45 protein-coding genes (1 of these 45 cut by a window edge) are annotated in these 57,671 nt (G+C 67.7%); 25 read left to right on the forward strand and 20 right to left on the reverse strand.

Annotation, left to right across the window (positions count from 1 at the left end; all coding sequences use genetic code 11):
* Nucleotides 1-160: 160 nt before the first annotated feature.
* Nucleotides 161-1,192 (reverse strand): DegT/DnrJ/EryC1/StrS family aminotransferase, encoded by a 1,032-nt coding sequence (locus P5F91_RS00760; protein ID WP_277906152.1) that lies wholly within the window; start codon nt 1,190-1,192, stop codon nt 161-163.
* A complete protein-coding gene (locus P5F91_RS00765; RefSeq protein WP_246134541.1) occupies nt 1,189-2,367 on the reverse strand; it encodes an acyl-CoA dehydrogenase family protein in 1,179 nt (392 codons plus the stop codon). Before P5F91_RS00765 ends, P5F91_RS00760 begins: the two co-directional genes overlap by 4 nt.
* 181 nt (nt 2,368-2,548) lie before the next feature.
* Between P5F91_RS00765 and P5F91_RS00770 the strand changes: the two genes are divergently transcribed.
* A complete protein-coding gene (locus P5F91_RS00770) occupies nt 2,549-3,598 on the forward strand; it encodes a hypothetical protein (protein WP_186454911.1) in 1,050 nt (349 codons plus the stop codon).
* 11 nt (nt 3,599-3,609) lie between these two features.
* Here P5F91_RS00770 and P5F91_RS00775 read toward each other — a convergent pair whose 3' ends face one another.
* Nucleotides 3,610-5,109 carry a HesA/MoeB/ThiF family protein gene (locus tag P5F91_RS00775; RefSeq protein WP_277906153.1) on the reverse strand — a complete coding sequence of 500 codons (1,500 nt, stop codon included), beginning with the start codon at nt 5,107-5,109 and terminating at the stop codon, nt 3,610-3,612.
* On the reverse strand, nt 5,102-5,380 hold the full coding sequence (locus tag P5F91_RS00780) for a multiubiquitin domain-containing protein (RefSeq protein ID WP_186454910.1): 279 nt from the start codon (nt 5,378-5,380) through the stop codon (nt 5,102-5,104). The genes P5F91_RS00775 and P5F91_RS00780 overlap by 8 nt, the downstream gene beginning before the upstream one ends.
* Nucleotides 5,381-5,551: 171 nt before the next feature.
* On the opposite strand from P5F91_RS00780, the gene murA reads away from it, so the two are divergent.
* Complete coding sequence (gene murA / locus P5F91_RS00785; RefSeq protein ID WP_277906154.1) at nt 5,552-6,814, forward strand: UDP-N-acetylglucosamine 1-carboxyvinyltransferase; 1,263 nt, start codon at nt 5,552-5,554, stop codon at nt 6,812-6,814.
* Nucleotides 6,814-7,683 (forward strand): glucosamine kinase nucleotide-binding domain-containing protein, encoded by an 870-nt coding sequence (locus P5F91_RS00790; protein WP_145612784.1) that lies wholly within the window; start codon nt 6,814-6,816, stop codon nt 7,681-7,683. Before murA ends, P5F91_RS00790 begins: the two co-directional genes overlap by 1 nt.
* Before the next feature lie 3 nt (nt 7,684-7,686).
* Here P5F91_RS00790 and P5F91_RS00795 read toward each other — a convergent pair whose 3' ends face one another.
* Entirely contained in the window at nt 7,687-8,535 is an 849-nt protein-coding gene (locus P5F91_RS00795; RefSeq protein WP_186454909.1) for a protein phosphatase 2C domain-containing protein, read from the reverse strand.
* 225 nt (nt 8,536-8,760) lie between these two features.
* On the opposite strand from P5F91_RS00795, the gene P5F91_RS00800 reads away from it, so the two are divergent.
* The 4 genes from P5F91_RS00800 (at nt 8,761) to P5F91_RS00815 (ending at nt 12,285) form a co-directional block, all read left to right on the forward strand.
* Nucleotides 8,761-9,759, forward strand: coding sequence for a radical SAM protein (locus P5F91_RS00800; RefSeq protein WP_277906155.1), 999 nt, complete (start codon nt 8,761-8,763; stop codon nt 9,757-9,759).
* A 72-nt stretch (nt 9,760-9,831) separates the two neighbouring features.
* A complete protein-coding gene (locus tag P5F91_RS00805; protein ID WP_211107116.1) occupies nt 9,832-10,947 on the forward strand; it encodes an anhydro-N-acetylmuramic acid kinase in 1,116 nt (371 codons plus the stop codon).
* A 17-nt stretch (nt 10,948-10,964) separates the two neighbouring features.
* Nucleotides 10,965-11,408 (forward strand): SufE family protein, encoded by a 444-nt coding sequence (locus tag P5F91_RS00810; RefSeq protein ID WP_277906156.1) that lies wholly within the window; start codon nt 10,965-10,967, stop codon nt 11,406-11,408.
* A gap of 34 nt (nt 11,409-11,442) precedes the next feature.
* Nucleotides 11,443-12,285, forward strand: a complete 843-nt coding sequence (locus P5F91_RS00815) for a HesA/MoeB/ThiF family protein (protein ID WP_277906157.1) — start codon at nt 11,443-11,445, stop codon at nt 12,283-12,285.
* Here P5F91_RS00815 and moaD read toward each other — a convergent pair.
* Nucleotides 12,213-12,464: a molybdopterin converting factor subunit 1 gene (gene moaD, locus P5F91_RS00820; RefSeq protein ID WP_088874980.1), complete on the reverse strand. Its 252-nt coding sequence runs from the start codon at nt 12,462-12,464 to the stop codon at nt 12,213-12,215. The genes P5F91_RS00815 and moaD overlap by 73 nt on opposite strands.
* 130 nt (nt 12,465-12,594) lie before the next feature.
* On the opposite strand from moaD, the gene P5F91_RS00825 reads away from it, so the two are divergent.
* The 11 genes from P5F91_RS00825 (at nt 12,595) to P5F91_RS00875 (ending at nt 25,831) form a co-directional block, all read left to right on the forward strand.
* Entirely contained in the window at nt 12,595-13,749 is a 1,155-nt protein-coding gene (locus P5F91_RS00825) for a CaiB/BaiF CoA transferase family protein (RefSeq protein WP_186454906.1), read from the forward strand.
* Nucleotides 13,750-13,780: 31 nt separating this feature from the next.
* Nucleotides 13,781-15,019, forward strand: a complete 1,239-nt coding sequence (locus P5F91_RS00830; protein ID WP_277906158.1) for a cysteine desulfurase — start codon at nt 13,781-13,783, stop codon at nt 15,017-15,019.
* A gap of 226 nt (nt 15,020-15,245) precedes the next feature.
* Complete coding sequence (locus P5F91_RS00835; RefSeq protein WP_145612776.1) at nt 15,246-17,978, forward strand: TonB-dependent receptor plug domain-containing protein; 2,733 nt, start codon at nt 15,246-15,248, stop codon at nt 17,976-17,978.
* A gap of 95 nt (nt 17,979-18,073) precedes the next feature.
* Nucleotides 18,074-19,660 carry a sodium:solute symporter family transporter gene (locus P5F91_RS00840; protein WP_145612775.1) on the forward strand — a complete coding sequence of 529 codons (1,587 nt, stop codon included), beginning with the start codon at nt 18,074-18,076 and terminating at the stop codon, nt 19,658-19,660.
* Nucleotides 19,661-20,545: an N-acetylmuramic acid 6-phosphate etherase gene (locus P5F91_RS00845; protein ID WP_145612774.1), complete on the forward strand. Its 885-nt coding sequence runs from the start codon at nt 19,661-19,663 to the stop codon at nt 20,543-20,545.
* 36 nt (nt 20,546-20,581) lie between these two features.
* On the forward strand, nt 20,582-21,307 hold the full coding sequence (locus P5F91_RS00850) for a GntR family transcriptional regulator (protein WP_145612773.1): 726 nt from the start codon (nt 20,582-20,584) through the stop codon (nt 21,305-21,307).
* A gap of 144 nt (nt 21,308-21,451) precedes the next feature.
* Nucleotides 21,452-22,720: an epoxide hydrolase family protein gene (locus tag P5F91_RS00855; protein WP_145612772.1), complete on the forward strand. Its 1,269-nt coding sequence runs from the start codon at nt 21,452-21,454 to the stop codon at nt 22,718-22,720.
* Nucleotides 22,721-22,749: 29 nt separating this feature from the next.
* On the forward strand, nt 22,750-23,541 hold the full coding sequence (locus P5F91_RS00860; protein WP_277906160.1) for an alpha/beta fold hydrolase: 792 nt from the start codon (nt 22,750-22,752) through the stop codon (nt 23,539-23,541).
* Nucleotides 23,542-23,731: 190 nt separating this feature from the next.
* Complete coding sequence (locus tag P5F91_RS00865; protein ID WP_145612770.1) at nt 23,732-24,787, forward strand: alpha/beta fold hydrolase; 1,056 nt, start codon at nt 23,732-23,734, stop codon at nt 24,785-24,787.
* A gap of 10 nt (nt 24,788-24,797) precedes the next feature.
* Nucleotides 24,798-25,328, forward strand: a complete 531-nt coding sequence (locus tag P5F91_RS00870; protein WP_145612769.1) for a cytochrome P460 family protein — start codon at nt 24,798-24,800, stop codon at nt 25,326-25,328.
* Between the two features lie 38 nt (nt 25,329-25,366).
* Nucleotides 25,367-25,831: a DUF1348 family protein gene (locus tag P5F91_RS00875; protein ID WP_277906162.1), complete on the forward strand. Its 465-nt coding sequence runs from the start codon at nt 25,367-25,369 to the stop codon at nt 25,829-25,831.
* A gap of 22 nt (nt 25,832-25,853) precedes the next feature.
* Here P5F91_RS00875 and P5F91_RS00880 read toward each other — a convergent pair whose 3' ends face one another.
* The gene (locus P5F91_RS00880; RefSeq protein ID WP_338424062.1) at nt 25,854-27,146 is read right to left on the reverse strand and encodes an MFS transporter; all 1,293 of its coding nucleotides are present in this window, start codon (nt 27,144-27,146) and stop codon (nt 25,854-25,856) included.
* 165 nt (nt 27,147-27,311) lie between these two features.
* On the opposite strand from P5F91_RS00880, the gene P5F91_RS00885 reads away from it, so the two are divergent.
* Nucleotides 27,312-30,269, forward strand: a complete 2,958-nt coding sequence (locus P5F91_RS00885; protein ID WP_277906164.1) for an ATP-binding protein — start codon at nt 27,312-27,314, stop codon at nt 30,267-30,269.
* 10 nt (nt 30,270-30,279) lie between these two features.
* Here the strand turns inward: P5F91_RS00885 and P5F91_RS00890 are convergent, their stop codons facing one another.
* Complete coding sequence (locus P5F91_RS00890) at nt 30,280-30,915, reverse strand: Vgb family protein (protein WP_145612766.1); 636 nt, start codon at nt 30,913-30,915, stop codon at nt 30,280-30,282.
* Nucleotides 30,916-30,946: 31 nt separating this feature from the next.
* Complete coding sequence (locus P5F91_RS00895; protein ID WP_277906165.1) at nt 30,947-32,167, reverse strand: helix-turn-helix domain-containing protein; 1,221 nt, start codon at nt 32,165-32,167, stop codon at nt 30,947-30,949.
* 116 nt (nt 32,168-32,283) lie between these two features.
* Between P5F91_RS00895 and P5F91_RS00900 the strand changes: the two genes are divergently transcribed.
* Together P5F91_RS00900 and P5F91_RS00905 are read left to right on the forward strand one after the other, a co-directional pair.
* On the forward strand, nt 32,284-33,060 hold the full coding sequence (locus P5F91_RS00900; protein WP_145612764.1) for a DUF899 domain-containing protein: 777 nt from the start codon (nt 32,284-32,286) through the stop codon (nt 33,058-33,060).
* Between the two features lie 477 nt (nt 33,061-33,537).
* A complete protein-coding gene (locus P5F91_RS00905; protein WP_277906167.1) occupies nt 33,538-34,890 on the forward strand; it encodes an amino acid permease in 1,353 nt (450 codons plus the stop codon).
* Nucleotides 34,891-34,914: 24 nt separating this feature from the next.
* Here P5F91_RS00905 and P5F91_RS00910 read toward each other — a convergent pair whose 3' ends face one another.
* The 9 genes from P5F91_RS00910 to P5F91_RS00950 all read right to left on the reverse strand — a co-directional run bounded on the left by P5F91_RS00910 (nt 34,915) and on the right by P5F91_RS00950 (nt 51,596).
* Complete coding sequence (locus P5F91_RS00910; protein WP_277906168.1) at nt 34,915-35,205, reverse strand: DUF5985 family protein; 291 nt, start codon at nt 35,203-35,205, stop codon at nt 34,915-34,917.
* An 11-nt stretch (nt 35,206-35,216) separates the two neighbouring features.
* The gene (locus P5F91_RS00915) at nt 35,217-35,483 is read right to left on the reverse strand and encodes a DUF5985 family protein (protein ID WP_277906169.1); all 267 of its coding nucleotides are present in this window, start codon (nt 35,481-35,483) and stop codon (nt 35,217-35,219) included.
* Nucleotides 35,484-35,487: 4 nt separating this feature from the next.
* Nucleotides 35,488-35,853 carry a hypothetical protein gene (locus tag P5F91_RS00920; protein WP_277906170.1) on the reverse strand — a complete coding sequence of 122 codons (366 nt, stop codon included), beginning with the start codon at nt 35,851-35,853 and terminating at the stop codon, nt 35,488-35,490.
* 90 nt (nt 35,854-35,943) lie between these two features.
* Complete coding sequence (locus P5F91_RS00925) at nt 35,944-37,854, reverse strand: response regulator (protein WP_277906171.1); 1,911 nt, start codon at nt 37,852-37,854, stop codon at nt 35,944-35,946.
* Between the two features lie 14 nt (nt 37,855-37,868).
* The gene (locus P5F91_RS00930) at nt 37,869-44,183 is read right to left on the reverse strand and encodes a HAMP domain-containing protein (protein ID WP_211107063.1); all 6,315 of its coding nucleotides are present in this window, start codon (nt 44,181-44,183) and stop codon (nt 37,869-37,871) included.
* A gap of 484 nt (nt 44,184-44,667) precedes the next feature.
* Nucleotides 44,668-45,618: a helix-turn-helix transcriptional regulator gene (locus tag P5F91_RS00935; protein ID WP_211107062.1), complete on the reverse strand. Its 951-nt coding sequence runs from the start codon at nt 45,616-45,618 to the stop codon at nt 44,668-44,670.
* A 262-nt stretch (nt 45,619-45,880) separates the two neighbouring features.
* Nucleotides 45,881-47,518, reverse strand: coding sequence for a carboxylesterase/lipase family protein (locus tag P5F91_RS00940; protein ID WP_277906172.1), 1,638 nt, complete (start codon nt 47,516-47,518; stop codon nt 45,881-45,883).
* A complete protein-coding gene (locus P5F91_RS00945) occupies nt 47,518-48,846 on the reverse strand; it encodes a spinster family MFS transporter (protein WP_277906173.1) in 1,329 nt (442 codons plus the stop codon). The genes P5F91_RS00940 and P5F91_RS00945 overlap by 1 nt, the downstream gene beginning before the upstream one ends.
* A gap of 110 nt (nt 48,847-48,956) precedes the next feature.
* A complete protein-coding gene (locus P5F91_RS00950) occupies nt 48,957-51,596 on the reverse strand; it encodes a TonB-dependent receptor plug domain-containing protein (protein ID WP_277906174.1) in 2,640 nt (879 codons plus the stop codon).
* A 209-nt stretch (nt 51,597-51,805) separates the two neighbouring features.
* On the opposite strand from P5F91_RS00950, the gene P5F91_RS00955 reads away from it, so the two are divergent.
* Nucleotides 51,806-52,486, forward strand: coding sequence for a TetR/AcrR family transcriptional regulator (locus P5F91_RS00955; protein ID WP_145612756.1), 681 nt, complete (start codon nt 51,806-51,808; stop codon nt 52,484-52,486).
* 1 nt (nt 52,487) lies between these two features.
* Here P5F91_RS00955 and P5F91_RS00960 read toward each other — a convergent pair whose 3' ends face one another.
* Nucleotides 52,488-53,963 carry an AMP-binding protein gene (locus P5F91_RS00960; protein ID WP_277906175.1) on the reverse strand — a complete coding sequence of 492 codons (1,476 nt, stop codon included), beginning with the start codon at nt 53,961-53,963 and terminating at the stop codon, nt 52,488-52,490.
* A gap of 246 nt (nt 53,964-54,209) precedes the next feature.
* Entirely contained in the window at nt 54,210-54,779 is a 570-nt protein-coding gene (locus P5F91_RS00965; protein WP_277906176.1) for a TetR/AcrR family transcriptional regulator, read from the reverse strand.
* 95 nt (nt 54,780-54,874) lie between these two features.
* Here P5F91_RS00965 and P5F91_RS00970 point away from each other — a divergent pair, with 95 nt between their 5' ends.
* The 3 genes from P5F91_RS00970 to P5F91_RS00980 form a co-directional block, all read left to right on the forward strand.
* Nucleotides 54,875-55,255 (forward strand): DUF4267 domain-containing protein, encoded by a 381-nt coding sequence (locus tag P5F91_RS00970; RefSeq protein WP_277906177.1) that lies wholly within the window; start codon nt 54,875-54,877, stop codon nt 55,253-55,255.
* 27 nt (nt 55,256-55,282) lie between these two features.
* Entirely contained in the window at nt 55,283-55,591 is a 309-nt protein-coding gene (locus tag P5F91_RS00975) for a DoxX family protein (RefSeq protein WP_145612752.1), read from the forward strand.
* 469 nt (nt 55,592-56,060) lie between these two features.
* Nucleotides 56,061-57,671, forward strand: partial view of a ShlB/FhaC/HecB family hemolysin secretion/activation protein gene (locus tag P5F91_RS00980; RefSeq protein WP_277906178.1) — the 5' portion only. Its footprint extends 72 nt past the window's final position; only the first 1,611 of its 1,683 coding nucleotides appear in the window; its start codon is at nt 56,061-56,063; its stop codon lies off the right edge, out of view.

A 57,671-nucleotide genomic window follows, 5' to 3' on the forward strand; every position in this document is an offset into this window, starting at 1 on the left:
CGGTGAGGGCGGGTCGACCACGGCAGACCTGCGTGAGCGCCTGGTCGGCATGCAGCGCGGCAGCCAGGCCCCGTTGGTGGATGGCTGGGTGCGCAAGGTCATTTGAGAAAGCGAACCGGGAAGGCGGGGGAGGGAACGCGCCTTCCCGGTTCAGGGGCCCTCACCCCGGGGACCCTTGATCGAGGGATGGGCGAGGGTAGTACAGCGGCACGCACCAGTGGTTCTTGGCCACCCACTCCGTGTTCGGCAGGTCGGCCTCCACCCCCATGATGCGGTGGCAGGGCAGCTCATAGACCTTGCCGGTGGAGGTGGGGATGTTCTGGAAGACGATGTATTTGTAGAAGCCGCTGCTCATGCCTTCCGGCAGGCGCACCCGGTCTGGGTACAGTGGGTCCAGCACGTCGCGGGCGTAGGCCTGCTTCCAGGCCACGATTTCCGGCATGCGTCGGATTTGCACGGTGCCGAAGGCGGCGCGGAACTCGTCCATGCGGTGGTTCAGGCTTTGCACCTTGTAGCCCGAGCCCCGGCCATAGTCGCGGTAGGACCGGGCGTGGCGCAGCACGTCCTCGTGGCGGCTGACCACCACGCCGCCCTCGCCGGTGGTGATGGTCTTGGTGGCGTAGAGGGAGAAGATGCCGGCATCGCCGAAGCTGCCCGGCTTCTGCCCGTTCCAGTCGGCACCCACGGCGTGGGCGCAATCCTCCACCAGGATGATGCCCTTGTCCCGGCAATAGGACGCGATCTTGTGGATGTCGAAGGCGATGTGGCCGCCGATATGGACGATAAAGGCCAGGGCCGGCCGGTGCCGTTCCGCCTTGGCCACGAAATCGTCGAAGGACCCGCACAAATCGTGCCGGTTACAGTCATAGAACACCACCTCGGCCCCAGACAACTGGGCGGCGCGGGGCGTGGCCAGGAAGGTGTTGGACGGGCACAGTACGGTGGCGCCACGTACCTTGAAATGGTCCAGCACGGCCATGGCGCCGCCGGCCCAATTGTCGAAGGCCACAGCCGGCAGCTCGTTCCACGCCCGCCAGGCAGCCTCGAACTCCTCCAGCTGGGCGGCGTGGCTCCATTTGTTGGAGCGCAGGATGGCCCGCCAGCGGCGCATGATCTCTTCCTCATCCCGGTCGTCGTAACCCAGGCTGAAGGGCAGGGGCGGGGAGGGGTTTTGGTCCGGCTGTCCGCTCAAAGCAAAGTATCCTTCACGTCCAGTTGGAACAGGTGAGCGCCCAGCGTCCGGCCATAGATCTCGTATTGGTTGGCGGCGTGCTGGCGGGCGGCCTGGATATCGGCACAGATGCGCCCCAGCGGGTTGGCGATCGACAGGGCGGAGGCGCCGGAGGCCTTGAACAGGCGCCGGGCCAGCCGGTCGCACCGCTCCACCACCGTGGTGGCCTGGACGCGATACAGCATGCGGTCGCCGATAGGCGCCTCCCGGCCCTGGCGGGCGTGGTCCAGCATACGGTCGAAATTGCCTTCGAGGGTGCGGGTCATCTCGTCCAGCTCGGCCGCCGCCTCGCCGCAGGCCAGCTGGGCCACCGGGTCGGCCAGAGGCCCGGGCCCGCGCCGCCGGTTGTGATCGATGAAGCCCTCCAGCAGCCCGCGCAAGCCGCCCAGCGCGGGGGTGGAGATGGCGCGGAACAGCATCTGCGGCAGGGGAATGCGGTACAGCGGCGCCGGGTTGACGGCCAAGCCTGGGCCGCCTGTCAGGAAGCGTTCCCGCACGCCGTGGCAGCGGTGGGCGGGGACGAAACCATCATCCACCGACACGTCATGGCTGCCCGTGCCGCGCAGGCCGATGGTGTCCCAGGTGTCGTGAATGCGCACGTCGGCCCGCGGTACCAGGAAGATGACATGCTCCTGCTCGTCCCCCTCCAGCGCCGCCATGGCGCCCAGCATGAACCAGTCGGCGTGGTCGGCGCCGCTGGAGAAACCCCAGCGGCCACTGAGGCGGAAGCCGCCCGGCACGCGCGCGGCCTTGCCCGCCGGCATGTAGCTGGAGGCCAGCAGCGCCGTCGGATCATCCCGCCAGACATCGTCCTGCGCCTCGACCGGCAGCAGCGCCAGGTGGAAGGCCACCATGCCCATGACGCCCTGCAGCCAGCCGATGGACATGTCCTCGGCGGACAGGGTGGCCTGCACGGCGAAGAAGGTGGCGGGATGACATTCGGCCCCGCCATAACGCCGGGGCTGCAACAGGCGAAACAGGCCGGCCCGCTTCAGGGCGTCGATCAGGGCGACCGGTGCGCGGCGCTCACGCTCCCCCTCCGCCTTCAGGGTGTCGATCAGGGGCAGCAACGCGTGGGCACGGTGCAGGATGCCGACGGGCAACAGGCCGTCAGCCACCGACGGCGCATCCAACACTGGTTCCAACCCTGTTTCCGGCATGGGGCCCGCCCCCCCTGTTTTTGTCCTGAACGGAAGGGCCGGCAACCCCGCCCGAGGCAGGCCGCCGGACCACTGGTTGCATACCATATGAATACCAGCTTGTCCAGGTTGGCCGGCCATGCCACCCTGGCGTCAGCGATCCGGCGGGGAGGTGAGCGTGCCCAACCTTGTCCTGAAGGCCGCCGTGGCCGATTACGGCCAACTGGCGGCGCGCGCCGCCTATCTCGTCTCCCAGGGGCGGCCGGTACGGCTGGAGCTGCACACCTTTGGGGAGCGGGACGTGACCTCCGCCGCCGGTCTCGCCCTCGCTCGGCGCAATATCGCCCGGTTGCGACAGGAATTTCCGGTGGATGCGCTGATCGTTCACATCCCGCCTCAGTCGGTGCCCCTGGTCACGCGCGTCGGCTTCGATGCCGACCAATGCCGCCACACCCTGGCCTTCGCGGCCGAGATCGGGGCCGGGGCCGTCGTCCTGCACCGCTATTTCGACATGGTTTTCGGCCAGGCCCCGCCCCGCGCCCGCGACCGGGATGAGGCCGCGCAGGGATTTGGAGAGGCGGTGCGCGACCTGGCGCGCCTGGCGGGCGGTATGCGGCTGCTGGTGGAGAATGTCGGCCACTATTCCCTGCTGCCCCGTGACGGCCGCAATTACATGACCGGGCCGCTGGACCACTTCTTCCCGTGGGAGATCGAGCGTTTCCGTGAGGCGTTGGTCCGTGACGGGCTGACGGGGGTGGAACCGTTCATCGACGTGGCGCACGCCACCCTATCGGCCAACCTGTTCAACCGCCGCCGCGCCCAGCCGCGCCTGACCGACGGCGACGCCCGTTTCGGCTGGATCACAGCCGATGACTTGGATCGGACGGCGTGGCTGGAACCCTTTGATTTCGTGGACGAGCGGATGAGCTATCTGCACGTCTCCGACGCCATCCGCCTGGACCCCCAGGCCTGCGCGGACCCAGGGCTGGATGCCGATACGCTGGTCAGCGCCATCTCTTCCGAGGGGTTGGAACTGGGCACCGGCAACCTGCCCTTCGTCGGCTTGCCGGCCCGCTTTGGCACCGACGGCGATCTGGTGCTGGAGGTGGAACCGGCGCCGGGCGAGGACTACGTGCATAATGGCGCGCAGCTGCGCTCGCTAGAGGCGCTGTCGGGCCACTTCGTCGGCTGCTCCTGCCACCGCCCGGCGGCTGGTCTGGGATTCTAGGGGGCGGCCCCTTACAGCCGGACCGGGGCCGGCCAATGGGCGGGCGGCTGGAATGGCGCCGCGTCGGCCGCCTGGTCGGCATAGCCGCGCGTGGTGGTGCAGCTGCATCCTGGCTGGGGCCGTTGCGGCCGATCCACGGCGCCCAGGCAATCCGACACCAGATCCAGTTGCAGCCGTTCGAAGGTGGGGGAGAAGCGGCCGGTCAGCCAGCCGATGACGAAGCCCGCCGCCAGCGTTCCGGCCGTGGTGGTGATGTAGCCCACGGTATCGATCTGCGGTACAGCGGTCAGGATGGGGTCCGGCCGCTCGCCACGTGCCGCCGCCAGGGCCGCCTGGTCGGCCGGGGCCAGTCGCTCCACCACCGGCAGCATCTCCTGCATCACCCGGGTGGCGGAGATCATGCCGCGGCAACGGGGGCAGGGGTCGGCCGCCAGGAAGCGGACGATTTGCACCAGCTGACCGGTGACGATGCCGTCGCGCCCCTCGATCAGGCCGCCGCAATCCACCGCGGGGATCAGGTAGCGGGTGGCGATGTCGGCCACGGCCATGCGGCTGGAATGCGCGTCGGTGCAGCCCATCAGCACGTCGGCCTGCAGCACGGCGTCCAACACCTCGGGCTGCGGCAGGCGGCCGTTGATGGCCTCCACCACCGTGCCGGGGGCGTATTCCGCCACCGACCGCTTGGCGATGGTGACCTTGGGCACGCGGTTGGCCACGTCGGCCGGGGTGCTGCCGTGCAGCCGTTCCAGATTGGACTCCGAGGCGTGGTCGCTGTCGATGATGATCAGGCGGCCCACACCGGCCCGCGCCAGGATGGGAATGGCGGCAGAGCCGGTGCCCCCGGCGCCGATGAGGGCGACGGTGGAGCGTTGCAGGCGCTGGTACGCCTCCTGCCCGAAGGCGCTGGTCAGGCGGGCCACCCGCTCCGGCGGGATGGGCGGCTCCGGCGGTGGTTCGCCTTGCGGCCAGGCGATCACGGTGGGATCCCGCTCCGCCGCCACGCGGCCGATCTCATGCCAGGCGCCGTCGTGGAAGATCCGGCCGTGGACGGCGGTGTCGCCCCCGATCTTGGAAACAATCAGGCTGACGAAGGGGCGGCCTGGGACCAGGTCGGCGAAATAGCCGGCCATGTACCGGTCCATCTCGTCATCCAGGGCGCTGGGCTTGGGCGCCACGCCGGCGGGATGGGCGTGGATGAAGCCGACGGCCAGCGGATGGCCCTCCGCCGCCAGGGCGGCGCGGCGTAGGGCGTTGGCCGTGATCTTGATCCCCGTCCCGCCACCCTCGATATCGCCCGGCTGCGGCGTGTCGATGGCGGCCAGCGTGACCGCCAGGTGGCCGCCCGTCAGCCGCCAGCCGAAGCGGGCGAAACAGCCGCCCTCCCGATCCGGCTGGCCGGTGAACACGGTGGCGAACAGCGCCTCCTTCTCCGGCGAGGCCAGGCGCAGCAGGCCTGCAGGGGCGACACGATACGGCTCCCCGCTGGGAGCGGTGCGGGCGCGCTCAACCATGCCCACCCATCACGAACTGGCGGGTGACCAGGAAGGTGTCGCCCGGGTGGATATCCACGGTGTCGGACAGGGGCAGGGCCACCCAGTCGCCGGATGGGTCGCTACGTTCAACCACTGCGTTGTCCGCCGGTACGCCCATCAGGGCGGCGATGTCGGCGGCGGTCACCATCTGGTTGCCGATGGCGAAGCGGCGGCGGTTGACGAAGATTTCGCAGGTGGCGCCGGCAGTATCGGCCAGGCCGGCTTGATCGGGGGCCTGATCTGGGGTCAAGCTTGGATGGATCGGTGTAGCAGGCATCGCGGGGGGACTTCTGCTCGGTCGATTGGGATCGCGGGAAGGCTAGCAGCATGAAACCAGTTTGTCACCACTTGGCGAACTGGCATGATGAATGGAACAGGCGCGCTGCCAGATTTGGTACGGGACTATGATGCGGAAAACCTCATGGATCGCTTGATCATCCGCGGCGGGCGGCGGCTGGCCGGCACCGTGGACATCGCCGGCGCCAAGAACGCGGCGCTGCCCCTGATCGCCGCCAGCCTGCTGAGCGACCAGCCGGTGACGCTGGCCAACCTGCCGGCCATCACCGATGTGGAAACCATGCTGGCGCTGGCGCGCGGCTATGGCGTGCGGGTGGCACGCGCCGACGCGCACCGGGTGACGCTGGACGCCGCCGCCGCCGTGAACGCCGAGGCGCATTACGACACCGTGCGCCGCGCCCGGGCGACGGCCCTGGTGCTGGGGCCCCTGCTGGGCCGTTTCGGCAGCGCCCGCGTCTCCCTGCCCGGGGGGTGCGCCATCGGTGCCCGGCCCATCGACCTGCACCTGAAGGCGCTGACGGCCCTGGGCGCGGCGGTGGAGGTCGATGGCGGCTACGTCACCGCCCGGGCGCCGCAGGGCGGCCTGGCTGGTGGCCGCATCGTCCTGGCCTTGCCTTCGGTGGGCGCCACCGAAACGGCCATGATGGCCGCCGTGACGGCGCGGGGCGAAACGGAAATCCTGAACGCGGCGCGCGAGCCGGAGGTGGCGGACCTCGCCGCCTGCCTGGCGGCCATGGGCGCGCATGTCGAGGGGGCGGGAACCCAGCGCATCCTGGTGCAGGGGCCGGCCATCTTGCGCCCGGCGACGCACACGCTGATTCCCGATCGCATCGAGGCCGGGACCTACGCCATGGCCGCGGCCATCACCGGCGGCCGGCTGGAACTGATCGGCGCGCGGCTGGACCATCTGGCGGTGCAATGCCAGATCCTGGAGCGGGCGGGGGTCAGCGTCTATCCCACCGACCGGGGCCTGATGGTGGAACGGGTGGGCCACCTGCGCGCCACCGATGTCGCGACCGAGCCCTATCCCGGTTTCCCCACCGACCTGCAGGCCCAGTTCATGGCCCTGATGTCGGTTGCGGAGGGGGCATCCATGATCCGCGAGACCATCTTCGAGAACCGCTTCATGCACGTGCCGGAGCTGGCGCGCCTGGGCGCCGACCTCACCCTGCGGGGCACATCCGTGCTGGTGCGCGGGGTCGAACGGCTGCGCGGTGCACCTGTCATGGCGACGGACCTGCGCGCCTCCGTCTGCCTTATCCTGGCGGGGCTGGTGGCGGAGGGGGAGACGGTGGTGAACCGCGTCTACCACCTGGACCGGGGCTATGAGGATTTGGCGCGTAAGCTGGTTCGCTGTGGCGCCGATATCGAGCGGGTGCCCGGCTGATGGACGACGCGCTGTACTTGGGCGTGGACGGCGGCGGTACCGGCTGCCGCGCGCGGCTGGAGGATGCGGCCGGCACCGTCCTGGGGCAGGGCATCGCCGGCCCCGCCGCCACCCGTTTCGGTATCGAGGCGTCGTGGCAGGCCATCGAGACGGCGGCCCGCCACGCCATTGAGGAGGCGGGGCTGGACGGGGCGCAGGTGGGTCGCATTCGCGCCGGAGTGGGCGTGGCCGGTATTGGCCGCAAAGGCGCCCGCGCGGCGCTGGAAGCCATCCACCACCCCTATGCCTCCATCGCCTTCACCAGCGACGCCATGATCGCCTGCCTGGGCGCGCACGGCGGCCGGGATGGCGGCATCGTCATTGTCGGTACCGGCACGTGCGCCATCGGCCGTGTCGACGGACGGGAGATGAAGTTCGGCGGCTACGGCTTCCCCATCTCCGACGAGGGCAGCGGCGCCTATCTGGGCTTGAGGGCCCTGCAGCACAGTCTGCGCGCCCACGACGGGCGCGAGGGCGGCAGCGTCCTGACGCGGGAACTGATGGCCCGTTTCCAGGATGACCCGGCAGAGGTGGTGCTGTGGATGGACCGATCGACCGCCACCGACTACGCTACCTTCGCCCCCCTGGTGCTGCGCCAGGCCGACCAGGGCGACGCCGTGGCCCGCCAGGTGGTGCAGGAGGCGGCGGAGCATGTGAACGGCCTGGTGCGGGCGCTGCTGTCGGAAGGGGTGCCGCGGGTCAGCCTGATCGGCGGCCTGGCAAGCGCCCTGGAGGCCTGGCTGGCCCCCGATGTGCGCCGCCGCTTGTCGCCCACCCTGGGTGACGCGATCAAGGGCGCTCTGGCGCTGGCGGGCCGCGCGCCAGACTGAGCGCTATTCCGGGTGGACCAGGATGAAGCTGGCGTCGTCCGCGCGCTTCAGCCGCAAATGGCCATGGTGGGGATCATCCATGGCCTCGATGCGGCGCAGGTCCCGCAGAGCGGCGTCCGCCTTGGCCTGATCGTCCCAGCCCAGGAAATCCTCCGCCGTCGCCTGGCCAAACATGTCGATGAGGCGCAGGAAGCCGTCACTGGCGAGTGCCACCGGGCCATTGCCCACCGGAATGGTCGCGCGGTCGACATGGGCCAGCGCCGCCGTGTCGGTGCTCAGCACCCAATAGCCGCCATCGACATTCATGAACTGACGGTTGGTCCGCAACTGCCCGACCACCCGCTCCCACAGGCCGGTGGGTGACAGGTCCGGCGCTTCCGCCAAGGCCAGGCGGGCGGCGGCCAGGGTGCGTTCCTCGAAAACCGGGATGGCGGAGGTGCCGAACAGGCGGGCTTGGCCGCCCGCGTCGCGGTGGATGATCTGGCAGTCGCCCAGGGTGGTCATCTCCAGCCGTTCCCCCAGGCGCCGCAGCAGGGCGAAGGCGGCCGACGGCCGCTCGTGCCGCGCCCGGGGCGTTCTTGCCGTGGCCTGGGCGTAGCCTTGGGCGCAATCCTCCACCACTTGGCGCAACACGGTGTCGGTGGGAAGTCCATCGCCATCCGGAATGCGCCGGCGCAGGGCACCGTCCACTTGGCGGGCAAACCAGGCGGCGTCGCTGAGGCCCTCGATGGTGGCGCCGCTGACGCCTGTGGCCCCGTCGATGACCCATGCCCAGCCGCCGCAATGGCCGGCCACATCCTCATTGGCCGACGTGCTGCCGGCATCCGAAATCAGCGCGCGAACCTGGAACAACTGTGCATCTCCCTCTCTGTCGGTCGCGAAGGCCTGGGCCGGCCCGCCGCTGCTTTCCGCGATCCGGGGCAGTTTCTTCGTCCGCTGAAATTTTTTCCACCCGTACCGTGTGAATTTAATGATGTCATCATGGTATTAATCTGGTACACATCTGGTCACGACATCCTTCCCGCCTGGGGCTAACGGGCCGCCCCTGTATGACAATAAAACGGTCGGAGGTGTACGTTGTTTAAACCACTGCATGACCAGTCTGATCAAATACATCCAATTTGGCTGTGGCTGGATCCGACCAGCCGGTGCAATTTGTCATGCCGCCTTTGCTATACGAAGCAAAGCCATGGGAAATTGGATCTGGAGCCAGATGATCTTGAACAAGTGTTGATAAAACTCGCCACGTCACCGACGATGGAGGTCAAGGGAATACACCTGAATTGGCGTGGAGAGCCCCTAATGAATCCCCGTTTCGCTGAATTGTTGGCGATGACGCGGCGGCTTTTGCCACACTCCCCACTCCAATGGCATACCAATGGCACCCTGCTGACGCCCAAACGGGTTAGGGAAATTCTGGCGGTGCCTTACTCCCACACCATTTACGTGTCCATCGATGGCGGCAACCAGGCCAGCCATGACCTGAACCGGGGTGAGGGCTCGTTCCAGAAAACGATAAAGGGACTGCGCGCGCTGCTGGACGCGCGCGGCCGGGACCACGGCCATGTCCGGGTCGGCGTCTACCAGATCGACCTCAACGAACCGCTGGAGGAGTATGATCCGGAGTTCCTGGAGCTGGTGGCGCGGGTGGACAACCACGTGAAGGTCACGCCCCTGTTGCCGGGCGGCGCCCACCACAAGCTCCGGGAGCTGGACGACCTGGAAAGTGACGAGGCGCTGCACCGGCGCATGTCGCAGGACATCAACCCGTCCCTGCCCGTGCCCACCGGCGCCTGCTTCTGGGCCGGCCACACCCTGTGCATGGCCCCGGATGGCGAGACGTCGATCTGCGTGATCAGCCACGGCGCCCAGGGCGTCGTCGGCAACCTGATGACGGAGACGGCGGAAACCGTGGTGGGCCGCGCCGTCGATTTTCGCCGCCGCATGGCGGAGGACGGGCGACAATCCATTCTGCTCTGCGCCGGCTGCCGCAAGCCGGAGGGCGAGATCCACGCCAAGCATACCGCCGCGTTGCGGCGTGCGGATGGGCGCGAGCCCGCCCGCCAATACGCCTGACGCCGGGATGGTGCGCGGGCGTGATACAGTGAAGAACCTTTGGGAACTCAGGGAGATTGATGAATGCAACCGATGTGGGCCATCGGCCTGATGACGGGCACAGTGCTGGACGGGATGATCGATATCGCGTGCATCCGCACGGATGGCGTCCATGTGTTCGACTTTGGTCCTTGGAAATTGGCCCCCTACCCGACGGACCTGCGCGGCCTTCTGGGGGAGGCGGTGGCCCAGGCGCTCACCTGGCGGTTTGAGGGCGCGGAGCCCCCGATTTTCGCCGAGGCGGAACGGGCCCTTTCCCGCGCTCAGGCCGAGGCGGTGGCCCAGTTCCTGGCTGAGAACGGCATGCGGCCGGACGAGGTGGCGGCCGTCGGCTTCCACGGCCAGACGGTGCTGCATCGCGCGCCGGTTCCCGGCCGCTTCGGCGACACCCGCCAGCTGGGCGACGGTCAGCTGATGGCCGACATCCTGGGCATCGACGTCGTCTATGACTTCCGCACCGCCGACATGCGCGCGGGCGGCCATGGTGCGCCGCTGTCCGCCAGCTATCATGCCGCCCTGCTGAAGCGTGTCCACGCCGGGCCCGAGGTCGCGGCCCTGAACCTGGGTGGCGTGGGCAATGTCACCTGGTGGGACGGCAAGGACCATTTCGAGGCCTTCGACACCGGCCCGGCCAATGGTCCCATCAATGACTGGATCATGCGCCACGGGGCTGGGGAGATGGATGTGGACGGCGCCATCGCCCGGCGCGGCCGGGTGGATGAGGCGCGGCTGGCCCGCCTGCTGGACCACCCCTACCTGTCGGCGGCATATCCGAAGTCGCTCGACCGCTACGACTTCACCGCCGACATGGCCGACGGCCTGTCGCTGGAGGATGGCGCCGCCACCCTGACCGCCTTCACGGCGGGTACGGTCGGCCGCTCGCTGGACCTGCTGCCCACCCGCCCGACCAAGCTGATCGTCTGCGGCGGCGGCCGCAAGAACCCGGCCATCATGTCCGCCCTGGGCGAGCGCGCCAAGGTGGAGGCCGTGCCGGCCGAGGCGGTGGACTGGCGCGGCGATGCGGTGGAGGCAGAGTGTTTCGCCTATCTCGCGGCCCGGGTGCTGGCCGGCCTGCCCATCAGCTTCCCCAAGACCACGGGCGTGAAGGCGCCCATGACCGGGGGCATCGTGGCGCGCCACGCGCGCTGATGAGGGAAGGCGGACCCATGACCGACCTGGCCGAACCCACCACCTCCAGCGCCACGGAGATCGACGCCGTCGCCGCGGCGCTGGAGGCGGAGTTCGCATGTCTGGATGACTGGTCCGCCCGCCTGAAGCATCTGATGGACCTGGGCCGCGCCCTGGAGGGCATCCCGCCAGCGGACCGGCGGGAGCAGGACCAGGTGACTGGGTGCCAGTCGCAGCTATGGCTGGTCATCCAGCGTACGCCGGCGGCCCTGCATATCCGGGCGGATTCCGATGCCCTGATCATGCGGGGCCTGCTGGCCCTGGTGCTGCGGCTGTACGACGGGCGGCCGCCCACCGCGATTTTGGCCCACAGCCCGGCGGTGCTGGACCGGCTGGCCGTTGGGCGCAACCTGGCGCCCAGCCGGGCCAACGGCGTGCATCTGATCGTGAAGCGCATCCGTGAGGCCGCCGCCGCGGCCTGAGTAATTAAGAAAACCGGAACCGGAGGCTTGGGTGATGTCGACCGTTCCCGATGAGGCCAGTTTCTACCGGCGCCAGGTTGTGTTGCCTGAGATCGGTGCCGCTGGCCAGGCCCGGCTGAAGGCTGCGCGCGTGCTGGTCATCGGCGCCGGCGGCCTGGGTTCCCCCCTGCTCATGTACCTGGTAGGGGCGGGGGTGGGCACGCTGGGCTTCGCCGATTTCGACTGTGTCGAGCCGTCCAACCTGCACCGTCAGATCCTGCACGGCATCGACCGGTTGGACATGCCCAAGGTACAGAGTGCCGCCCTCACGCTGGCCCGCATCAACCCGCATGTGCGGCTGGTGGAACACGCGGTGCCGGTGAACGCGGAGAACGCGGACGCACTGGTGGCCCAGTACGACGTCGTGGCCGACGGCTGCGACAACTTCGCCACCCGCGACGCGGTGCATGCCGCTTGCCGCCGGGCCCGGATCGTTCTGGTCAGCGCCGCCGTGCAGCTGGCAGACGGCATCCTGACCACCTTCAAATCCCATTTGGGGGGCCCGCACCCCTGCTTCCGCTGCCTCTATCCCGAGGTGCCGGCGCTGGCGCCCAGCTGTTCGGAAATCGGCGTGCTGGGCCCGGCGGTGGGCGTCATGGGTGCCCTGCAGGCCATCGAGGTGATCAAGGAGATTCTGGGCGTTGAGCCCAGCCTGTCCGGCACCCTGGCGATGTACGACGCCTGGAGCTGCGACGTCACCAAGGTGGAGCTGCCCCGCCGGGAGAACTGTCCCTGCTGCGGGGCGGCCCAGGAAGGAAATGCCGGTCAGCCGCCGGTGACGGGTGGGAACAGGACCACCTCATCCGTCGCCGTCAGCGGATGCGATTTCTCGACATAGCGGCGGTTGACGGTGTAGCGCAGGCTGCCCTGCGCGGTGGCGATTTCCGCCAAGGCCGGATGCCGGCCAGATAGGTAATCGATCAGGTCGTTCACCGTGTTACAGTTCTGCGGCAAGTCTATTTGTTCCGATGCAGTGCCGGTCTTGGCGCGAAGCCAGGAAAAATAAGCGATGCGCATGGCTGCCTCCTGTTTCGGATACTATTGCTCATCAGCATGATGATTTCAATAACTCATCGTGTTTGGTCGTTCTATAGAAAAAGGCGAGGTGACTATGCTGGGATCACTTGACGGTATTCGCGTTCTTGACATGACGCGATACATCGCCGGTCCGTTCTGCGGCCAGCTAATGGGTGATTTGGGCGCCGACGTGGTGAAGGTGGAACGCATCGACGGGGGCGAGGATGGCCGCCGCGTGGGGGAGGCCGTGGCCGGCGACACCCTGTTCTTCCTGTCCGCCAACCGCAACAAGCGCGGCTTCGCCGTCGATTTTCGCGACCCCGATGGCCAGGCCCTGATCCGCCGCCTGGCGGCCAAGGCCGACATCCTCATCGAGAATTTCCGACCGGGCACGCTGGAGGGCATGGGCCTGGGCTGGGATGTGCTCAGCGAGGCCAACCCCGGCCTGATCCTGGTGCGCGTCACGGGCTTCGGGCAGAAGGGACCGCTGGCCCAGCATCCCTGCTTCGACGGCGCCGCCCAGGCCATCAGCGGCATCATGAGCATGACCGGCGCCCATGACGGCCCGCCCACCATGTCCGGTGTCTTCGTCTGCGACTACACCACCGCCCTCTACGCCACCATCGGCGCCCTGGCCGCCCTGCAGGCGCGGGGGAAGACGGGGCGGGGCCAGGTGGTGGAGGCGACGCTGATGGACAGCGGCATGGCGCTGATGACCACGGCCATCCCGGAATATCTGCTGAACGGGGCGGAGCCGCCGCGCCTGGGCAACCGCGACCGCTACCTCTCGCCCTCGCACTGCTTCCGCGCCCGTGATGGTGTCTGGATCTACGTCGTGGCCGGCAACGACGCCCACTTCCCCCGCTTCGCCACGGCCATGGGCATGCCGGGCCTGGTGCAGGACCCGCGCTTTTCCACTTTCGTGGCGCGCAACGCCAATGTCGGCCTGCTGGAGAGCATCATCAACGAATGGGCGCTGACCCTGGACGGCGAAGCCATCCTGGCCCGCCTGCATGAGGCCGAAGTGCCGTGCGAGCGGGTGGCGACCATCGCCGATGTGGTTACCAATCCCCAGGTGGTGGCGCGCGAGCAGATCATCGACGTGCCCCATCCCGTCCTGGGCTCCGTCCCCTTCCAGGCGCCGGCCGTGCGCCTGTGGGACACGCCCACCAGTGTGCGCCACGGCGCCCCGGCGATCGGCGAGCACAGCGGCGACATCCTGAAGGAATGGCTGGGCGCCGATGATGATGAGGTCGAGCGGCTGCGCGACCGGGGCACCATCTGAACGGCCGGCGGGCCAGGGAAGGGAGGTGGTGATGGACGGAACCGTGACGACCCCATACGACGTCGATCGCCTGCGCGCCGACTTCCCCATCCTGTCGCTGGAGGTCGAGGGCGGGCCGCTGGTCTATCTGGACAATGCCGCCTCGGCGCAGAAGCCGCGCGCGGTGGTGGAGCGCATGACCCAGGCCATCTACGCCGAATACGCCAATGTCCATCGCGGGTCCCACACCCTGGCCAACCGGGCGACGGACGGGTTCGAGCGGGCGCGGGACAGCGTGCGCGCCTTCCTGAACGCGGGAAGCGCGGAGGAGATCGTCTTCACCAAATCGGCGACGGAGGCCATCAACCTGGTGGCTCACGCCTTTGGCGAGGCGGTTATCCAGCCGGGGGACGAGATCGTGCTCTCGGTCATGGAGCATCACGCCAACATCATCCCCTGGCATTTCCTGCGTGAACGTCATGGCGCCGTCCTGAAATGGGTGGATGTGGATGACGAGGGCGGCCTGGCGCTGGAGGCGGTGGAACGGGCGATGACGCCCCGGACGCGGCTGGTGGCCATCACCCACATGTCCAACGTCCTGGGCACGGTGACGCCGCTGCGCGACATCGTGCGCCTGGCCCACGGCCGGGGCATCCCCGTGCTGGCCGATGGCACCCAAGGGGCCGTCCACCTGGGTGTGGACGTGCGCGACCTGGATGTCGATTTCTATGTCCTGACGGGTCACAAGCTCTACGGCCCCACCGGCGTCGGCGCCCTCTACGGCAAGGCGGCGTGGCTGCGGCGGTTGCCGCCCGTGCTGGGCGGGGGCGAGATGGTGCGCCAGGTGACACGCGACACCGTCACCTATGCCGACCCGCCCCACCGGTTCGAGGCCGGGACCCCGCCCATCGTCGAGGCCATTGGCTTGGGCGCCGCACTGGACTATCTGCGCGGCGTGGGGCCTGCCGCCATCGCCGCGCATGAGGCGGGGTTGCTGGCCTACGCGCAAGGGCGTCTGGCCGCCATCCCCTCGCTGCGCCTGATCGGCACGGCGGCGGGGAAGGGGCCCATCGTGGCCTTCACCCTGGGCGGCGCCCATCCTTTGGACGTCGCCACCATCCTGGACGGCTTCGGCGTCGCCGTGCGCGCCGGCACCCATTGCGCCCAGCCGCTGCTGGCCCGCTTCGGTGTCACCGCCACCTGCCGCGCCTCCTTCGCGCTGTACAACACGCCCGCCGAGATCGACCGCTTGGCCGACGCCCTGCTGGCCGCGCGGGACATGCTGGCCTGACTGGTCTTAGGTGCCTGGCGTCAATGTAGACCAATAGAGTCCACCCCTTGGTGGGCATCTCTCTCTGCCGACGCAGATCTATCCGGAATCCCTTCGCTTTATTGCTCGCATGGTAGGGAATCTGCAACGAAGCGCTTGACGTAAGATGGCTTTGATTGGTATTAATTCACCAGAGATATGCCGCAAAGTGGTATGTCCACGATCAAAAAACAGGGGGGCTTGGAGCATGCGGAACAAACATTGGCGTGCCGCGCTGGCGGCACCGTTGCTTTTCCTGCCGGTGCTGGCCGGCAACGCCTACGCGCAAACCGCCGCCTCGGCCGGCGCCGAGCCGGCGGATTCCGGCCTGGAAGAGATCGTGGTGACGGGCACGCGCATTCCCCGGCCCAGCCTGACGGCGGCCAGCCCGGTGGCCTCGACCTCGTCCGAGGATATTCGCCTGCAGCAGGCGCTGACGGTGCAGGATTTCTCCACCAAGCTGCCGCAGCTGGCGGGTGGCGTGCGCGCCTCATCCCAGGGCAGCGACGCCTTCGGCGCCCAGGTCTTCGACCTGCGCAACTTCGGGCAGAGCCGGTCGCTGGTGCTGATCGACGGCACCCGCGCGACCCCGTTCAGCTTCCGCAATTCCGTCGATGTCGGTAGCATCCCGGTGGCGCTGATCAAACGGGTGGATGTGCTGACCGGCGGTGCGGCGGCGGTCTACGGCGCCGACGCCGTGGCCGGCGTGGTCAACTTCATCCTGGACCGCGATTTCGAGGGCATCGAGGGCACGGTCACGGACCGCAGCGCCCAGCATGGCGGCTCCGAATACGGTGCCGACCTGACCTTCGGCGGCAACATCAACAACGGGCGCGGCCATGTCGTCGTGGCCCTGAACTACACCAAGCGGGATGAGGTGGATTCCGGGTCGCGCAAATGGGCGCTGACGCCGGCCAGCACCATCCCCAATGTGGGCGGCGTCTTCACCGACGTGGCCAGCGGGCGCAAATTCGGCTTTGATTCCAGTGGCCAATTCACCACCAGCCCGTCCGCCACCTCGAACATCAGCAGCGAATACCCGCTGATCGAGCCGCTGAACCGTTACAACGCCACTGCCCTTTACCACTATGACCTGTTCGACAATGTCGAACTCTACGGCCGCGCCATGTACACCCGCGCGAAGACGGAGGAGTCGGGCACGCCCGGCCCCAATCCGCCCTCCATCGACCAGGTCGTTTCCATCAGCCAGAACAACCCCTTCCTGACGCCGCAGATCGCCAACCAGCTGACCTTCGTCAACGGCACGGCGCAGATGCGCATCACCCGGTCGCTGGCCGAGCTGGGCCTGATCACCTATCACACCGATCGCGAGACGGAGCAGATCCAGACCGGCCTGCGCGGCGACATCACCAAGAACATCAAATGGGACGCCTATGTGCAGTACGGCCGTTCCACCGAGGACTCGCCCATCACCGGTGATGGCCTGGTCACCAGCGCCGCCGGCGTGAACAATGTCGCCTCGCTGGCCAACACCATCGACTTCTTCGGTCCCAACCAGTCCAGCGTGAAGCAGCTGGGCCTGACCTTCGATGCCTTCCATCGTACCCGCGAGCAACTGATCGGTTCGGGCGTGCTGAGTGGCACCTCGGCCGACCTGTTCTCCCTGCCGGCGGGCCCGGTGGGCTTCTCGCTGGGCTATGAGTACCGCAACGAGACCGGCAACTACACGCAGGATTCCGCCCTGCTGACAGGCAACACCTTCCGCCAGGGTGTGCAGGCCGCCTACAGCGGCAGCTTCGACGTCAAGGAAATCTACGGCGAATTGCTGGTGCCGGTCCTGAAGGACCTGCCGCTGATCAAGGGCTTCGACGTCGGCGGCGCCTATCGCTACTCCGAGTACTCGCTGTGGGGGGCCGACGGCACGCCCAAGGGCGAATTCACCTGGACGGTGGATGACAACATCCGCTTCCGCGGTACCATGCAGCGCGTCATCCGCACGCCGAACTTCAGCGAATACGCGGCCGCCACCTCGTCCCTGCCGTTCAACAACCTGGTGACGGTGGCCCGCCTGGCGCCGCGCTACGCCGGCGATCCTTGCGTGCTGGGCACCGGCAACGCCGCCCAGTGCGCCCGCTTCGGCGCGCCGGCGGTGGGCTCCACCAACTCCTTCGCGCCGTCATACCTTGAGGGCCAATATTTCTACGGCGGCAATGCCAACATCCAGCCGGAAACCGGCCAGACCAAGACCATCGGGGCGGTCATCACCCCCACCTTCATCCCCCACCTGAACATCACGGTGGACTATTACCAGCTGAACCTGACCGGGGCGATCGGCGTCATTCAGCCGGTCAACGCCCTGACCAGCTGCTACATCACCAACCCGACGGCCAACAACCCGCTGTGCAAGCTGGTGTCGCGCAACCCGACCAACGGCCACCTGGCGAACGCCTACGTCAACAACCAGAACCTGGGCCTGCTGGACCAGAAGGGTTTCGACATCGGCATGACCTACTTCGTGGAGCCGGACTGGCTGCCTGGTGCTGGCCTGCAGTTCGCCTACCAGGCCAATATCGTTTCCACATACCTGTTCCAGCCCAACGCCGCCGTGGCCACCCTGGAATGCGCCGGCACCTACGGTGCCACCTGCTCCAGCGACGGCACCACGCTGGTGCAGCCGGACTACCGCCACAACGCCAGCGTCAGCTGGTTGTTCGATGACGCCATGGTCCGCCTGGCCTGGACGCGCATCGGCTCCGTGCGCAACAGCGCCCCGGGGCAGAACGGCACCATCGCGGCGCAGAACTACTTCGACCTGACGGGCTCGTACAAGCTGACCAAGGACATCTCGGTGTCCGGCGGCATCCAGAACATCCTGGACAAGGACCCGCCCTTCGTCGCCGGCGGCGTGTTCAACACCTTCCCCGACACCTACAATGTCGAGGGCCGCGTGTTCTCCATCGCGCTGACGTTCCGCCAGTAAGGGGAAGTTGGCGGGCATCGCCATCTGGTGGTGCCCGCCGACGGCCGCAAATCGAAGGGTCTCCCGCATCGGGGGGAAAAGGTTTTGGGGGTGGTATGAGTGGCGCTTTCTCCGGCTTGGACTGGGCGGTCGTGGGCCTGTATTTCCTGGCCATCGCCGGCGTGGGCTACGCCGTCAACCGGCAGGACAGCGGTGACGCCCGGGATTATTTCCTGGCGTCGGGACAGGTTCCGGCCTGGCTGGCCGCCATCTCGGTCCTGGCCACGACCCAGTCCGCCGCCACCTTCCTGGGCGGCCCCGACTTCGGCTATCGCGGCGATTTCACCTATCTCAGCACCTTCCTCGGCGCCTTCCTGGCGGTGGTGATCGTCGCCCATGTCTTCATCCCGCGTTTCTACGCCCAGAACGTCACCACGGTGTATGAACTGCTGGGCCGCCGTTTCGGCGCGGCGGCCATGAAGGCGGCGGGCGGCATGTTCCTGGTGGGCCGCATCATCGCCGGCGGCGCCCGCCTGTATCTGGCGGCCATCGCCGTGGCCATGATCATCTTTGGCACCGTCACGGCGGCCAATGTGTCCGTCGCGTCTGCCTTCCTCATCCTGGCGTCCTTCCTTTTCGCCTTTCACAAGGGGCTGAAGGCCATCGTCTGGATCGACCTGCTGCAGTTCATCGTCTATGTCGGCGCCGCCATCGGCATCACGCTGCTGCTGCTGCACCGCCTGGACATGCCGCTGGGAGACATGATCCAGGCCCTGTCGGCAGCCCCGGATGGGGCCCAGGGCGGGCATGACAAGCTGCGCCTGTTCGACCTGACGGCCAGCCTCTCCGCCCCCTTCAGCCTGTGGGCGTCGCTGACCGGCATCGTGCTGCTGTTCATCGGCAACTATGCGCTAGACCAGGACACGACGCAGCGCCTGCTGGCCTGCCGTGACGCGCGCACCAGCGCCAAGGGCCTGTACCTGTCCATCGCCGCCGCCATCCCCATCGTCTGGCTGTTCATCGCCATCGGCAGCCTGCTCTACCTGTTCTATCGCGGGCCCGCGGCGGCCGGCGCCGGCCCCGCCCGCGCCTTCCAGGGCGAGGACATCACCGTCCTCATGCACTTCATCCTGACGGAGGCGCCGGCCGGCATCCGCGGCATGATGGCCATCGGCGTCATCGCCACGGCCGTGGGTACCACCATGTCGGCGTTGAACGCCATGTCGTCGGTGCTGATCCAGGATTTCTACCGCCCCTGGCACGCCGCCCGGCACCAGGCCGGTGAACACCATTACGTCATGGCCGGACGCTTCGGCATGGCGGCGGTCAGCGCCGCGACGCTGGTCATGGCCATCGGCTCCTACTACTGGCAGCACTACACGCGGGCGCCGCTGCTGGACTTCGTGCTGTCGGTCATGAACTTCGCCTACGCCGGCCTGCTGGGCGTCTATTTCACCGCCCTGTTCACCAACCGGGGCTCCAGCGTCTCGGTCATGGTGGCGCTGGCCGGCGGCTTCCTCGTCGTGCTGGCCTTGCAGCCGGCCGTGGCCCGGGCCCTGTCCCTGCCGGCGGGCCTCCAGAACCTCGCCTTTCCGTGGCAGCTGTGCGTGGGAACGCTGGCCGCCTTCGCCCTATGCGCGTGCGGGCGCGCCGTCCGCCAGACGGATGGCGCCACGCGGCGCGCGCGCCTTCAGGAGATTTGAATGTCCACCGAAACCTACGGCCGACGCTTCGTCGAGATCGCCGAATGGCCGACCAAGGTCGCGCTGGAGGCGATGCTGGAGGGCCAGCTCGCCGCCGTGTCCTCCGTTTACGGCCAGCTGGACCGCATCGCCGCCGCCAGCGAGGCAGCTGCCGAGCGGCTGCGTGACGGGGGGCGCATCGTCTACATGGGTGCCGGTACCTCCGGCCGCATCGCGGTACAGGACGGTGTGGAACTGACCCCCACCTATAATTGGCCGGCCGACCGCCTGGTGTTCGTGCTGGCCGGCGGCACCCTGGCCGTGACGGAAAGCGTGGAGGGGGCGGAGGATGATGAGGCCGACGCCCGCGCCCAGATTGCGGCGGCGGCCCTCGGTCCCCACGACGTCGCCATCGGTGTCGCCGCCAGCGGCCGCACGCCGTTCACCGTGGCGGGCATCGAGGCGGCGCGGGCCGCCGGCGCCCTCACCATCGGCATCGCCAACAACCCCGGCAGCATCCTGTTGAACGCCAGCGACCACCCCATCCTGGCGGAGACGGGGGGCGAGCCCATCGCCGGCTCCACCCGCATGAAGGCGGGCACGGCGCAGAAGGTGGTCCTTAACCTTTTATCCACGACAATGATGCTAAGACTAGGGCTGGTCTATCGCGGCCTGATGGTGGACATGCGTGTTTCCAACGAAAAGCTGGCGCGCCGTGCCTGCGGTATCGTACAGGAATTGACGGGTGTCTCCGAAGTAGAGGCGGAGGACGCGCTGAAGGTTTCGGACTATAACATCCGCAAGGCCGTCCTTGTCGCTTCGGGCCGCCCCCCGGCGGAGGCCGACGCACTCTTGACCCTGTATCCCAAAGACCTGAAGTCGGCCTTGGCCCACGGCCCCCTTTGACGTGTAATCTCCCCATTTTTGCGATATGTGATCCCGATGCGCGATAAACTGGCCCCCCAGCCCGACGACAGCACCCCGATCTATTTGCAGCTCGCGCGGAAACTGCGGGAACAGATCGCCTCGGGCGGTATCGACCCCGGCAACGCCCTGCCGTCGGAACGCAATCTCAGCGACCTGACCGGCATGTCGCGGGTGACGATCCGCAAGGCCATCGACAAGCTGATCGAGGAAGGGCTGCTGTTCCGCAAGCACGGATCGGGCACCTTCGTGGCGCCGCGGATAGAGGCCCCGGCCTTCCTCAGCGGCTTCAGCGACGATGCCCGCCGGCGCGGCGACAAGCCCGGTGTCATCTGGATGATGAAGGCCTACGCCAGCCCCACGGAGGATGAGGCAGCCATGCTGGAGATCCCGGTGGTGACCAAGGTGGCGCGGCTGAGCCGCATCCGCCTGTCGGATGGGGAACCGCTGGCCATAGAGCATGCGGTGGTGCCGGCGCGCTTTCTGCCAGCGCTGGAGGAACTGGGCGATTCCCTGTACGAGGCCCTGGGCGCCCACGGCTATCGTCCGGTGAAGGGCCAGCAGCGCATCCGCGCCTCGCTCGCCACGCCGACGGAGGCCGGTATCTTCTCCGTCAGGGAGAACGCCGAGGTGCTGCGCATCGAACGCGTGACCCGCCTGGGTGATGGCACGCCGGTGGAATTCACGCGCTCGGCCTATCGTGGCGACCGCTATGAGTTCGTGAGCGACCTGCGCTGCGAATGACGCCTGTTCGCCGATCTGTGGGCTAACCGGGGGCGCGGCTGACAGCCGCCAATACCGCATCACAAGCCATAACAGGCGGGGCGCCCGTCTCTCGCTTACTGATTTCGCCGTGGGACTATCCTCTGCGGAAAAGGGAAGCGATCGATGAATTTCCCCCCGGCGACACGCCGTCATTTCCTGGCCGCCACGGCGGCGGCCGGCGCCTTTGGCGCCCTGCCCGGCGCGGTGAGGGCCGCCACGGGCGACGCGGCCATCCGCCCGTTCAAGGTCCAGATCCCGGATGAGGCGCTGGCCGAGATGAAGCGGCGGGTCAACGCCACCATCTGGCCCGAGGCCGAGACCGTGCCCGACGACAGCCAGGGGGTCCGGCTGGCCACCATGCAGTCGCTGCTGCGCACCTGGGGCACGGATTACGACTGGCGCAAACTTGAGGCCAAGCTGAACGCCCTGCCCATGTTCATCACCGAGATCGACGGGCTGGACATCCACTTCATTCATGTGAAGTCCCGGCATCCCAAGGCCCTGCCCATGATCATGACCCATGGCTGGCCGGGGTCCATCCTGGAATTCCTGAAGGTCATCGACCCGCTGACCAACCCCATGGCTCACGGCGGCAGCGCCGACGACGCCTTCCACCTGGTCATCCCCTCCATTCCCGGTTTCGGCTTTTCGGGCAAGCCCTCGGGCAAAGGCTGGGGGTCCGACCGTGTCGGCCGTGCCTGGGGCACGCTGATGCGCCGCCTGGGCTATGAGCGTTACGTTTCCCAGGGCGGCGACTGCGGCTCCGTCATTTCGCAGCGCATGGCGCGGCAAGACGTGCCCGGCCTGATGGCCATCCATCTCAACATGCCCGCCACGGTGCCGGCGGAGATCGCGGCCATCCTGAAGGCTGGCGGACCGGCCCCAGCCACGCTCACGCCCCAGGAGCGGGCGGCGTTCGACGCGCTGGAGACCTTCTACCGCGACAGCTCCGGCTACGCCGACATGATGGTCACGCGGCCGCAGACCATCGGCTATTCCCTGCTGGACAGTCCGGCCGGCCTGGCCGCTTGGATGTACGACAAGTTCGCGACCTGGACCTACAGCGGCGGCCAGCCGGAACGCGTGCTGACGCGGGAGGAGATGCTGGACGACATCTCCCTCTACTGGCTGACCCGCACCGGGGCTTCGGCCGCGCGCATCTATTGGGAAGACCACTCCAACAACTTCAACGCCTTCGACATCAAGACGCTGCCGGTCGCCGTCACCGTCTTCCCCGGTGAGATTTACCGCGCGCCCAAGACCTGGGCAGAACGCTGCTACCACAACCTGGTCTACTTCAGCGAGGCCAGCAACGGCGGCCATTTCGCCTCGTGGGAACAGCCCGAGCTGTTCACGGCCGAGGTGCGCGCCGCCTTCCGCTCACTGCGCTGAGCGGTCCTCTCCCTCCCAAGGAAATGATCATGAAGAAACTCTTCGCCGCCGCCGTCACGGTGGCGCTGCTGACGGCCGGCGTTGCCGCCGCCGAGACGGTCGCCAAGCCCCCGAAGCCCACCATCGTCCTGGTGCACGGCGCCTTCGCCGACGCGTCCAGCTGGAACGGTGTCATCCGCACCCTGGAAAAGGACGGCTATCCGGTGGTGGCCGCCGCCAACCCGCTGCGCGGTGTTAAAAGCGATGCCGCCGCCGTGGCCGACGTCGTGGCCAGCATCCCGGGGCCGGTGGTGCTGGTCGGCCATTCCTATGGCGGTTCCGTCATCAGCGAAGCGGCCAATGGCAAGGCCAACGTGCAGTCTCTGGTGTTCGTCGCCGCCTTCGCGCCCGAGGCGGGGGAGACGGCGGCGGGCCTCAGCGGTAAGTTCCCCGGCAGCACTCTGGCCCCCACGCTGGCCCCGGCCGTGACCCTGTCGGATGGGGGCAAGGACCTCTACATCCAACAGGAACGCTTCCCCGACCAGTTCGCCGCCGATGTGCCGGCGGCCGAGGCCAAGCTGATGGCGGCGACGCAACGCCCCATCGCCCAGGCCGCCTTGGGCGAGGCGTCGGGCGAGGGCGCCTGGCACCGTGTTCCTTCCTGGTTCGTCTACGGCGACCAGGACAGGAACATTCCGCCCCAGGCCCTGGCCTTCATGGCCGAGCGGGCGCATTCCCACGGCACGGTGGTGGTCAAGGGCGGATCCCACGTCGTGATGGTGTCGCATCCCGGCACCGTCGCCGCCCTGATCGAAAAGGCCGCCGCCAGCCCGGCGCCCTGATCGCAGAAAAGGGGAAGGCCCGTGTACCGCATCGGCACCACGGCATCGACACCGTCATCGGCGCGGCCCGCTCATAAGGCCTCACGACACATAACGGGCCTGTCCGGCACCGATCGTTATTCTGAGCTCTGACGAAAACGCAACGCGGGCGGGACGGGACTCCCCCCGCCGGATCAAAGGTGATTGGGTCATGAACCTCACGAACCCCTTCGACAAGATCGACCAGCGGCGGCGCCAGCTGCTGGGGGCCGGCGCCGCGGCGGCCGTGGCTGCCACCTTAGGGGGCATGGCGTCCGCCCGGGCGGCGGCCGCCACGCCCACCGCCAAGCCGGCGGGCGGCGGCGCCGACCCCTTCGCGTCGCTGAAGCGGATCGACGCTGGCCCCCTGACCGTGGGCTACGCCGACATCGGGCCCGCCGATGGCAAGCCGGTGCTGCTGTTCCACGGCTGGCCCTATGACATCCACGCCTTCGCGGAGGTGGCACCCAAGCTGGCCGCCGCCGGCTATCGCGTGATCGTGCCCCACCTGCGCGGCTATGGCACGACGCGCCTGCGCGACACCAACGCGATGCGCAATGGCGAGCAGGCGGCCCTGGCCGTGGACGCCATCGCCTTCATGGACGCGCTGAACATCCGCCAGGCGGTGGTCGCCGGCTTCGACTGGGGCGCGCGTACCGTCAACATCCTGGCCGCGCTGTGGCCGGAGCGCTGCAAGGCCATGGTGTCGGTCAGCGGCTATCTCATCGGCAGCCAGGCGGCCGGCAAGGCCCCGCTGCCGCCGGCGGCGGAGCTGCAGTGGTGGTACCAATTCTATTTCGCCACCGAACGCGGCCGGGCAGGCTATGCCGCCAACACTCATGAGTTTTCCAAGCTGATCTGGCGCCTAGCCTCGCCGAAGTGGGGCTTCGACGACGCCACCTTCGATCGCTCCGCGGCGTCCTTCGACAATCCGGACCATGTCGATATCGTCATCCACAACTACCGTTGGCGGCTAGGCCTGGCGGAAGGCGAGGCGCAATTCGATGAGCTGGAGAAGCGGCTGGCCCAGGCGCCCGCCATCGGTGTCCCCACCATCACCATGGAAGGCGATGCCAACGGCGCCCCGCATCCGCAGCCGGCGGCCTACGCCAAGAAGTTCACCGGCAAGTACGCCCATCGCCTGGTGACCGGCGGCATCGGGCACAACCTGCCGCAGGAGGCGCCCGAGGACTTTGTCCGCGCCGTCATCGATGCCGACAAGATGTGAGGGACGTGCCATGCGACTGTTCACAAGCACGCTGCTGGTGGCTGGCACGCTAGCCGCCACGGCCCTGTCCTTGGCGCCGACGGGGGCGTCGGCCGAAGGGGCGCGGGATGGCGCGAATGCCGGCGCCGCCTCCCCCCTCTATGGCGTGACCATTCCCGAGGGATATCGCGCCTGGCAGCTGGTGGCGCCGGCGCAGGAGGCGGCGCCCTTGGATGAGCTGCGCGCCATCGTGGGCAACACCACGGCCATCAAGGCCTATCAGGCGGGCACGCTGCCGTTCCCGGACGGTACCGTCCTGGTGAAGCTGGCATGGAAGCATACCCAGTCGCCAGAGTTCGCCACCGCCTCCGTCCCCGGGGCGGCGACCACGGTGCAGATCATGGTCAAGGACAGCAAGCGCTACGCCGCCACCGGGGGCTGGGGCTTCGGCCGTTTCGTCAACGGCCAGCCAGCGGACCAGGCCCAGCATGAAACCTGCTGGGGCTGCCACCAGGCGCTGGTGGCGGACCGGGATTATGTCTTCACCCGGTATGCGCCCTGATGCGGCCGCGCCGCTGTCTTTGAATTTAAGGACATCTCATGACCACGCATAACGCGGCGCCGACTCTGGACCCCAACCTGATCGAACGGGTGCGGACGGCGGAGGATGGCTGGAACCTGCGCGATCTCGATGCCGTGGTCCTCAGCCACCGCATAGACTGCCACTGGCGCAGCCGTGCCGACTTCCTGTGGGGGCGGGAGCAGATCCGCACCTTCGTCACCCGCAAGTGGCGCCGCGAGATCGAGATGCGGACCATCAAGGAACTTTGGGCGTCGCATGGCGCCCGTGTCGCCGTCCGCTTCGCCAGCGAGTTCCGCAACGACAGCGGCACCTGGTTCCGCGCCTACGGCAACGAGGCGTGGCAGTATGACGAAACCGGTCTGATCTGCCGTCGCCTGACCAGCGTGAACGAGCATCCCATACAGGAACATGAGCGCATGCTGCGCTGGCGGCTGGGTGTCCGCCCCGCCGACCACCCCTCGCTTTCAGAGCTGGGACTGTAAGGCTTGGGGTTGTGCCGCCGTCCTAGCTTTCCACCGGCGCGCTCCTTAGCTCTTGCCCGCGTGTCTCGGGCAGCAGGAAGGCGGCCAGCAGGACCAGGGCATAGGCGGCAATGGCGTACAGGCCGATGGCATGGCGGAGCCCCAGGCCCAGGATGCTGCCACCGATCAGCAAGGGCGTGATGCCCGCCATGCCCCGCCCGAAATTATAGCAGAAGCCCAGGCCGGACCCGCGCAGAGCGGTCGGATATAGCTCCGCCAGGACGGCGCCGATGACGCTGAACATGCCCAGCGCGAAGAAGCCCAATGGGAAGCTCAACAGCAACAGCGCCTGGTCGGACACGGGATAGAGCGTGCAGGCCAGCAGCAGCGCGGTGGCGCCCAGGGCGAAACTGGCCAGGGTTTTCCGCCGGCCTTTGCGGTCGCCCAGCCAGGCGCCGAAGGCGTAGCCCAGGAAGGACCCGGCCACCAGCGCGCCGAAATACAGGCTGGCGGTGCCGGTGGAAAACCCCCGTTCCGCCTTCAGCATGGCCGGCCACCAGGTGGCGATGGCCCAATAGCCGCCGTGCATGCCGGTGGTCAGCAGGCAGCCCTTGAGGGTGGAGGGCAGCACGGGGGCGGCGAAAATGCCGTTCCATGCGGGCCGGGCGCGCGTCAATTGCAGGAAGGCCTCGGTCTCGCTCATGCGCGTGCGGTAGATAAACACCAGAAGGGCCGGCGGCAGCCCGATCATGAAGGGCGCCCGCCACCCCCAGTCCGGCTGCAGCAGCGCGGGGATCAGGGTGGCGCTGGCGGCGGCCAGGCCCCAGCCCACCGGCCAGGCGCTCTGCGCGGCACCTACCATGCGGCCCCGGAATTCCGGGGCTGCGGCCTCCGCCACCAGGACGGCGCCCACCGTCCATTCGCTGCCGAAGCACAGCCCCTGGAACGCCCGTGCCGCCAGGAACGACACGTAGCCGTCGACCAGGCCGCACAGGCAAGTTGAAACGGCCAAGCCCATGATGGTGACCTTCAGCAGCCGGACGCGGCCCAGCCGGTCGGCCAGCATCCCCGCGATCCAACCGCCGGCGGCGGAAGATACCAGGGTGACCGTGGCCAGCAGGCCGGCCTGCGCATGGGTCAAATTCCATAAGGCCACCAGGACGGGCAGCATGAAGGCGTACAGCTGCACATCCATGGCATCCAGACTGAAGCCCGCGAACGAGGTCCAGAATGCCAGGCGGGAATTGGTTCCCAACTTACAATACCAGTGTGCGCGCATCGCCGAGACTGACCATGTTCCGGGTCCGCTGTATAGGGGCGGCTGGTCTGGATTCATATGTCTCACAAGGCCTAACGCGCTCTAACTTGCGGGGAAGGGATGAAAGCACCACACACTTGTCCTCGATGTCAGCGCGCCTTCGGCCGGGACCTGCCCACCCGTGGCCCTGGCGATGGCTTGTGACTCGACCGCGCTGCGAAAAGGCGGCAGTTTGTGAACGACATGTCTTCCTCTTCCCAAATCCCCCCGGTCCAGGTTTCGCTGCTGGACGGCCCGGTCGCCTTTGGTCCCTTCCGCCTGACCGTGGGCGAACGCCTGCTGACCCGGGACGGCGCTCCGGTCGAGATCGGTGGCCGCACCTTCGATCTGCTGGTCGCCCTGGTGGAACAGCCCGGCCGCGTGCTTGCCAAGCGCGACTTGCTGAAGCGCGTGTGGCCTGACGTGGTGGTGGAGGATGGCAGCCTGCGTTTCCATATGGCGGGCCTGCGCAAGATACTGGGCGATGGCGAGAACGGCGCCCGCTATATCGCGACCCAGGTGGGCGTGGGCTACGCTTTCGTCGCCACCCTGCAGCGGGCGGCCCCGGCGGCGGAAACGCCGGCGGTCGCCCCTTTGGCCCCCCGTGACGGCGGCCTCTATTCCATGGACGCCGCCGGCCGTCTGCCGGCCCGCCTGCCGCGGGTCTTCGGTCGGGAAGCGGACGTGCAATTGCTGACGGGCCGCGTGCCGGAAACGCCGCTCTTCACCATCGTCGGCGCCGCCGGCGTGGGCAAGACCACCCTGGCGGTGGAGATGGGGCACATGCTGATGCCCCACTTCGACGGCAAGGTGCGCTTCGTCGATCTGGGCACCCTGGAGGATCCGGCCCTGCTGGCCTCCGCCATCGCGGCGGCGTTGGGCACGCTGGTTCAGTCCGAAGACCCCATGGCGGTCATCCTGGGTCATGTCCGCCAGGAACACCTGTTGCTGATCCTGGACAACTGCGAGCATCTGGTGGACGCCGTGTCGCGGGTGGTGGAGCGCCTCATCGACGCCGCCCCCCAGGTCCGTATCCTTGCCACCAGCCGCGAGCCGCTGCGCGTGCGGGCGGAGCATGTGCACTGGCTGGGCTCGCTGGCCTATCCCGATGCCGGTGCCGAGGGCCTGTCGCTGGACACGCTGCTGGCCTATCCGGCGGTGGCGCTGTTCGTGGAACGGGCGTCGGCCGGCAACAGCGCGTTGCGCTTCGATGTCGACGCCGTCCGCCTGGTATCCGACATGTGCGGCCGGCTGGACGGCATGGCCCTGCCCATCGAACTGACGGCCGTGCGGGTGGCGGCCCACGGGCTGGAGGCAACGGCCCAGCTGCTGGGGGAGCGGTTCAGCCTGGCCTGGGCCGGACGCCGCACCGCCCTGCCGCGCCAGCAGACCCTGCAGGCCACCCTGGATTGGAGCTACAACCTGCTGCCGGAGGCGGAGCGCCTGACCCTGGAACGCCTGTCGGTCTTCCTGGGCCCGTTTTCCATCGATGCGGCGCTGCAGGTGGTGACGGACGAGGAGGTGCCCACCGATGCAGCGGTCTTGGCCCTGGATGAGCTGACGACCAAGTCGCTGATCTCCCCCGACCGGCTGGGCAACGCCAGCACCTACCGCCTGATGGTAATGACACGCGCCTACGCCCGGGAAAAGCTGCTGGGCCGGGGACCGCAGGCCTTCCAAGCCGTTGCCCGGCGGCACGCGGCCTTTTTCGTGGCCAAGCTGGAGGAGCCGGCCTTTTCCGATCGGCGTTGTCTCGATCGCTTCCATTACTTCTCGCGCCAGCTGGGCAACATACGCAGCGCCCTGGATTGGAGCTTCGGCCCCGATGGCGACGTGGCGCTGGCCGTCCGCCTGGCGGCGGCGAGCGTGCCTGTTTTCACCAACATGTCGCTGCTGGTGGAATGCCGCGACTGGTGCGCGCGGGCCGTGGCCCACCTGGACGGCCACCGCGATACGGCGGTGGAGATTGAGATCCAGGCGGCGCTGGGCCTGGCGCTGATGTTCACCCGCGGCAATAGCGAGGCGGCGGAAACGGCGCTGCGCCGCGCGCTGGCCGTCGCCACCACCCTGGGCGACCATTGGAACCAGCTGCGCCTTCTGGGCCGCCTGCAGATTTTCCATGAGAGGATCGGCGACTACGCGACGGCCCATGGCTGGGCCGACATGGCGGTGAAGGTGGCCGAGGTGATCGATACGCCGGAGGCGGCGGCCGTCGCGGCTTCCCTGGCCGGCATCTCACACCACCTGGCGGGGGACCAGGCCAGCGCGCGCCAGGAACTGGAGTTTTCCATCCGGCAGAGCATGCCGTCCGACCGGCGGCGGACGATCTATTACGGCTTCGACCACCGCAACCGTTCGGGTATCGCGCTGGCCCGCGCGCTGTGGCTGATGGGCCACGCCGACCAGGCCCGGGCCGTGGCCGCCCGCACCGTGCGCGAGGCGGCGGGGCTGGAGCACGCGGTCACTCACTGCATCGCTCTGCTGTGGACGCTGTCGGTCGACCTGTGGGCGGGCGATCTGGAGAAGGCGGAAGTCAGCCTGGCCAACTTCGCCCGCGCCGCCGAGGTCAACGCCCTGGGGCCGTACATCGCCGCCAGCGGGGGCCTGCGGGGGGAACTGGCCGTCCAGCAGGGCCGCGCCGGCGACGCGCTGGACTGGCTGGAGGAAAGCCTGGCCCGCCTGCGCGCCGCCCGGTATGAGCTGCTGACCACCACCTTCAGCCTGGCGCTGACGCAGGGCCTCAAGCTCAGCGGCCGCCAGGGGGAGGCGTTGGACCTGGTGGACGCCGCCATCGACCGCTGCACAGCCAGCGGCGAACTGTTCACCATGCCCGAGCTGCTGCGCGTCAAGGCCGATGTCCTGCGGACCCTGCCGGGCCGCGACGCGGCGGAGGTGGAGGCGCTGCTGCACGACGCGTTGGCGTGGAGCCGCCGGCAGGCCGCCAAGGCATGGGAACTGCGCGCTGCGATCGACCTCGCCCGCCTTTGGATGGACCAGGGGCAGCCGGGCCGGGCGCTGGCCCTGCTGCGGCCCCTGCGCGACGGCTTCCAGGAAGGGCTGGATACAGCCGACCTGCGTGCCGCCGACCAGCTGCTGCTGATGCTGGCGGATCTGCCGGGAACGGCCCATGGCGGCGGTGCGCTGTCGGCCTGGCCCTGGTGATGCAGCGGCCTTAAGGTCGGGGCCGGCGGACGGCGCGCAGCGTGCCGCTGTCGCCCCCGCCGCAGAAGAAGCGGTCGCCGCCATCGGATTCCAGCCCGGATACGCCCGCGCCGGCCGGCATGTCCAATTGTTCCAGGACCTCGCCCGTGCGCGGATCGATGTGGCGAAGGTCGCTTTCGCCCCCTTCCCAGGTCCCGTGCCACAGCTCCCCGTCGACCCAGGTGACCCCGGTGACGAAGCGGTTGGTCTCGATGGAGCGCAGGATGGCTCCCGTCTCGGGGTCGATCTGGTGGATCTTGCGGGCGCGGTATTCCCCGACCCACAGCGTGCCCTCCGCCCAGGCCAGCCCGGAATCGGCACCCCCGGCCGGGGCGGGAATGGTGGACAGCACCTGGCCGGTGGCGGGGTCCAGCTTCTGGATGCGGTTCTCGGCGATCTGGTACAGGTGCCGCCCGTCGTAGGCTGTGCCGGCGTGGGCTGCGACCTCGATGGAACGCCGCACGGCGCCGCCTTCCGGGTCCAGGGCGTTCAGCCGGTCGCCCGCGGCGAACCAGACCTGCTGGCCGTCATAGGTCACCCCGTGCACGCGGTCGACGTCGGGGAAGGGGCCGTATTCGCGCAGTATTTCAGCGGCTGATCGTTTCATGGGGGTCGCCTCCGGTGGATGTCGTCCCACGCTAATCGCCCGGCAGGAAGGCGGGGAGTAACAAGGTCGTCGTGAATCCTGGCAGGGGCGGGGTGGTCCAGCGCCGCGCCCGGCCCTGGCCGAAGGCCTGCGCCCTGCCCGCCGCCGCCAGCGTTTCCAGCACGCGCTGGACGGTGCGCTGGCTGGTGCCCAGCGCCATGGCCAGGGCGGAACTGGACCATGGCTCGCCATCCGCCAGCAAGGCCAGCACGGTGGCGAGCGCATCTTCTTCCGGCAGCGTCAGCACCGCCACGTCAGCCGCTTCCAAGGGCTGCAGGGCAAACCCCTGCCTGGTGGCCTGCACCTGGGCCAGCGGCCGCAGCAACGCGCGCAGCCGCCCGATTTCCACCCGCAGGCGTGCCCGGTGGGACTCATCGGCGTCCTTGGCACGGAAGGCGCGGACCACCAGCGCGCGTCGCGACACGTCGGCCGGCCAGGCCTCGGCCAGTGCGCGGGCCAGCGTGAACAGGACGGGGCGGCGGGTCAGCGGAATGAGGGTGTCGCCGGCGTGCACCGTCAGGCGGCAGGCATCCACCACCAGCATGGTCGAGGCCCGCAGCGCCTCGACCTCCTCCAGAGTCAGCAGCCGCTGCGTTCCCTGCGTCAGCAGGCGGGCGGCCGGCAGTGTCAGGGCGCGGGCGGCAGCGTCCACCTCCGCCATCAGGGCCGGGATGCCAGCTTGTCGCGCGGCGTGTCCGGCGCGGGCCAGGGCCGCGCGGGCCGGTTCCGCCCGCACGCGCCGCAGGGCGACGCCGGCCACCACCAGTTCATGGACGGCGCGTAGCGCGGGCGGGAAGGGGGTGGGGTCCAGCAGGGCCAGCGCCCCCTCCGCCTCATCCAGCCGGCCGACCAATAGCAGGCGCCGGATTTCCAGGTACCGGGCGTGCGCCGCATTCACGCGGTCGCCGCGCGCCTCCAGCACCTCGCGCGCCCGATCCAGCGTCGTCGCGGAAAAGCCGAGGTCGCGCGCGGCCAGCGCGATTTCCGCCTCCGCCACGACACAACGCGCACGTGCCACGGCCTCCTGCGGGCCGAAGCCGCGCATGGCGTCACGCAGCAGCGCCCGCGCCCGGGGAAGATCGCCCAGCTGCGCCATGGCGATGCCGCGCAGAGCCAGGGCCGGCGGGTCACCGCGCAGGGCGACGCGGTTCAGCGCGCCCAGCGGGTCGCCCCGGGCCAATGCCCGTCCGGCGGCCGTGATCAGCGAGTCCATGCGAATCCCGTCACACTTGTCACTCCCGACCCTCCGGCGCCCAGGCCCAGTCTGGCCCCGACCACCGCCCCCTGTCCCCGGTGTAAGGGGCGGGTGGATATACTGATGGAGAGAAAATGATGACACCACATGTGACGGGAACGCGGGAAGAGTGGCTGGCGGCGCGGCTGGACCTGCTGGAGGCAGAGAAGGCGCTGACGCGCGAGAGCGATGCGCTGGCGCAACGTCGCCGGGCCTTGCCCTGGGTGCGGGTGGACAAGGATTACCGCTTCGAAACCGACGGCGGTCCCGCCACGCTGGCCGACCTGTTCGGCGGGCGCTCGCAGCTGATCGTCTATCACTTCATGTTCGGGCCCGATTACACGGCGGGTTGCCCCTCGTGCTCCATGATTGCGGACGGCTTCAACGGCTTCGCGGTCCACCTGGCCAACCATGACGTGGCGCTGGTGGCGGTGTCGCGGGCGCCGCTGGCCAAGCTGCAGGCCTATAAGCGGCGCATGGGCTGGACCTTCCCCTGGGCGTCATCGGCCGGCGGCGACTTCAATTTCGACTACAACGTCGCCTTCACCGAGGCGGAGCAGCGCGACGGCCGTATCGAGTACAACTACAAGCGCGGCGGCCACGCCATGGACGCGACGACGGTGGTGCCGGAACCGGTGGCCCGGTTCGCGGCCACCTGCGGCACCGACGCGCCCACCTATACCCGCGACCGGCCGGGCATGAGCGCGTTCGCGTGCGGCGACGACGGCGCCCTCTACCACACCTACTCGACCTATGCGCGGGGCCTGGACAGCCTATGGGGCGCCTACCAATGGCTGGACCGCGCGCCACTGGGCCGCAACGAGGGCGGCGTCTGGTGGCGCCGGCATGACGAGTACGGCCCGCAACGCTGAAGGGGGGGCCGGGGGCGCCGTCTTGGCGGCATCCCGGGCCCTTGCCCTCCTTCCACAGGAGATGGGACATGTGGTTTAGCGGACTTCCACGCATTGCGGATTGGCTGCGCCTGGCCGCGGCACCGACCTTCGCCGTCATGGCGGCGGTCACGGCCATTCAGGAGGCCGCGCGGCCGGCGATGCTCTGCATCACCCCGGCGGACGCGTGGCCCCTGGGCGGGATGACGCAGATGTACCTGCTGATGGCCATTTTCCACCTGGGGCCTTGGCTGGCGCCGGCGGGCCGCCAATCCAACACGCATCTGGGGCAGCCACCGCGCCGAAAAGATGATATGAACCCTTCTGCCCAAGTAAAGATTGGCTGGCGGAGGCCTTGAATTACCTGGGAGCAGCAAGCACCGGGCTTTGGTCAAGTAACATAAGAATTTTCGGGAGAGGGATTTTAATGTTTTGTGATCAAGCTGCCGGCGGTGCCGCGTGAGCGAAGTGTCGGAAGGGCTGGTTCGCGGCCTTAAGAACCGTCATGTGCAGATGATCGCACTGGGCGGCGCCATCGGATCGGGATTGTTTCTAGGCTCGGCGCAGGCCATCCACAAGGCCGGACCCAGCCTGCTGCTGGCCTATGCGCTGGGTGGCATGGCGGTGTTCTTCATGGCGCGGGCGCTGGGTGAGCTGCTGCTCTACCGCCCGGTGGCCGGTTCCTTCGCCACGTACGCCCACGAATTCGTGGGGCCCTGGGCCGGCTTCGTCTCCGGCTGGTCCTACTGGTTCCTGTGGGTCATGGTCGGCATCGCCGAGCTGACGGCGGTCGGCGTCTATATCCGTTACTGGTTCCCCAACTTGCCGCAATGGGTGCCGGTGCTGGCCATGCTGGGCGTGCTGCTGGCGGCCAACCTGCGCAGCGTGAAAGTGTTCGGCGAGTTTGAATTCTGGTTCGCCCTGATCAAGGTCCTGGCCGTCGTCGCCCTGCTGATCTTCGGCGTGGCGGTGCTGGGCTTCGACGCCGGCGGTCTGGGCACCCACGCCAGCGTCTCCAACCTGTGGACCCACGGCAGCATCTTCGCCAACGGCACCATGGCGACCTTGCTGGTCTTTCCGGCCGCCCTGTTCGCCTTCGGCGGCATCGAACTGATCGGCGTGACGGCGGGCGAGGCGGAGGATCCGGGCAAGACCCTGCCGCGCGCCATCAACGGCGCCCTGCTGCGCATCCTGGTGTTCTACATCGGCGCCATCGTGGTGATCATGTCGCTGGTGCCGTGGGACCAGATCTCCCCCGATTTCAGCCCCTTCGTCACGGTGTTCGACCATTTCGGCATTCCCGCCGCCGCCGGGGTGATCAATTTCGTGGTGCTGACGGCCGCCGCCTCGGCCTGCAACAGCGGCATCTTCTCCTGCGGCCGCATGCTGCACACCCTGGCCAACGCCAAGGAGGCGCCGCCCTATTTCGCCACGCTCAGCGACCAGCGTGTGCCCACGCGCGGCATCATCGCCTCGGTGGTGTTCATGCTGGCCGGGGTGCTGGTGAACTACGTCGCGCCCGAACAGGCCTTCATCTACGTGATAAGCACGGTGGTGGTGATCCAGCTGTGGACATGGTCCATCATCATCATCTCTCACCTGCTCTACCGTCGCGCCGTGGCGGCGGGGCGGGCGGCGCCGTCGCCCTACCGCATGCCTGGCGCGCCGTGGACGGGGTATCTGACGCTGGCCTTCTTCGCCCTGACCCTGGTGCTGCTGGCGTTTGACGACAACACCCGCCTGGCCCTCTACGTCGCCCCCGCCTGGGTGGTGGCGATGGTCGTCGGCTGGCAGGTGGCCAAAAGGGGATGACCGCCGGGCGGGGCGCCGGTCCCGTCAGGATCGGGCTTTCCCCCGCCGTCGCACGTTCTTGCCCACAATGGCGGCGATGATCAGCGAGAAGGCCACCAGCCGCAGGCCGAACGCCCACAGGTATTCCCCTTGCGCGACGTCGGCGAAGGCGGTGATCGCCTGGTTGATGGCCAGCAGCCCGAAGGCGGTGGCGAAAGCCAGGAACAGCGTGTCCCGCACCCGTACCCAGAACCGTAGGAAGAAAAGGCCGACCAGGAAATAGCCCAGCGTCACGCCGCCGGACAGGTAGCTCAGCACCTTGACGGACTCTTCCATCCCAGCCCCCATCACTCCGTCTCCCAGATAAGTCCGACCAGCAGGATGCCAACGGAGACCAGGGCGGTCACCGTGCGCAGCGGACGCAGGTCCACGTCGGGCAGCACGACAAAATCCAGGAACAGCAGGAAGTTGTTGATCGCCAGGCCGGTGAAGCAGAGCGCGCTCCACAGCAACAGGCGTGACCGGTCCTGCAGGTATTTGCGGATCAGAAGAACCATGCACAGAAAGCTGGTGGCCCCACACAGCAGGTAGACGACCGCTGCAAGCGTCGGCATGGCCTCAATCCTTGCTCAGTTTGAAGGCGTCGGCGAAAGACTTGATACGCGAATTCGGGGTCGAAAGGATGGCTCTCATGACGGATAGCGGCTGCTCGGCATAGGCGGTCTCGAGGTCGCGCACGAAAGCCTCCAGGATGGGCCCGGCCGGCTGGAACCGGTGGGCGTCGCCTTCCACGACGACCAGGCCCGCCTGGGCAAGGGGGACCAGCGCCCCCTCGATCGCGGTGGCGCTGCTGCGCAGATGCAGGATCAGTTCAGGCACCGTCCACGCCCGGTCACGTCCCCGGTACAGGAACAGGAGGGTCTCCAACGCCCAGACGGAGGGGGTGGAGAGGCGCAAGAGATGAAGGTGCCGTTCGGAAAGCATGGCGGTTACCGTCTAGTCCCCGGTGGCCTATGGCCGCCCGCGGCGTCGCCGCGGGCCCGGGATCTGCCTCCAATAATGGGGGTGGAAATGTCAGGCGAGACTGGCGACCTGCCCCGTGGCGAAGACGCGGACGGGGGGCGACGCGGCGGGGCCGATGAGCGTCAGCAGGGCGCGCTCCAGGTCGGACAGCCGCACCGGCTTCTGCAGGACCGGCACGCCATGATAGCGGCCATCCATCGTCACCTTGTCGTACCCGGTAAGGAAGATGAAGGGCACGCCCGCGTCCGCCAGCAGATCGGCCACCGGATAGATCGGCGTGCCCTGCAGGTTGACGTCCAGGATGGCGCAATCGATGCCACCGGCCTTGGCCAGGCCCAGGGCCTGGGGCAGGGTGCCGACGGGGCCGACCACCGCCATGCCCAGATCCAGCAGCGCCTGCTCCATCATCATGGCCACCATGGCCTCGTCATCCACCACCAGGACCCGCAGCCCGGGGGGAAGGTGGTGGGCCGGGGCGGCGGGTTCCGGCGCCGGTGGGGCGACGGGGGCGGCGTCATCGGCCACCAATTTCCCCACCTCGCTCATGGGAATGCTGAAGGTGCAGATCAGGCCGGTGGGCAGCCAGTTCATCTCGACCCGGCCGGACAATTGCCGTTCCACGCTCTCGGTGATGGCGCGGATGCCGAAGCCGCGCGACCGTGGCGACGTTGCCGAAGGGCCGCCGGTTTCCCGCCACGTCAGGGTCAGGACGTCCGCGCGGGTGTGCCAAGTCAGCCGGACGCTGCCGGTCGGCACCGACAGCGATCCGTATTTGGCGGCGTTGGTGGCCAGTTCATGGATGCTGAGCGCCAGCGACTGGGCGGTGGCGGGCAGCAACATCACGTCCGGGCCGTCGAACACCACGCGCGGCATGTCGCCGGACTGATAGGGGGCCATTTCCTCGCGCACCAGCCGCACCAGCTCGGCGCCCTGCCAGCGGGAATTCGACAGCAGCGTGTGTACCCAGGCGATGGCGCCGATGCGCCCCTCGACCGCTTCCACGAATTCGGGGACGGACGGCGCCCGGGTGAGGCGCAGCACCGACTGGACGACGGCCAGGGCGTTCTTGGCCCGATGGTCGACCTCGCGGGCCAGCATCATCTGCCGGGCCTCGGCATCCTTGCGCTCGGTGATGTCGAAGGTGACACCGCTCAGCCGGCGGGGGCGGCCGTCCGCGTCGCCGGTGGGGGCCGCGGCCGCGAAGCACCAGCGGATGGCGCCGTCGGGCCGGATGATGCGGAACTCTTCGCCATAGCGCTGGCCGGTGGTGGCGGCCTGGCGGATGGCCCGGATCTGTGCCTCCCGGTCCTCGGGGTGGAACAGGGCCCAGGCGCTGCCGGCGGTGACGGCGAAGCGGGCGGGGTCGGTGCCGAAGATGCGGTGCTGGGCGTCATCCCACATCAGTTCGTCGGTGTCGGCGTTCCAGTCCCAAGACCCCATGCCGCCCGCGGCCAGGGCCAGGCTGCGCCGCCGCTCGCTCTGCTGCAGGCGGGCGGCCGTGTGCTCCAGGTCGGCGGTGCGCTCCGCCACGCGGCGCTCCAGCTCGGCGTTCAGCTGCTCCAGCTGGCGGGTCTTGCGGTGCAGCTCGACGAAGACGCGGACCTTGGCGCGCAAGACCTCAGGCACCACAGGCACGGGCACGTAGTCGACCGCCCCCGCCTCATAGCCGCGCAGCCGATCGACGTCCGACATCATGACCGCCGAGATGAAGATCATGGCGGTCTTCTCGAAGCGGGGATGGCTGCGGATCATCTCGGCCAGTTGGAAGCCGTCCAGATCCGGCATGCAGACATCGACCAGGATGACGGCGATGTCGTGCCGCAGCAGATGCTCCAGCGCCTCGCGGGCGGAGCCGGCCTTGATCAGGTTCTCCCCCAGCTCGCTCAGGATGACCTCGTAGCTCAGCAGCTTGGCCGGCTGGTCATCCACCAGGAGTATGTTGGCCTTGGGCGTGACGTCCATGGTGAAGCGTCCCCTCAGCGATGCAGCCACATGCGCAACGCCGACAGCAATTGCTCGGTGTTGACCGGTTTGGCCAGGTAATCAGAGGCCCCCGCTTCCAGGCATTTCTCACGATCGCCCTTCATCGCCTTGGCCGTCAAGGCGACGATGGGCAGCCGGCGGAAGGCCGGGTTGGCGCGTATGACGCCCATGGTCTGGTAGCCGTCCATCTCCGGCATCATGATGTCCATCAGCACGATGGCGATGTCGGGGGTCTGCTCGATCAGGGTGATGGCCTCGCGCCCCGTGGTGGCCGCCAGCACGCGCATGCCCCGGCGTTCCAGCACGCTGGACAGGGCGAAGATGTTGCGGGCGTCGTCGTCCACCAGCAGCACGGTGCTGCCTACCAGATCCTCGTCCGATCCGTGCAGCCGTTCCAGCATGCGGCGCTTGTCCGCCGGCAGGTCGGCCACCACCCGGTGCAGGAACAGCGACGTCTCGTCCAGCAGCCGCTCCGGCGATTCCACGCCCTTGACGACGATGCTGCGCGCCATGGCGTGCAGCTTGGCGTCCTCTTCCGCGGACAGCTCGCGCCCGGTGAAGACGATCACCGGCACGTCGCACAGGTTGCTGTCGGCGCTGATGACCTCCAGCACCTCGAACCCCGTCATGTCGGGCAGGCGCAGGTCCAGCACCACGCAGTCGCACGGCTTCTCGCGCAGGGTCCTCAGCGCCTCCGCCCCGGTTCCGGCGGCCAAGACCTCGATGTCGTCGTGGCCCAGCAGCTCGGTGATGCTCATCAGCTCGGCGGCGTTATCCTCCACCACCAGCAGGCGCTTGCGCCGCGGCTGGGCGTATTCCTTGATCCGCTCCAGCGCGCTGTCCAGCACGTCCGGCGAGGTCGGCTTGGACATGAAGGAGAAGGCACCCCGGGCCAGTCCGTGCTGCCGGTCCTCGTCCAGGGTGATGATCTGCACGGGGATGTGGCGGGTGGCGGGGTTGTGCTTCAGCTGGCTCAACACCGTCCAGCCCAGCATGTCGGGCAGGAACACGTCCAGCGACACCGCCGTCGGCTGATACTGGCGCGCCAGGTCCAGGGCGTCGATGCCGCGCATGGCGACCAGAACCTTGAAGCCCTTGTCGCGGGCCAGGTCGACCATCACCCGGCTGTAGTGCGGGTCATCCTCGACGATCAGCAGGATGGCATCGCCGGGTTGGATATCCAGCCGGTCGTCCACCACCTGCTCCAGCGCGCGCTCCGGCAGGCCGGCGGCATGCCGCCAGTTGGCGTCGGCCGGCACTAGGGCGGGGCGGTGGTCATTGGCAGCGGCATTGGACGCCACGGCACGGGCGGTGTGGACGGGGGCCAGATAGGTGGCCGGAATGTACAGGGTGAAGGTGCTGCCGCTGCCAGGCGTGCTGCGTAGGTGGATTTCACCGCCCAGCAGGTTGGCCAGCTCGCGGCTGATGGCCAGGCCCAGGCCGGTGCCGCCATACTTGCGGCTGGTGCTGGCGTCGGCCTGCTGGAAGGCCTCGAAGATGATCTTCTGCTTCTCGGTGGGAATGCCGATGCCGGTGTCGCTGACCTCGAAGGCCACCACCTTGGGCGACTGCTTCAGGATGGGATGGTCTGACGACCAGCCGCTGGCCGGCGCCGAGACGGTAAGGCGCACGCCGCCCGTCTCGGTGAACTTGAAGGCGTTGGACAGCAGGTTCTTCAGCACCTGCTGCAGGCGCTTGCTGTCGGTGGTGAGCGTCCGGCCCAGCGTCGGGTCCAGCTGCACGTCGAAGGCCAGCCGGCGGTTTTCCGCCTCATGCCGGAAGGGCCGCGCCACGGTGTCCAGCAGGTTGCTGAAGAAGATCTCCTCCGCCTCCACCGAGACGGTGCCGGACTCGATCTTCGACAGGTCCAGAATGTCGCTGATCAGGTTCAAAAGGTCGGTGCCGGCGCCGTGGATGGTGCGGGAGAATTCCACCTGCTTGGGCGTCAGGTTGCCGTCGGGGTTCTCGCTCAGCTGCTGACCCAGGATGAGGATGGAGTTCAGCGGCGTGCGCAGCTCGTGGCTCATGTTGGCCAGGAATTCCGACTTGTACTTCGAGGTCAGCGACAGTTCCGTCGCCTTTTCCTCCAGCGCGCGGCGGGCCTGTTCGATCTCCTGGTTCTTGCGCTCCACCTCGACATTGCGCTCGGCCAGCTGCTGCGCCTTCTGTTCCAGCTGTTCGTTGGTCTGCTGCAACTCACCCTGCTGCGCCTGCAGTTCGGCGGCCAGCTGCTGCGATTGCTTCAGCAGGCCTTCCGTCTGCATCGTCGCCTCGATGCTGTTCAGCACGATGCCGATGCTGGCGGTCAGCTGCTCCAGGAAGGTCATCTGCAGGCCGGTGAAGGCCGTCATGGACGCCAGCTCGATCACCGCCTTCACCTGGCCCTCGAACTGCACGGGCAGGACCACGACGCTTTGCGGGATGGCCTTGAAAAGGCCGGAGGAGATGGGCACGACGTTGGCCGGCATCTCTGTGATCAGGATGCGGCGCTTGTCGGCGGCGCACTGGCCGATCAGCCCCTCGCCGATCTGCAGGCGTTGCGGGTGGCCATGGGTGGCGTCGTCGGCATAGCCCGAGACCAGCTTCAGGCTGCGCGGGCCTTCCTCATCCATCTGGTAGATCACGCCCTGGTGGGCGCCGACCAGGGGTGTCAGCTCCGTCAGCAGCATGCGGCCCACGGTGGACAGGTCGCGCTGGCCCTGCAGCATGTTGGTGAAGCGGGCCAGGTTGGTCTTCAGCCAGTCCTGTTCGGTGTTGCGGTCGGTGGTCAGCCGCAAATTGTCGATCATCGTGTTGATGTTGTCTTTCAGCTCCGCCACCTCGCCGCGGGCGTCGACCTGGATCGAGCGGGTCAGGTCGCCCTTGGTCACGGCGGTCGCCACCTCGGCGATGGCGCGCACCTGGGTCGTCAGGTTGGCGGCCAGCAGGTTGACGTTGCCGGTCAGGTCCTTCCAGGTGCCGGCCGCACCCGGCACGTTGGCCTGGCCGCCCAGGCGCCCTTCCACGCCCACCTCGCGCGCCACGGTCGTCACCTGGTCGGCGAAGGTGGCCAGCGTGTTGGTCATGTTGTTGATGGTCTCGGCCAGGGCCGCCACCTCGCCCTTGGACTTCACCGCCAGGTTCTGCTTCAGGTCGCCGTTGGCGACGGCGGTCACCACCTTGACGATGCCGCGCACCTGTTCCGTCAGGTTGGCGGCCATGACGTTCACGGTGTCGGTCAGGTCCTTCCAGGTGCCGGCCACGCCGGGCACCTGGGCCTGCCCGCCCAGCTTGCCCTCGGTGCCGACCTCGCGGGCCACGCGTGTCACCTCGCCGGCAAAGGCGTTCAGCTGATCCACCATGGTGTTGATGGTGTTCTTCAGCTCCAGGATTTCGCCCTTTACGTCCACGGTGATCTTGCGCGACAGGTCGCCGCGCGCCACGGCCGTGGTCACTTCCGCGATGTTGCGCACCTGGGTGGTCAGGTTGGCGGCCAGCAGGTTGACGTTGTCGGTCAGGTCCTTCCAGGTGCCGCCCACGCCGGGCACCACCGCCTGGCCGCCCAGGCGGCCCTCGGTGCCCACCTCGCGCGCCACGCGCGTCACCTCGGCCGCGAAGGAGCGCAACTGCTCCACCATGGTGTTCAGCGTTTCCTTCAGCAGCAGGATCTCGCCGCGCACGTCCACGGTGATCTTCTTGGACAGGTCGCCGTTGGCGATGGCGGTGGCCACCTCGGCGATGTTGCGCACCTGGGCCGTCAGATTGCCGGCCATGAAATTCACGCTGTCGGTCAGGTCCTTCCAGGTGCCGGCGACACCGGATACCTGGGCCTGGCCGCCCAGCTTGCCTTCGGTGCCGACCTCGCGGGCCACGCGCGTCACCTCGGCGGCGAAGGCGTTCAGCTGGTCCACCATGGTGTTGATGGTGTTCTTCAGCTCCAGGATTTCGCCCTTCACGTCCACGGTGATCTTGCGCGACAGGTCGCCGCGCGCCACGGCCGTGGTCACCTCCGCGATGTTGCGCACCTGGTCGGTCAGGTTGGAGGCCATGAAGTTGACGCTGTCGGTCAAGTCCTTCCAGGTGCCGGCGACGCCGGGCACCTGCGCCTGGCCGCCCAGGCGGCCCTCGGTGCCCACCTCGCGGGCCACGCGCGTCACCTCGCCGGCGAAGCGGTTCAGCTGATCCACCATGGTGTTCAGCGTTTCCTTCAGCTGAAGGATCTCGCCGCGCACGTCCACGGTGATCTTGCGCGACAGGTCGCCGTTCGCGATGGCGGTGGCGACCTCGGCGATGTTGCGCACCTGGCCGGTGAGGTTGCCGGCCATGGAGTTCACGCTGTCGGTCAAATCCTTCCAGGTGCCGGCGACGCCGGGCACCTGGGCCTGGCCGCCCAGCTTGCCGTCGGTGCCCACCTCGCGCGCCACGCGCGTCACTTCGGCGGCGAAGGCGTTCAGCTGGTCCACCATCGTGTTGATGGTTTCCTTCAGCTGCAGGATTTCGCCGCTGACGTTGACGGTGATCTTCTTGGACAGGTCGCCCTGGGCCACGGCGGTGGCGACCTCGGCGATGTTGCGTACCTGGCCGGTGAGGTTGCCGGCCATGGAGTTGACGTTGTCGGTCAAATCCTTCCAGGTGCCGGCGACGCCGGGCACCTGGGCCTGTCCACCCAGCTTGCCCTCGGTGCCGACCTCGCGGGCCACGCGGGTCACCTCGGCGGCGAAGGCGTTCAGCTGGTCCACCATGGTGTTCAGCGTTTCCTTCAGCTGAAGGATCTCACCCTTCACGTCCACGGTGATCTTGCGCGACAGGTCGCCGTTGGCCACGGCGGTGGCGACCTCGGCGATGTTGCGCACCTGGTCGGTCAGGTTGCCGGCCATGGAGTTCACGCTGTCGGTCAGATCCTTCCAGGTGCCGGCCACGCCGCGCACCATGGCCTGTCCGCCCAGCTTGCCCTCGGTGCCGACCTCGCGGGCCACGCGCGTCACCTCGCCGGCGAAGGCGTTCAGCTGGTCCACCATGGTGTTGATGGTTTCCTTCAACTGCAGGATTTCGCCGCTGACGTTGACGGTGATCTTCTTGGACAGGTCGCCGTTGGCGATGGCGGTGGACACTTCCGCGATGTTGCGCACCTGGGCCGTCAGGTTGCCGGCCATGAAGTTCACGTTGTCGGTCAGGTCCTTCCAGGTGCCGCCCACGCCGGGCACCACCGCCTGTCCGCCCAGCTTGCCCTCGGTGCCGACCTCGCGGGCCACGCGCGTCACCTCGCCGGCGAAGGCGTTCAGCTGGTCCACCATGGTGTTGATGGTGTTCTTCAGCTCCAGGATTTCACCGCGCACGTCCACGGTGATCTTGCGCGACAGGTCGCCGCGCGCCACCGCCGTGGTCACCTGGGCGATGTTGCGCACCTGGTCGGTCAGGTTGCCGCACATGGCGTTGACCGAGTCCGTCAGGTCCTTCCAGGTACCGGCGACGCCGGGGACGATGGCTTGGCCGCCCAGCTTGCCATCGGTGCCGACCTCGCGCGCCACGCGCGTCACTTCCGACGCAAAGGACCGCAGCTGGTCCACCATGGTGTTGATGGCTTCCTTCAGCTGCAGGATCTCGCCGCGCACGTCCACGGTGATCTTCTTGGACAGGTCGCCGTTGGCCACGGCGATGGTCACCTCCGCGATGTTGCGCACCTGGGCCGTCAGGTTGGACGCCATGGAGTTCACGGATTCCGTCAGGTCCTTCCAGACGCCCGTCACCTCGCGCACCTGGGCCTGGCCGCCCAGCTTGCCGTCGGTGCCCACCTCGCGTGCCACGCGCGTCACTTCCGAGGTGAAGACGTTCAGCTGCTTGATCATGGTGTTGACGATGGTGGCGGAACGCAGGAACTCGCCCTGCAGCGGCCGGCCGTCCACATCCAGCGGCACCGTCTGCAGCAGATCGCCGCGCGCCACGGCGGTGATGGCGCGGGTCACTTCCGTCGTCGGCCACAACAGGTCGTCGATCAGCGAATTGACCGACCCTTCCATGTCGCCCCAGGACCCGCTGGACAGGTTGAACTTCACGCGCTGGCGCGTCTTGCCCTCGCGGCCCACGACCTGGCCCACCCGCTCCAGCTGCTGCGCCATGCGTTCGTTGGCGGCGACGATCTCGTTGAAGGTGTCGGCGATCTTGCCTAGGACACCGACATGGTTGCCGGACATACGGACGGAGAAGTCGCCGACCTTCACCGCCTGCAAAGCCTCCAGCAACTGGTACAGCTCCGCCCCACCGGGGGGAGGGCTGTCCAACGCCACGGTGGAAACGGGGACGGCGTCGGCGGTGTCGTGCTGGAGCTGCAAGGAAGCCTCCCGGCGTGGGCCCGGCTGGGCCACGGATTGATGACGCTCGGCCCCGGGGGTGGCCGGGGGCCCTATTCTTCCCTGAGGGGGCGCCGCATCTGTCCCTGCCGTGGATTCGCCGACCGGAGCACCCCTATTGGGCCAATTTTACAAGTACGGATATTCCGCGGATGTGGTTTGGCATGTCGTTCTATTCATATGGTCTAGCAGTTCCCAAGAGTTCGATACAGCTTCTGTCCGTCTATGCCGCCCTATAACTTAGGTAAGTGGGATAATGCGGGGATCATATATCTGTTTTGAGTACGCCTTTTCGGACTGGGCGTCGTCATGGCGGCTCTGTCAGAACCAGGCGCGTGTCGCCCGCCCCAGTTCACATCCCCTGTTCGTGTGGGCAGCCGGCCACATCCGGCGCTCCGCTGTCATGGTGCCGCCGCTGCGCGGGGCGACCGGGACGCGATGGTTGCGCTACGGCCAGGCGGGCCCTTCACACCGGGCGGCGGCCAGGAACGACGTCCCGCTGATGGGCGCGGCGCCAGACGCCCGGGGACTGGCCGCACAGGCGGGAAAAGACCTGGGTGAAATGGCTCTGGTCGGAGAAGCCGCAGCGCAGGGCGATGTCGGCCAGGGGCAATTCGCCCGCCGTCAGCAATGCCTTGGCGAATTCCATCCGGCGGCGGGTCAGCCAGCGGTGTGGCGGTTCCCCCACCGACTGGCGGAAGGCGCGGGCGAAGTGCGCCGCCGACAGGCCGCAGGCGTCCGCCAGTTGCTTCAGCGTCACCGGCGCCCGCAGATCCGCCTCCATCATCTCCTTCGCCCGCCGTTCCTGCCACAGGGCCAGCCCGCCCCGGCGCCAGCCATCGGGCAATTCCCGCCCCATGATGCGCACCAGATAGGCGCAGAAGGCATTCAGGATATAGTCGACAAACAAGGCCGGGGCCCGGCCGGGCGTTGCCAGCGGCGCCATCAGCGCCAGACCGAAATGGGTAATGACGTCGTCGATCATCGTCAGGCCGGATTCATATTCCAGCCCGTGGAAGCCGCGTAGCCCCGCATCCCGGGCCCAATGGGCCATGGCGCCGCGCGGCAGTTCGAAACTGATGATGTCCACGGGATGGACGACGCGCCAGACGCAAGGGTCGCGCATGTCGCGGAACGAGCATTCCATGGGCGCGCGGGGTGCCAGCTGCAGCATGCGCCGGCCCTGCTGCATGGTGCAGGCGGGGGTGGGCTGCAGGTAAAGCCGCGCCAGGTGGGCGTCAATGCCACCGTAGGCCATTTCCACGTCGGGCAGGGCGTCACAAGTGGTGCGCCGGACGCTCAGCCGTTCGCCGTCATCCGTCAGTTGCGAGTGCAGGATGGTCGCGGAAATGAAATTCGTTTCCGCCATGCTGCGGGCGTTGGAGGCGGAGGACGCGGACAGGACGGGCGGCTGCATCTCCAATTTCCCCTCGGCAGGACGGGCACCGGTCCAATGATGGTTCGTAACAGGGGCAGCGTAGCAGCCAAGGGTCTAAAAATATTGTCAAATTTAGCCCGATAGAGCGCGGTGGGTGCCGACCTTTCCTCTCCCGGCTGCCACGGGGCAGCCAGGGGGCGGTCTCACCTCACCGCCCTGTCGGGCCAGGAACAGGGTATGCTGCCGGCCCACGCCGCTGCCCGCCCCGGTGACGATCGTGACACCTCCCGTCAGCGGCATGTCAGCAACCCTCCGCATGTGGGGGCAGCACGGGCGACACGACACCGGTGTTCCAGTTCCAGGGCAGGTTGCCCGCCGCCCGGCGGCGGCACACAGTAGCCTCGTGCAACGCATACATGCCGGGCATCACCCGGCGTCCCGGTTGCGCCGTGTCGGTGAAGGCCATGTAGCCTTCGTCCTTGCCGAAGACGGGCCAGGCGGGCACGCCCTCCGCCACCGGTTTCCCGTCACGGGCGAAGCTGGCCCAATAATCGCTCATGGCGGCGGTCAGGCGCTGTTCGACCGGACTGTCCGGCGCTTTCGGCCAATAGGACGGCGTATGCGCCATGGTGCCGAAGACATAGGGGATTTCCGAGGCGTGGAAGCTGTGCAACCCCTTGTCGTCCATGGCGGGATAGCCGTGGTCGAAGAGGTAAAGGTATCCCGGCTGCCCCAGCCTGGTCTGGTCCCGCACCAACCGCTCGGCCGTCCAGCCGTACAGCGCATCGCGGGTGGCCGCCAGCTCGCTTTCCTCCAGCTTGCCGGTGGCGGGGTAGAGCCGCAGGAATTCATCGGCCAGGTCGCCGTAGCGTTCGCGGATCATCGCCTCATAGGCCTTGGCGTCGGCCGGCGGCGGGGCGATCAGCCAGCGCAGGGAGCGGATTTCCCCGCTGTTGAACCCGGCCAGGATGGGAACCGGCGCCTGCTCCCCCTTGTCGAACACGTCGACCAGCTGGCCGGTCAGCACCTTGCCGTCCACCGTGCCCAGGGGGAAGTAATTGACCTTGGCTGCCGCTTGCACCAGCGTTTCCGCGTCCATGGCGCGCAAGGCCGCCACATCCGTCGCCCCCACTTGGCCGGCGATGTAGGACCCGATGGCCTCCGCCGCGAACTCGCCATGGTTGGGTTGCTTCAGCTCGGGCATGGAGATCATGTAGCCGCTCTCCACCACCGCTTTGGCGAACAGGCCCTTCGCCTTGGGCGACGCCATCAGGTACATGACCGACAGCGCACCGGCGGACTCGCCGGACACCGTGACGTTGGCCGCGTCACCGCCGAAGGCGGCGATATTATCGTGGATCCAGCGCAGGGCGGCGATCTGGTCCAGCAGGCCGTAGTTGCCGGAAATGCCGTCGGGATTCTCCGCGCTCAGACCGGGATGGGCCATATAGCCGAGGACGCTCAGCCGGTAATTGATGGATACGACAATGACGCCGCGCCGGGCCAGGGCGGCGCCGTCATACATCTCGTTGAAGCCATAGCCGTTGAGCAGCGTGCCGCCGTGGATCCACACCAGGACGGGGGCGTTCCTCGCCCGCTTGGGCGCCGTGATGTTCAGGGTCAGACAATCCTCGCCCATCGCCGGTGGCGGGCTGGTGTAGACGGTGGTGCCGGCTGCCCTGGGCTGCACGCAGGCCAGGCCAGGGGCTCCGGCGTCGCGCACGCCCGTCCAGGCGGGCAGGGACTCCGGCGCCTTCCAGCGCAGCGGTCCTACCGGGGGCTTGGCGTAAGGAATGCCCTTGAAGACGTTCAGGTCGCCGCTGCTGCGGCCCGCCACGGTGCCGGCCGGTGCCCGCACCGTGGGATTGTCCTCGGCCAGGGCGCCGAGGGACATCAAGGCGGCTGCGGCGCAAGCGCCCAGGCGTAGGAAAAGACGCATCAGTGATCTCCGGTCCGGTTGGCTTCCGCCTTCAGCACCCGCGCCAGCGCCAGGAAAAGCGCGATGGCCAGGAAATAGAAGGGGACAAGGGTGTAGAAGGCGAGTTGCAGGGAATTGCCCGGATGGGCCGTCCGGAAGTGGTCGCTGGCGGCGCCCAGGTAGGTGGGGCCGAAGCCCAGGCCGATCAGGTTCATGACCAGCAGCAGCAAGGCGCCCGACAGCACGCGCTGGTTGGGTCGCACCTCCTCCTGCACCAAGGTGACGGCGGGGGAGAGAAAGAAGTAATTGAGGATGGTCGGGCCAATCAGCAGCAGCAGTGCCAGTTGCCACCCCGGCGCCCAGACGAAGCCCACGAAGAGGGGCACGGCTCCCGCCAGGCCCAGCGCCGGGACCAGGGCGTAGGCTTGCCTGGAACGGCCGCTGAACCGGTCAACCAGCCGGCCCGAGGTATACATGCCAATGGAAATGCCAATGCCGATCAGCAGGGCGTAATACACCGCCACCTGCTGCAGGCTCATGCCTTTTTCCCGCATCAGGAACAGGACCGTGAAATTCATGACGGCGTAGGTGACGAACTGCGTCGCCCCGCAGGCCAGCGCCATCAGCAGCAGGGCTGGGCGCTTGAAGAACATGGCGACCGTTTCCAAGAATCCTGCCCTGGCCTGCGCGGGAAGGGCGTCCGATGCCGGCAGGTCCAAGCCGCCACGCTTGGGCTCGCGGATGGTCAGCCAGACGATGAGCGCGGCGGCGACGCCGAACATGCCCAGCACCAGGAAGGCTTGGCGCCAGCTGTAGGCGGCGGCGATGGAGGCGCCGAAGGCGACGCCCAACGCCTGGCCCAGCGGCGGGCCCAAGTTGAACAGGCCCAAAGCGGCACCCCGCCGCCCCGGTCGGAAGTAATCGGTGATGATGGCGTAGGAGGGGGGCACGCCACCGGCTTCCCCCACGCCCACCGTCATGCGTGCCAGCACCAGCTGCGGATACGTGGCCGACAGACCGCAGGCCACCGTGGCCGCACTCCACAAGGCGCAGGCGATGGACAGCACCCGCACCCGGTTGGTGCGATCGGCCAGCCAGGCCACGGGGATGGAGATGAAGCAATAGAACAGGGCGAAGTAGAGCCCGCTGATCAGGCCCAGCTGACCGTCGCTGACGCCCAGGTCGTCCTGGATGGGCTTGGCCAGGATGGACAGCAACTGCCGGTCCAGGAAGTTCAGCACGTAGACGAAGCAAAGCGCTGCCAGCACGTACCAGGCGCGGGCTTCAGGCGGCGTCGTGCCTTGGGGCGAAGTCGACACCGGCTTTGGCGCCGGAGAAACGATGGTCATGCTTTATACCTATGGCTGGTGCCTGTGGCCGGTGCCGATGTCCCATGCCGCCCTGCGACGCCGCCCTCGGGTGCTGGCCCACGGCGGCGTCGGGAGAGTGACCCAACTGCCTAGAAGCTTTTTCTGATATTGAGGGCGACGAAGCGGCCGATAGGATTGTAGTTGCTGCCGATGCCGTCCGTCGCGGGGAAGTAGGGCGGCCGCTTGTCCAAGAGGTCGTTGATCTGCAAAGCCAGCTCGGTCTTCGAGGTCATGCCGCTGTCCGGCAGGGCCCAGGTGACGCGCAGATCGACCGTCGTGTACGGGTCGGCGCTGTACACGCCGGTGCCGGTGGGGGTGGCAAAGCTGTTGGTCACGCCGTCCTGGTAATTGACGAAGGTGACCATGCTGACCGCCCCGACGGTGGCGCCCAGCGAGGCCCGGAAGGTCCATTGCGGCAGGCCCAGCCGCAGGCTATCCGACACTGGGGCGGTGGGCGACAGCTGCGTGTCGAACTTCAGGATGTAGTTGCCGGCCAGGCCCGCGAAGACGGTGCCGAAGCCCACGTCCCGGTGATAGCCGAAATCGAAGTCCAGGCCGTTGGTGGCGCGACTGCCGAAATTGCCCAGGCGCTCGTCCAGCAGGTTGCCGATCTGGGGCAGGGGATTGGGCAGGTTGACCGGTGTGGCCGCCCCCAGCAGCTTGGCCAGCTGCGCCGGGGTGGGGTTGCGGTAGACAACGGACGCGAATGTCGGGTCGGTGAAGACCAGCGACGCCGGCGGGACGCCGATCGCGCCGTCGAACTTGATGTCATAGAAGGTGGCGCTGGCGCGGAAGTCCGGCAGGAAGTGCGGTTGCCAGTCGACGCCCATGGAATAAGTGCGGGCTGTCTCGGGCTGCAGGTCGCGGTTACCGCCCGCCAGGTAGACGGTATTGACCTGTGCCGCCCCCCGCGACGGGTCGCGGGCCAGGACGGCGGCGCTGGCGGCGTCGAGGTAGTAGGCGCCCACGGTGGCCCCCACCTGACGCATGCCCGGCGCCCGGAAAGATTTGCCGTAGGAGCCCCGGATGGTCAGGTCTTCCACCGGGTCCCAGTTGATCCCGACCTTGGGATTGCTGGTGGATCCGAAGTCGCTGTAGTGGTCGTAGCGGCCGGATACCGACAGCGACAGGCGATGCAGCAGCGGCGCCTCATTGCCGGCGCCCACGATGGGCGCGAAGATTTCGCCGAAGGCGGAATAAATGTCCCGATCGAGATCCTCGGGCACTGGTGCGGCGCCGACGTAGCCCCGCTGGGTGAAGGTCTCGTTGCGGAATTCGCCGCCGGCCGCAAACTTCAGCGGGCCGCCCGGCAGATCGAACAGTGGCCCATCCAGCTTCAGGGCGCCCAGGTTGGTGTGCTGGGTGACGGTGACGGTGGTGGGGTAGGTGGTAATGGCGGCGGCGACGCCGGGGGCGGTGCGCTGGCCGAAAGGGTCCAGGGCCGTGGCCGTCGTCGTTCCCGCCGCCGCCACGGCCAGGGCCCCGGGATTGACGCCGGGGATGAAGGCGTCGTTGGTCGCCCAGTCGAAGGTGCCGTAGACGCTCAGGTTCAAATCGGCGGGCAGTTGCACGTCGACGCCCACCGAAGAATTGCCCACCCGGGTATTGTCGGTGTTGTTGACATGGTCGGCGCCGAACAGGTTGTCGGTGCGGAACAGCACGGTTTCCACCGTCGCCCCGGTGCCGGGCGGCGCCACGAAGTAGGGGTTGGCGCTGGTGATGGTCAGCGTCTCCACCGGCGGGGCCGCCTGGATGATGTCCATGCGGTCCGAATACAGCAGATCGGCCCACACGGTGACACGCTCGCCCAATTCCTGCCGGCCGGTCAGGAAGCCGCTGTGCAGGCGTGACCGGGGAAGCAGATCGACCGCGGCGTTGGTGTCGCAGTAATTGATCTTGCCGGGCGCGAAGTTGGGCGCCGCGTAGGTTAGCGCGCCGGTCTGCGGGATCACCACGTTGGCGGCGGGGCAATTGTACGACCGGGTATCGACACCGCCGGAAGGCCGGAAGTCCTGGACGCGATAGTCCCGCTCACTGCCGGTGATATTGGTATTCCGCATGAACTCGTAAGCCGCCAGGAAGGACCCTGTGGCCCAAGTCCGGCCAATCACGCCGCTGGCCGACACCGAGTGATAGCCGTCGGACATGCCGTAGCGGATATCGGCCTCTGCGCCGGAATAGTGCTGGCGGGTGATGAAGTTGACCACGCCGGCGATGGCGTCCGAGCCGTAGACCGATGAGGCGCCATCGGGCACGACCTCCACCCGTTCCAGCGCCAGGCTGGGGATGTTGGGGTAGTCGGGGCCCGTGTCGTTGGCCGCGGCGCTGGCCAGGCGGTGGCCGTTCATCAGCGTCAGCGTGGCGCTGGACGGCAGGCCGCGCAGGCCCGGCGCGAAGGGGCCGAAGCCGGCACTGCTGGCCCGGGGTGCGGTGTTGAAGCTGTTCAGCTGCGGCACGGTGGCCAGCAGGTCCGCCGTCGTCGTGGCGCCGATGGTCTTGATGTCCTCATTCGAGACGCTGATGAGGTTGGAGCCGACCGGTGGGACACCGCGGATTCTCGATCCCGTGACGATGATCTCTTCCAGTTCGCCGCCCGATGTCGCGGCGGGCGTGTCCGCCGGCGCGGCCGACGTCTGGGCCCACGCGGGGCCGGCCGCGAAAAACGCCACGGCAACGAGCGATGTGCCGGACAGCGCGATGCGCCGGGCGGCTTTCCAGGTCCCAAGCATGCGTTCCCTCCCCTGTTTATTTATAGCTTTCTCAAAGCGATATCCGATGGCCGGGAGGCCGTCAAGTTCATTCATTTAGTGATAAATGAAAAAGTTTCGCGGGCTATGTCATCGCTTGACCGAACGGGGCGGGCGCCCCATCGTCCCTGCTGAATGAAGGGGTGGATGACGTCTTTTCCCGACGCGTCCGATCAGGAAGGCCGGAGATTATGGCAGCAGAGCCGAAGCCCGAGAGGCGCCGCACGCGCGCCGAACAGCGGGCCGCGACCATGAAGTTGATCCTCGACACCAGCGAGGACCTGTTCGCCCAGCTCGGGTACTTCGGGGTGACAATCAAGGATGTTGCCGACAGGATGGGCATCCATCCGGCGCTGATCCACTATTACTTCGACGGCAAGAAGGCGCTGTTCGACGCGGTCTTTGAGCGCCGCGTGCAATATGCGGTCACCACCCGCACCGCGGCGCTGGATGCCTACGAGGCGGCGGCCGGGGACCACCCCACGGTCGAAGGGATACTGCGTGCCTATTATGAAGGGGCGTTCGACATCTACATCAGCGGGGGTGATGGCTGGCGCCACTTCGGACGGATCTTCGCGCAGGTGAACAATGCGCCGGGCTATGGCGCGGAATTGATGGACACCTATTTCGATCCCCTGGCACTGCGGCTTATCAGCCTTCTGCAGAAGGCTTTGCCCGACGCCACGCCGGAAGATCTGTTCTGGAGTTTCCAGTTCACCTCCGGCGCCTACACGCTGATCCTGTCACGCACCGGCCGCATCGACCGCTTGTCGGACAACTTGTGCACATCCGAGGATTTCGAGGCCGCTCGCCAGCGCTTCGTGACCTTCATGGCGGGCGGCTTCGAGGCCCTGTACAAGCGCGCGAAGTAGGCTAGTCGGGACGGGGAGGCGTTCCACCCAGCCGCGCGTCGCGAAGGGCGGCTCGGCGCACCTTTCCCGCCTCATCCCGCAAGGGTTCGCTGGTGAACTCGATGCTCTTGGGCAGCTTGAAGCGCGCCAGCCGTTCGGCCACGAAATCCAGGAGGTCCGCGTCGTTGAGATCCGCACCCTCGACGGGCTGGACGATGGCGTGGACACGGGCGCCCCAATCCTCGTCGGGCAGCCCGACCACGGCGCTGGTCCGCACCGCCGGATGCGCGTCCAATGCCGCCTCGACCTCCGCCGGATAGATGTTGGCGCCGCCGGAGATGATCAGGTCGTTGCGGCGGTCGGATAGGTAAAGATAGCCATCCTGGTCCACGGACCCGAGGTCGCCGGTTGACTCCCAGTCCCCGATGCGCCGGGACGGGCTGCCCAGATAATGATAGGTCGACCCTGGGCCGCCTTGTGGCCGGAAATAGATTTCGCCCACCTCGCCAGGACGGCGGCGGTGCCCGTCGGCATCCAGGATGGCCAGCTCATACCCCTCGCGCACCTGGCCGACGGAGCCAGGATGCGCCAGCCAGTCCGTGCCGGAGATCATGGTCGATCCGATGCCCTCGGTCGTGCCGTAGTACTCCCACACCCGCTCGCCGCCCAGCCAGCCGATCCACGCTTCCTTCAGCCAGGCGGCGCAGGGGGCGGCCATGTGCAGCATCATACGCAGGCTGGGCAGGGTGAAACGCGGCAGGGTTTCCGGGCCCAGGCGCCAGATGCGGTGCATCATGGTGGGTACCATGGTCACCCAGGTCACGCCGTGGGCCTCAATGAGCTCCAGCGCGCGCAGCGCATCGAACCGGCCCATCTCGACAATGGTGCCGCCGACGAACAAGCCGGTGAAAATACAGTGGAAGGGGGCGTTGTGATAGAGTGGCCCGGGATTCAGGACGATATCGCCGGGAAGCTGGCACAGGAAGCCCTCTTCCGGGTTCCAGCGCGCCGGCATGGCATCGACGATCACCTTAGGCCGTCCGGTGGACCCGCCGCTGGTCATCGCCTTCCAATGGGGTGAAACCACTTCCGGCAGTGGATCAGCCGAATATCGGTCCAGGGTCGCACCCAGGCCGGGAGCCAGCACCGGGATCCCGGCCTGGGACAAATGGCCGACGACCAGCCGGGGGCGGACGATGTCAAGGATCGCGTCCATTTCCAGCCGCGGAAGCTTGGCCGACACGATATTGGGGATGGCGCCCAGTTTCCAGATGGCGAAGGTGGTCTCATAGAAGTCGAGCCCATTGGGCAGCGCCACCGTGACAAAATCGCCTGGGTTGACGCCTTGCGCCGCCAGCAGGCGGGCGCGCGCGTTCGAGCGTGCGTCCAGTTCGTCATAAGGAACGGTAACGCCTTCCAGGACCAGCGCGGCTCTGCCGGGCGACTGGCGCGCGTGGTGGGCCAGAATGGAACTCAGTGCGATACCATCTTTTGACATAGCGACAACGCCTCTCGGGAAGCCCTTCCTCGACCCCTTCTCATCTTTGGTGCGCTCGAATGGGGTTGGGAATGAGAACCACCTACAGCGCGGGCGCCAGCTGGTCAAGTTCATTCATTTATCACTAAATGAAAATTATATATCAGGAAGGTGCCGGCGCCCTTAATCCAGCTCCCGGCCCGGTCGTGGCGGTCCAACGCCGCAGAAGGGCAGGGCGGGGGGATGGCGGCGCCAATTGGCGGGTTCTCACGGCTCAACCAGGCAGCTGATGACAAGCCTGACGCGCGCTTCTCGGGCGCCCTGTCTGATCCGGCCGGAACGCTCCAGATCCGCCAGCCCGTGGAGCGCCGCCCAGAACGTCTCGGTCGCGACCTCGACATCGGCCCTTGCCGGCCCGACTGCGGCCGCCAGCGCCATGAAGGCGTCCTTCAACTCCGGCTTGGTGTCGGCCTCTGCGAAGCGCAGCCCGGTCGGCAGGGTGAACATTGCCTCGTAAAGGGCCGGGTGCTCGCGGGCGAAGGCAAGGTACGCCATGGCGACGCTCTCAAGCGCCTTCCAGTGATTGGTTGACCCCAGTACCGCCTCCCGCAGGGCTGCCGCGAGCTCGCCGAACCCTTGGACGGCGATGGCCGCCACGATGGCGTCCCTGTTTTCAAAGTGAGAGTAGAGGACCGGCTGGCTGTACTCGATCTCCTCCGCCAGGCGCCGGATTGTGACCGCGCTCCAGCCTTCGCTTTCTGCGATCAGGCGTGCCGCCGCCGTGATGCGCTGCTCGCGCTCCGCCCGCTCCCTGCCTTTTCTCTCCGCGATACCCAATTCCGCCTCCGGCGCCGTGTACGGTAGCCATATATAATGAAGCTTGAAAATCTAGCAATGCTAGTTTATATACCGATGAAACATAGGAGGTGGACATGTTCGAACTCTCTATCGCCGTGGCGCTGTTGGCGGCCTTCGGGATCATCGCGATCGGCGTCATGTATCTTTGGGTTCCCCGGACGGCGACCCGAAGCTTCGGTTTGCCGCTTCCCGGGGACGGGGTGAACATCGCCTGGTGGCTTCGTCTCAAGGGCGTGCGCGACATCGCTTCCGGGGCGGTCGTCCTGGCCCTGATGGTGTGGGGCGGCCCGTGGATGGTCGGCCTCGCCCTGTTGGTTGAGGCGATGATCCCGCTGGGCGACATGGCGCTCATTCTCGCGGCCAAGGGTTCGACCAGAAGGGCCTTCGGCGTCCATGGCCTGACCGCGGCGCTGATGATCCTGGCGTCGGTTACGCTGCTTGCGGGAGTGGCCTGAGATGCTGCCCACGCTTCCAATGGAGATTTGGCAACATGGGTTCTGGTCGCGGCCTTCCTCGGCGCGGGGCTGTTCAACATCATCGGCACGGCCGCGACACGGATGAGTTTCATCCGCTGGGGATATCCAGGATGGTGGTGCCGGGTGACCGGTGCCCTCGAGATCGTGATCGCCGCCCTGATCGCCCTGCCGGACCTTCGGCGCGCCGGTCTTATCTTGGGGCTGATCGTCATCGTGGCGGCGGTCGTCACCACCGTCCGTCACCGCGAATTCTCCCACCTGGTGCCCCTCGGCCTCTTTGTGGCCTTGCTCTTGATGGCTGTCCGAACGGTCTGACCCCTGCGGCACTTACGCCGACCGTCAGCCCGCCCCGGCCGCCCTGGCATTTGCGCGTGCCGGGCGCTCGTCCCGTGTCCTATAAAGGCTGCAAATCTGCTTGAGAATTCGCTAACTGCGAGTCGCGGCGGCGCCATGAAGGCATGGGCTTTACGAAATCAGCGGAATTGATTGGTGTTTGATCGGTCGGGCAATAGGAAGCACGGCCCTTGGTGTTCGTCTCGCTGCGGCCTTTGGCCGGGCGAAATTAATTTGTCACGGAGCCGCTTCGGTTCCGGTGTTTGTTCCTAACCTTAGGGATAGAGGTAAGGACGGCGCTTGCGCCGGGCGGAGACCCACATATAGTGGATTTTGCAAGCATTTTCCGCGAAATATCATTCTCGTAAACGTTTAATTAAGATACCTGGCCTATGGTCTCAAGCGATAATATTCATCAGATTTTGGTGCCAAGTTGCGGATACTGAGAACGTTGCTTGCCGCGACGGCCCTGGTTCCCTTGGCGATGGCCAAGCGGTCTCACGCTCAGGATGCCGGCCAGATCCTGCGCGATGTTGAGCGCAACATTCCGCGCGCAGCACCGCAGGCCCCCGCTCTGCCCGATCTGGCGCCCCCCACCGCCGAGGGTGAATTCCTGAAGGCGGGTGAGACGGTGCACGTCACCGGCTTTCACATCATCGCCACCCTCATTCCCGAAGCTGAATTGCGGGATCAGTTGACGTCCTATGTCGGGCGCGACTGCACCTTGGGCGATCTGCGCGAGGCGGCGGCCCGCATTAGCCGCTATTACGCGCAGCACGACCTGCTGGCCCGTGCCGTCCTGCCGCGCCAGGACCTGGAAGGCGGGGTCGTCACCATCCAGGTGCTGGAAGCGCGCATGGGGCGGGTGCTCGTCGACCCCTCCAGCGACGTCCGCCTGGATGCCGACCAGGCGGCGGATTTCATCTTCGCCCAGAACCCGCAAGGCGATCCGCTGCGGCCCAGCGCGGTCGCCACCGGCGTGTCCAACCTGGGCCTGATCCCGGGCATGCAGGCGCTGGGCGTGCTGGATGCCGGCGCGGAGGAGGGGACGACCGACGTCCACCTCAAGATGCGTGAGCCGCCGCTGCTGACGGCCACCGCTCTGATCGACAACAACGCACCGCGTGAAATCGGCGGCACGCGCGGCCTGGCCATCGTCACCATGACGGACGCGGCGGGCATCGGCGACCAAGTTGCCGTCACCGGCCAGGCCAGCCAGTCGTCGAAATACGGCCAGATGCTGGTCGGGGCGCCCATCTGGCACGAAGGCCTGTGGCTGGAGGCCAGCGGCGCCGTGTTGCAATACGACGTGCCGGAAGACATCAACGCCAGCACACCCGCGGGCGACGCGCAGACGGCCGCCCTGACCCTGCGCTGGCTGGCGCTGCGCAGCTCCGCGGCACCGGTGAACCTGGCGTTCGGTCTGGAGCATAAATGGACCAGCGACAAGTTGGCCGACGTGGTTACGGCGTCCAACAGGCTGGGTGCGTTGACCTTGGCCGCCCACCGGCTGATGCGCGATGATTGGCAGGGTGGCGGCGCCTTCACCTTCGATGTGCAGGTCAAGGCGGGCAACGTCGACCTTTCGCACAACGCTGCCAACCAGGCCATCGATCAGGCCACCGCCCGCACCCAGGGCCACTATGTCAAGGCCAGCGCGTCGGTCAGCCGTGCCCAGGCCCTGTGGCGGGGCGGGGACATGCTGGCCACCCTGGCGGCGCAGGTCGCGTCCAAGAACCTCAACAGTTCCGAACAGTTTTCCCTGGGTGGGCCCACCGGCGTGCGGGCCTATCCCCTGAACCAGGGCGGCGGCGACCAGGGTGCCATGCTGAACCTGGAGGTGGGGCAGCAGGTGTCCACCAGTATCCGCTTTTCCGCCTTCTGGGACGGCGGCTGGGTGGAGCAGCACAAGGAAACCTGGGGCGGCTGGGAGGGTGTGGGCTCGCCGCACAACCACTACTTCCTGCAGGGGGTTGGCGCCAGCGTTCAGTGGACGCCGGCCGGCAACGTGCAGATGAAGGCCACCGTCGCCCACCGCATCGGTTCCGACGCCGGGCGCACC

The sequence above is a fragment of the Nitrospirillum amazonense genome (assembly GCF_029594735.1).
Taxonomy (GTDB): Bacteria; Pseudomonadota; Alphaproteobacteria; order Azospirillales; family Azospirillaceae; genus Nitrospirillum; species Nitrospirillum amazonense.

What these genes read in the sequence shown, in the direction of transcription:
- P5F91_RS00775 (WP_277906153.1), bottom strand. Translation starts at nt 5,109, where the DNA reads ATGGTTGAGCGCGCCCGCACCGCTCCCAGCGGGGAGCCGTATCGTGTC.
- murA (WP_277906154.1), top strand. Translation starts at nt 5,552, where the DNA reads ATGGATCGCTTGATCATCCGCGGCGGGCGGCGGCTGGCCGGCACCGTG.
- P5F91_RS00790 (WP_145612784.1), top strand. Translation starts at nt 6,814, where the DNA reads ATGGACGACGCGCTGTACTTGGGCGTGGACGGCGGCGGTACCGGCTGC.
- P5F91_RS00805 (WP_211107116.1), top strand. Translation starts at nt 9,832, where the DNA reads ATGTGGGCCATCGGCCTGATGACGGGCACAGTGCTGGACGGGATGATC.
- P5F91_RS00810 (WP_277906156.1), top strand. Translation starts at nt 10,965, where the DNA reads ATGACCGACCTGGCCGAACCCACCACCTCCAGCGCCACGGAGATCGAC.
- P5F91_RS00815 (WP_277906157.1), top strand. Translation starts at nt 11,443, where the DNA reads ATGTCGACCGTTCCCGATGAGGCCAGTTTCTACCGGCGCCAGGTTGTG.
- moaD (WP_088874980.1), bottom strand. Translation starts at nt 12,464, where the DNA reads ATGCGCATCGCTTATTTTTCCTGGCTTCGCGCCAAGACCGGCACTGCA.
- P5F91_RS00825 (WP_186454906.1), top strand. Translation starts at nt 12,595, where the DNA reads ATGACGCGATACATCGCCGGTCCGTTCTGCGGCCAGCTAATGGGTGAT.
- P5F91_RS00830 (WP_277906158.1), top strand. Translation starts at nt 13,781, where the DNA reads ATGGACGGAACCGTGACGACCCCATACGACGTCGATCGCCTGCGCGCC.
- P5F91_RS00835 (WP_145612776.1), top strand. Translation starts at nt 15,246, where the DNA reads ATGCGGAACAAACATTGGCGTGCCGCGCTGGCGGCACCGTTGCTTTTC.
- P5F91_RS00840 (WP_145612775.1), top strand. Translation starts at nt 18,074, where the DNA reads ATGAGTGGCGCTTTCTCCGGCTTGGACTGGGCGGTCGTGGGCCTGTAT.
- P5F91_RS00845 (WP_145612774.1), top strand. Translation starts at nt 19,661, where the DNA reads ATGTCCACCGAAACCTACGGCCGACGCTTCGTCGAGATCGCCGAATGG.
- P5F91_RS00850 (WP_145612773.1), top strand. Translation starts at nt 20,582, where the DNA reads ATGCGCGATAAACTGGCCCCCCAGCCCGACGACAGCACCCCGATCTAT.
- P5F91_RS00855 (WP_145612772.1), top strand. Translation starts at nt 21,452, where the DNA reads ATGAATTTCCCCCCGGCGACACGCCGTCATTTCCTGGCCGCCACGGCG.
- P5F91_RS00860 (WP_277906160.1), top strand. Translation starts at nt 22,750, where the DNA reads ATGAAGAAACTCTTCGCCGCCGCCGTCACGGTGGCGCTGCTGACGGCC.
- P5F91_RS00865 (WP_145612770.1), top strand. Translation starts at nt 23,732, where the DNA reads ATGAACCTCACGAACCCCTTCGACAAGATCGACCAGCGGCGGCGCCAG.
- P5F91_RS00870 (WP_145612769.1), top strand. Translation starts at nt 24,798, where the DNA reads ATGCGACTGTTCACAAGCACGCTGCTGGTGGCTGGCACGCTAGCCGCC.
- P5F91_RS00875 (WP_277906162.1), top strand. Translation starts at nt 25,367, where the DNA reads ATGACCACGCATAACGCGGCGCCGACTCTGGACCCCAACCTGATCGAA.
- P5F91_RS00880 (WP_338424062.1), bottom strand. Translation starts at nt 27,146, where the DNA reads ATGAATCCAGACCAGCCGCCCCTATACAGCGGACCCGGAACATGGTCA.
- P5F91_RS00885 (WP_277906164.1), top strand. Translation starts at nt 27,312, where the DNA reads ATGTCTTCCTCTTCCCAAATCCCCCCGGTCCAGGTTTCGCTGCTGGAC.
- P5F91_RS00890 (WP_145612766.1), bottom strand. Translation starts at nt 30,915, where the DNA reads ATGAAACGATCAGCCGCTGAAATACTGCGCGAATACGGCCCCTTCCCC.
- P5F91_RS00895 (WP_277906165.1), bottom strand. Translation starts at nt 32,167, where the DNA reads ATGGACTCGCTGATCACGGCCGCCGGACGGGCATTGGCCCGGGGCGAC.
- P5F91_RS00900 (WP_145612764.1), top strand. Translation starts at nt 32,284, where the DNA reads ATGATGACACCACATGTGACGGGAACGCGGGAAGAGTGGCTGGCGGCG.
- P5F91_RS00910 (WP_277906168.1), bottom strand. Translation starts at nt 35,205, where the DNA reads ATGGAAGAGTCCGTCAAGGTGCTGAGCTACCTGTCCGGCGGCGTGACG.
- P5F91_RS00915 (WP_277906169.1), bottom strand. Translation starts at nt 35,483, where the DNA reads ATGCCGACGCTTGCAGCGGTCGTCTACCTGCTGTGTGGGGCCACCAGC.
- P5F91_RS00920 (WP_277906170.1), bottom strand. Translation starts at nt 35,853, where the DNA reads ATGCTTTCCGAACGGCACCTTCATCTCTTGCGCCTCTCCACCCCCTCC.
- P5F91_RS00925 (WP_277906171.1), bottom strand. Translation starts at nt 37,854, where the DNA reads ATGGACGTCACGCCCAAGGCCAACATACTCCTGGTGGATGACCAGCCG.
- P5F91_RS00935 (WP_211107062.1), bottom strand. Translation starts at nt 45,618, where the DNA reads ATGCAGCCGCCCGTCCTGTCCGCGTCCTCCGCCTCCAACGCCCGCAGC.
- P5F91_RS00940 (WP_277906172.1), bottom strand. Translation starts at nt 47,518, where the DNA reads ATGCGTCTTTTCCTACGCCTGGGCGCTTGCGCCGCAGCCGCCTTGATG.
- P5F91_RS00945 (WP_277906173.1), bottom strand. Translation starts at nt 48,846, where the DNA reads ATGACCATCGTTTCTCCGGCGCCAAAGCCGGTGTCGACTTCGCCCCAA.
- P5F91_RS00950 (WP_277906174.1), bottom strand. Translation starts at nt 51,596, where the DNA reads ATGCTTGGGACCTGGAAAGCCGCCCGGCGCATCGCGCTGTCCGGCACA.
- P5F91_RS00955 (WP_145612756.1), top strand. Translation starts at nt 51,806, where the DNA reads ATGGCAGCAGAGCCGAAGCCCGAGAGGCGCCGCACGCGCGCCGAACAG.
- P5F91_RS00960 (WP_277906175.1), bottom strand. Translation starts at nt 53,963, where the DNA reads ATGTCAAAAGATGGTATCGCACTGAGTTCCATTCTGGCCCACCACGCG.
- P5F91_RS00970 (WP_277906177.1), top strand. Translation starts at nt 54,875, where the DNA reads ATGTTCGAACTCTCTATCGCCGTGGCGCTGTTGGCGGCCTTCGGGATC.